Genomic DNA, 56360 nt, shown 5'->3' with positions numbered 1-56360 from the left:
TGCGGATGTTCGGGGTGCGCCGGCACGCCGCGCTGCTGCCGATCGCCGGCGTGTACGGCGCGGTCTTCGTGCTCGGCGCCGACGTGGTGGCCCGCGCGCTGCTCGCCGCATCCGGTTCCAGCGCGTACGAGATCCCGGCCGGGGTGGTGACCGCGCTGGTCGGCGGCCCGATCTTCGTCTACCTGGCCCGCCGGGTACCGACCGGGGACGCGGACACCGGCGCCGCGGTGACCGTGTCGGCGCCGCGCAGTCGCCGGCGGTACGCGCTGATCGTGGCCGGCGGCGTCGTCGCGCTGGCGCTGGCGGTACTGGCCGGGCTGGCGGTCGGCGACGTGCACCTGTCGATCGGCAAACTGGTCGCCGCGACGGTCGGCCGGTCCGACGCGCTGTCCAACGGGATCGTCGCGTTCCGGGCGCCGCGGATCGTGGCAGCCGCGCTGGCCGGCGCCTGCCTGGCCGGCGCCGGTGTCGCGATCCAGTCGGTGGTGCGCAACCCGCTCGCCGAGCCGAGCCTGCTCGGCGTCACCGGCGGCTCCGCGATCGGCGCGGTCGCCCTGATCACCCTGGTACCGACGGCGCCCCGGTGGGGCATCCCGGCCGCCGCGCTGGTCGGCGGGGTGCTCGCGCTCGGCCTGGTGATGCTGCTCGCCACCCGCCGCCGCACCGGCGTCCAAGGGCGTGGCTGGTGGATCTTCAGGCCGGCTGCGGCGGCCCCATTCGCCCGCCCGCGGCGTTGTCGGTCAGCCCGAGTGCAAGCCCGGCACACGGACTGCCCTCCGCCTTGCGAGCGAACGAATGGGACTCGCCTCGCTCGACCAAGATCCACCAGCCACGCCCTGGACCCGACCCGGGTGGTACTGGTCGGCATCGGGCTGGCCGCCGCCACCGCGGCGCTGATCCAGGTGCTGTCGCTGCGCGCGCAGTTGCAGCTGGCCGCGGCGCTGACCTGGCTGGCCGGCTCCACCTACGCGCGCTCGGTGAGCGACCTGACCTGGTTCGTGCTGCCGGTACTGGTGCTCGCGGTGCTGATCGCCGCGGCCCGGGTGCTCGACCTGCTCGGCCTCGGCGACGACCTGCCCCGCGCGCTCGGGCTGCCCACCGGCCGGGCCCGGCTGGCCGTACTGCTCGGCGGGGCCGTGCTCGCCGCCGGCACCGCGGCGGTGGTCGGTACGGTCGGGTTCGTCGGGCTGATCGCGCCGCACCTGGCCCGCCGCCTGGTCGGCACCGCGCACCGCCGGCTGCTGCCGGTCGCCGCGCTGCTCGGTGCGGTGCTGGTGGTCGCGGCGGACGCGCTCGGCCGGTACGTGCTGGCGCCGAACGAGATCCCGGTCGGCATCGTCACCGCCCTCGCCGGCGCCCCCTACCTGATCTGGCTGCTCCGCCGCCAGCGCGCCGCGTCCTGACCCGCCGGCGGTCGCCCGGCCGTTCGAGGATGCGGCCGAGGCCGGCGCCGCGGGCGGGTGGCGCGACGGACGGTGACCCGACGGTCGCGGCGTACCTCACAGGGATCCGGCCGGTGCCGGCCGACAGATGGGCTAGGCTAGCCTAAGTTTGCGACGGGGAGGAACGGTCGCAGGGCAGGCGGGGGGAACGGGTGTCCGATCGGTGGCTGACGCGGTGACGCTCGCGCTGACCGGCGCCCACCTCGCGCCGCTCGCCCCGGTACTCGACGCCCTCGACACGGTCCGGGACGGGCGGGCCGAGTTCGGCATCGCCGACGACCTGCGGGCCGGCGCCGACTGGGTGCCCGCCAGCGCGCTCGTCGACGGCACCGCGCTGCCCCGGCTGCTGTCCGTGCCGATCACCCAGTGGGACGCCAAGCCGCACGCCGCCGCCGCCCTCGCGTACAAGCAGTACACGTACTGGCTGGCCATGCCGGCGGTGCTCGGCTGGGCGACCGCGCGCCGGGTGCCGCTGCTGTCCGCCGACAACGTGGCGGTCGAGTTCCTCGACGACACCCCGTACTTCCGGCTCGGCATGCTGCGGCCCACCGTCGCGGTGCTCGCCGACGACCCGGCCGCCGGCCGCCCCGGCACCGTCGTGGTGGACAGCGCCGACGAGCTGCTCGCGGTACTCGCCGACACGCTGCGGGACCGCCACGTGGCGCCGCTGATCGAGGCGACCCGCCGGCACGTACGGATCGGCGCGCACACCCTGTGGGGCCAGCTCGCCGCCTCGGTCGGCTACGCGCTGGCGGCCGCGGAACCGGTACTCGACGGGGCCGCCGCGGACGCGCAGGCGTTGCTGTCCGCGCTGCGGCTGACCAACCTCGCCGAGCTGTGCGACACCGGCGACTCGCTCCGGGTGCGGCGCAACACCTGCTGCCTGGCGTTCGTGGTGCCGGGCCTGGGCAACCGCCTCTGCCCGGACTGCTGCATCACCCGCCCGACCACCTGACCCGAGCCGTCCACCGCCGGAGCCCACCGTCCGTGTCGATCTCCGGGCCGGCCGATGGCGCGGCGACGGTCCGGCCGGCCGGCGCAGCGAGTCGGCGAGCCGCGTCGGGTCGGCCGGGAGCAGCGAGTCGGCGAGCCGCGGTCGGTCGGCCCGGAGCAGCGAGTCTGCGAGCCGCGGTCAGGCGTGCAGCGGCAGCGAGTCGGCGGTCAGCTCGGCGATGCGGGCCGCGCTCTCGGCGTTGCGCGGAGTGTGCAGGACCAGGGCGACGTCGGGGCGGTCCGGCAGGTGCAGCATCCGGCCCTCGACCACCAGCTCGCCGACCCGCGGATGCAGCAGCGTCTTGACCGTCGGGTTCGGCGGCTGGACCTCCTGCCGGGGCCACAGCTCGGCGAACTCGGTGCTGCGTGCGGCGAGGTCGGCCAGCACCGCGGTGTACCCGTCGTCCGGGCCGTGCAGCGTCATCTCGTGCCGGTAGTGCGCCACGACCGTCGGCGCGACCCGGGCCCAGTGCGGGTAGCGCGCCCGGTACAGCTCGTCGGTGAAGAAGTCGACCAGGCAGTTGCCGGCGATCGTGCGCTCCCAGCCGAACAGCGACCGGGCGCTCGCGTTGGCCGCGACGAAGTTCCAGTACCGGTCGACGACGTGTGCCGGGTTCGGCAGCCAGCCGTCGAGCAGCCGGGTGATGTCCGCGCCGAGGGTGTGCTCGGCCGGCTCGGTCGGCAGCGGCGGGTTGAGACCGGCCAGCACGTACAGGTGGCGGCGTTCCGGGTCGGTGAGCGAGAGCACCCGGGCGACCGCGTCGAGCACCTGACCGGAGACGGTGATGTCGCGCCCCTGCTCCAGCCACTGGTACCAGGAGACGCCGACGCCGGCCAGCACCGCGACCTCCTCGCGCCGCAGCCCCGGGGTGCGGCGGCGCGGGCCGGCGGGAAGCCCGGCGTCCGCGGGCGACACCGCGGCCCGGTGCGCGCGCAGGAACTCGCTCAGCTCGGTACGCCGGACGGTGGTGGTCATGGCACCAGCATAAGCAGGCTCTGGCGACAGGTTCGAAATCCGTCGAATGATTCTGGCCATGGCAACGACACTGACCACCCAGCCAGCCGCGGCGGCGGCGCCGCGACTGTCCACCCGCGCCCGGTTGGTACTGATCCTGCTGTGCGCGGCCCAGTTCGCGATCGCGATCGACTTCTCCATCCTCAACGTCGCGCTGCCCAGCCTCGGCCGTGACCTCGGTCTCGCCGAGGCGAACCTGCAGTGGGGAGTGACCGCGTTCGCGCTGCCGTCCGGCGGGTTCCTGCTGCTCGCCGGGCGGCTCGGCGACCTGGTCGGACGGCGCCGGATGTTCCTCGTCGGGCTGTCGGTGTTCGCGGTGGCCTCGCTGGCCGCGACGCTCGCCGTCGACCCGGCGACGTTCCTCGCCGCCCGCGCGGTGCAGGGACTCGGCGCCGCCGTCACCATCCCGACCGCGATGGCGCTGCTGACCACGACGTTCCCCGAGGGACCGGCGCGCAACCGGGCGCTCGGCGTCTCCGGCATGGTGCTCTCGCTCGGGTTCACCCTCGGCATGCTGCTGGGCGGCACGCTGACCTCGGCGCTCGGCTGGCGCTCCACGATGGCGCTGAACGTGGTGATGGCGCTGCCGGTACTGGTCGCCGCGCCGTTGCTGCTCACCGAGAGCCGGCGCACCGACCGGCCCCGGCTCGACCTGCCCGGCGCGGTGACCGTCACCGGCGGGCTGCTCGCGCTGATCTACGCGGTGTCCACCGCCGCCGAGACCTCCTGGACCCGTCCCGACGTACTGGTCACGCTGGCCGCCGCGATCCTGCTGTTCGGCGCGTTCGTCCTGGTCGAGTCGCGGGCCGCCGAACCGCTCGTGTCGCTCGCGGTACTGCGCCGGCGCACGGTCGCGGTGGGCAACCTGGGCGGGCTCGTCACGTTCGCGATGGCCAGCTCGCTGACCTTCCTGCTCACCCTGTACCTGCAGCAGATCCGGCAGCTGTCGCCGTTCGAGTCCGGGCTGGTGTTCGGGGTGACCGGGCTGGGCGCGGCGTCGGTGGGGCTGGTCGCGTCCCGCCTGGTCGACCGGTACGGCAGCCGCACCGTGCTGATCGCCGGCCTCACCGTGCAGGGCGTCGCCACCGCGGTACAGCTGGCGACCGGCGCGCACGGCGGCGTCTGGCTGGTACTGGTGTTCTGCACCATCACGTTCGGCGGGCACATGGCGGCGGTCGTCTCGTACGGGATCACCGCGACGTCCGGGCTGTCCGACACCGAGCAGGGGCTCGCCACCGGGCTGCTCACCACCGCACAGCAGGTCGGCCTGACCGCGGGCATCCCGATCCTGTCCGCGCTGTACGCGGCGCACAGCGCCGGGCTGCGCGCGGCCGGCGCGGGCCGGGCCGACGCGATGCTCGGCGGGATCCACCGCGGCATCCTGGTGAACGCGCTGATCGCCGTCACCGCCGCCGCGCTGATCGCCGTCCTGCTGCAGCGCCGCACCACCCGCGGGCGCGGGGCGGTCAGCGAGGGTCGGTGAGGACGCGGTGGACGAGCGTGGCGATCAGCTCGTCGATGGGGTAGCGGGCCGGGATCCCGGGCACCGTCAGGTCGTCCACCAGCAGTCCGGACATCGCGAAGTAGAGCAGCGCCACGCCGACCCGGTCCCCCGGCAGGCCGGCGTCGAGATGGAAGTCGATCAGCTCGGTGTGCTCGGTGTCGAGGAAACCGCCCAGCTCCTCGCCGAGTTGCGGCCGGCGAGTGGCCGCCAGCCGCAGTTCGAGCATGGCGAGGTTGCTCGACCGGTCGGCCCGCATCCGCGCCACCAGCTGCCGCATCAGCTCGGTGACCAGCTCCTCGGACCGCGGCCCGCGCATCGCCTCGGCGACGACGGCGGGGTCCGGGGCGAGCCGTTCCCGGGTCCGGCGCATCACCTGGCGGAGCAGGTCGTCGCGGTTGCGGAAGTAGTTCGAGGCGGTACCGGTGGGCACTTCGGCCTCGGCGTCGATGGCCCGCAGCGTCAGGCCGCGGGCGCCGTCCCGGGCGAGTACCTCGATCGCCGCGTCGAGCAGCGCGGTACGTCGGGCCGGGTTCTGTCTCATGCGGTCTCCCGAGGTCGTTGACACCACTGCAAGTGCAGTGCTAACTTCTGACCACTGCAAGTGCAGTACTTCGCACCGTACTAGCAAGGAGTACCTATCCGCACCCTCACGTACTACATCGCCGTGACGCTCGACGGGTTCATCGCCGGCCCGGACGGCGCCGACCCGACCGGTCCCGGCGGCTTCTGGCCGGTCACCGAGTCCGACGTCGCCTACCTGGCGGCGAACTACCCGGAGACGCTGCCCGGGCCCGCCCGCCAGGCCCTGTCGGTCACCGCCGACGGCGACCACTTCGACACCGTGCTGGAGGGCCGACGCAGCTACCAGCTGGGGCTCGACGCCGGCCTGGCCGACGCGTACCCGCACCTGCGGCACGTGGTGTTCTCCCGCACCCTGACCGAGAGTGCCGACGTGGAACTCGTCGGCACCGACCCGGTGGCGTACGTGCGGGAGCTGAAACGGCAACCCGGCAAGGGCATCTGGCTGATCGGCGGCGCGCAGCTGGCTGCGGCGCTGCGGCCCGAGATCGACCGCCTGATCATCAAGCGGGCGCCGATCGCCATCGGGTCCGGCATCCCGCTGTTCGCCGGGCCGTTCGCCGTCGACACGTACCGCCCGGTGCACACCGACGTGCTCGACTCCGGCGTCGTCGTCACCACCTACGAACGCCCCACCGGTACCGGCGACGCGGGAGGTGGCTGAGATGGCCGCCGCGGTGGTGCGCACCGCGCGGCTGGAGTTGCGACCGCTGGGCCGGGAGCAGGCGGAGCGGATCCTCGCCGGCGACCGGGCCGGCCAGCACTGGTCGCCCGGGTACCCGCGCCAGGACGACCGGGACGTGGCCCGGATGGCGATGCGGCACGACCCGTCGGCCGATCCGTGGTTCGGCCCGCTGCAGATCGTCGAGCGGGAGACCGGCCTGGTCGTCGGCGCGCTCGGCTGCTTCGGCCCACCCGGCGCCGACCGTACGGTCGAGCTCGGCTACGGCGTCGCGCCCGAGGTCGAGGGCCGCGGCATCGCCACCGAGGCGCTGTGCGCGCTGCTCGACCGCGTGTTCGGCACCGGCCGGTCGGCCGGGTGATCGCCGACACGACGCACGACAACGTCGGTTCGCAGCGGGTGCTGGCGAAGTCCGGGATGCGCCGCCACACCACCGACGACCGCCTGCACCACTACGAACTGGGCCGTCCGGCCTGACTTCGCCACGTGGCGAAGTCAGGCCGGACGGTGAGCATCCTCGCGACGCCGCGCTCGCAGTGGTCCTGGCCGCCGGCGCGAGAGCATCCCGGTCCTGACCGGCCTCGCTGGCCCGCCGCCCGCCAATCGATGCCGATATGCAAAACTCTGTGTTGAAGATGTCGTCGGACCGCGGCCACCGATCTTCCGTGCTGCGGATGTTCCTTTCTCGAAGGTGGGAACGAGGGGGGTCGATTTCGCTGCCATCAGCGTGGGTGTCGAAAGTGATGCCGAGTGTGGAAGCCGGACGTGTCCGCTACACCTATCGGCTTCGCGTTTCGTCGACTGCCCGTGCGGGTCTGCTCGCGGAGTGGGACCGCTGTCGATGGGTGTGGAACCGGTGCGTCGAGCAGTCTCGCGCCGCCTACGACGCCAACCGCAACGGGGACACCGCTCGTACGTGTGGCCCGGCGCAGCTGGACAAGATGCTGACGGGCTGGCGTGCCGAACGCGACTGGTTGCGTGAGGGCGCGTCGGTGCCACAGCAGCAGATCATCCGTGACTTCGCGAAGTCCCGGGCGAAAGCGCTCAAGGACATCAAGGGTCGCCTTCCGATGCGGCAGCGTGCGGGGTTGCCGAGGTTCAAGAAGAAGTCCGAGGCGCTACCGAGTCTCAACTACACGCTGCGGGGTTTCCGGCTGCGCGAAGGGAAGCTGCTGCTGGCTGGCGGGATCGCGTTGACGGTGGCGTGGTCTCGGAATCTGCCTGCCGACCCATCATCGGTGCGAGTGTATCGGGACAGCCTCGGCCACTGGTACGCCAGTTTCGTGGTGATCACCCGGGCCGAGCCGCTGCCGTCCACGGGCCGTGTACTTGGCATCGACTGGGGCGTGAAAGAGCTGGCGACCACCACCAGCGACGACCACGACCTGCCGCACCCCGAGTACGGCAGGGCCGCTGCTCAGCGGCTCGCCCGTTACCAGCGCATGATGGCCCGCCGTAGGCCCGTGAGTGGACGGGTCGCTTCGCATGGCTACCGGAAGGCCAAGCGGCAGGCTGCCAAGGCCTACAAGAAGGTGGCCCGGAAGCGGCAGGACACCGCCCGCAAGTGGGCCAAGCGCGTGGCTCGTGACCATGATGCGGTCGCGGTGGAAGACTTCCGGCCCCGGTTCTTGGCCAAGTCGACCATGGCGAGCAAGGCCGCCGACGCGGCGATCAGCGCGACAAAGACGACCTTGGTCGAGATGTGCCATAAACATGGCCGGGATGTTCACCTGGTGCACCCGGCGAACACGACCACCGACTGCGGGCAGTGCGGGGCGAGAACCAAGCACCGGCTACCGCTGTCGCAACGCATCTACACCTGCACCGTGTGCGGGCAGTCCCGACCCAGGGACAAGAACTCCGCCCGCGTGATGCTGGTCCGGGCTGGTCTGAACCCGGATGGTGTTGATCGCAGAAGACCTTCGGCCCCGCCGGGACCAAAGGCAGCGTGAGCCATGAATCCCGCAGTCCCCGAGGAGCGTGGAGCTCCTTGTCGGGAAGGGGAGCAGTCAATGCCTAGCGCGCAGGAGACTGAGAGACGGACAGGGAGGTGGGGTGCGGCGTGTTCGACGTGATTGTGCGCGGCGGTTGGGTGCTCGACGGCACCGGCGCGGCGGCGTACCGGGCGGACGTCGCCGTCACCGGCGGCCGGATCGCCGCACTCGGCCAGCTCGACCTCGCCGAGGCCGAGCACAGCATCGACGCCGCCGGACGGTACGTGACGCCCGGGTTCATCGACGCGCACGTGCACGGGGACGCGCTGGTGCGCGACCCGGCCGTGCAGCTCGCGGCGCTGCGCCAGGGCATCACCACGTTTGTGCTCGGCCAGGACGGGCTGTCCTTCGCGCCCGCCTCGCCGGCCACCCTGCGGTACGTGGCGCGCTACTTCGACGCGGTCAACGGGCCGCCGGACGGGCTCGGGGACGGCCCGGTCGGCGTCGCCGCGCTGCTCGCCGGCTACACCGACACCACCGCGCTGAACACCGCCTACCTCGCGCCACACGGCACGATCCGGTACGAGGTGCTCGGCTCGGCGCAGCGGCCGGCCGACGCCGCCGAGCTGGCCCGGATGCGCCGGCTGGTGGAGCGGGCCCTGGACGAGGGCGCCGTCGGCCTGTCCACCGGCCTGGAATACAGCCCGGGCCGGTACGCGAACGCCGCCGAGCTGGCCGACCTGTGCCGTCCGGTCGCCGCCCGCGGCCTGCCGTACGTGACGCACATGCGCGGGTACGAGGCCGACGCGCCGACCGGCATCGCCGAGGTGCGCGAGATCGCCCGGGACAGCGGTGTCGCGGTGCACGTCTCGCACTACCACGGGCCGGCGGAGAAGCTGATCGGGCTGGTCGACGACGTGCGCAGCGAGGGCATCGACCTCACCTTCGACAGCTACCCGTACCTGCGGGGCAGCACCATCCTGGCGATGGTGACGCTGCCCGAGTGGCTGCCCACCGCCGACGTGGAACGCGCGGTCGAGCAGCTCGCCGACCCCGGCGTGCAGCGCCGGCTGGACACCGACTGGTTCGCGCACCGGGCCGAGGTGTGGCCGCGCATCACCCTGTCGTACGTGCCGTCCGACGAGTGGCGGTGGGCCGAGGGGCAGCCGCTCGTCGCGGTGGCCGAACGGGCCGGCCTCAGCCCGGCCGCGACCTGCGTGGAACTGTTGCGCGCCACCGAGTTGCGGGCCGGCTGCGTGTTCGGCCAGCCGCCGACCAACAGCGAGGAGTCGGTGCGCGCGCTGCTGAAGCATCCGGCCCAGCTGGGCTCGTCGGACGGGATCTACGTCGGCTCGCACCCGCACCCGCGCGGGTGGGGCGCGTTCGCCCGGGTACTGGCCCGGCATGTGCGCGAGCTCGCCGACCTGTCCTGGCCGGACGCGGTGGTGCACCTGGCCGCGAACCCGGCCCGCCGGTTCGGTTTCGCCGGCCGCGGCCAGCTGCGGGTCGGCTACCACGCCGATGTGGCGGTGATCGATCCGGACCGGGTGCGCGACGCGGCCACCTACGACGATCCGCGACGGCCCGCGGTCGGGGTGGACGACGTGCTGGTGAACGGCCGGCCGGTGCTCGCCGGCGGCGAGCTGACCGGCGCCCTCGCCGGCGTCCCGCTGCGATCGCCACGATGATCGAGACCGCGGCCCGCAACCAGTCGTCCTCGCTGCGCCGGGCGCTGACCATCCTGTCCTACGTGGAGCGCGAGGTCGGCGGCGCCGGCGCGACGCTGACCGAGATCGCGGATGCGCTGTCGCTCAACAAGAGCACGGTGCTGCGGTTGGCCGAGCCGCTGATCGACGCCGAGCTGCTGGCCCGGGACGCCGCGAGCGGACGGTTCCGGCTCGGCGTCGGCGCGCTGCAGCTCGGGCAGGCCTACCTGTCCACGCTGGACATCAGGACCGTGGCGGCGACCCAGCTGCGCGCGTTGCAGCGTTCGTCCGGGCAGACCTGTCACCTGGTGGTCCCGGACGGGCTGGAGGCGGTCTACATCGACAAGGTGGAGAGCGAGGCCAACGTCCGGATGGCCTCCCGCGTCGGCCGCCGCGTCCCGCTGTACCGCACCGGGGTCGGCAAGGCGATGCTGGCGTTCGCCGGCGACGCGCAGCTGGCCGCGGTGCTCGACGCGGGCCTGGACGCGGCCACCGCGTACACCATCACCGAGCCGGACGCGTTGCGCCGCGAGCTGGCCCGGATCCGGCAGTGCGGTTACGCGATCGACGACCAGGAGAACGAGCCGGACGTACGGTGCGTCGCCGCGCCGCTGTTCGACCACGAGGACCGGGTGGTCGGCGCCGTGTCGGTGTCCGGGCTGGCGTCGCGGATGACGACGGCGCAGGTGCGCCGGCTCGCGCCGGAGGTCGTCGCCGCCGCCCACCAGATCTCGGCCGCACTGGGGCACCGGTGATGGCCCCAGGTTCCCGTCGACAGGAGGCGTCGTGGCACTGAGGATTCCCGAGGAACAGGTCGACTGGCGCACCAAGGGGCTGTGGCTGCCGGGTGCCCGGCTGCCGGCGGCGGAGTTCGTCGCCGCCGGGTACGACATCTTCACCGGACCGTTCAGCTGGCCGCTGCTGGTGCTCGACCGGGATGCGGTGGCGCACAACGTCACCACCATGGCCGACTACACCGCGCGGCACGGGCTGGCGTTCGCGCCGCACGGCAAGACCACGATGGCGCCCCGGCTGTTCGAGCAGCAGCTGGACGCCGGCGCCTGGGGCATCACGCTCGCCGCGGCGAGCCAGGTGCTCACCGCGCGTGGCTTCGGCGTACCGCGGATCTTCCTGGCCAACGAGCTGCTCGATCCGTTGGCGCTGCGGTGGGTCATCGCCGAACGCGAGCGCGACCCGGACTTCGAGCTCCTGTTCTACCTCGACTCGGCCGACGGGCTCGGCGCGATCTCCGCCGCGCTGGCCGAGGTGACCGGCGACCGGCCGCTGGAGGTGGTGATCGAGCTCGGCCACGCGCACGGCCGTACCGGGGTGCGCACCGTCGCCGAGGTCGTCGAGCTGGCGCGGGCGGCCGCCGCGGTGCCGCGGCTCGCGGTGGCCGGCGTCTCCGGGTACGAGGGGGGCCTGCCCACCGTGGCGGAGGCGCGCGGCTTCCTCGGCACGCTGCGCGAGGCCGCCGAGGCGCTGGTCGCCTTCGACCTGGTGCGCCCCGGTCCGGTGGTGGTGTCGGCCGGCGGCTCGGCGTACTTCGACGCGGTGACCGACGTGCTGGCCGGTGACCGGCTCGCGAAGCGGGAGACGTTGGTGCTGCTGCGATCCGGCTCCTACATCACCCACGACGACGGCTTCTACCGGGAGATGACGCCGTTCAACAGGATCGGCGCCGAGGGCTCGCTGATCCCGGCGCTGACGGTGTGGGCGCAGGTGACCTCCACCCCGGAGCCGGGCCTGGCGCTGGTCGCGATGGGCAAGCGGGACGCCCCGTACGACGAGGGGTTGCCGGTGCCGAAGACGCTGCGGCGGGCGGACGGCGGTGTCGAGTCGGCCGCCGAGTTCACCGTGCTGCGGTTCAACGACCAGCACGCCTACCTGGACACCTCGGGCGGCCCGGCGCCGCGGCCCGGTGACCTGATCGCGTTCGGCATCTCGCACCCGTGTACCGCGTTCGACAAGTGGCGGGTGGTGCCGATGCTCGACGCCGACCACCGAGTGGTCGATCTGATCCACACCTATTTCTAACGGCGCCGGCAGAAACGCGCCGATGGTGCCATTCTGTTGGCACCTCTTGGAGGGAAACGACATGAACACCCCTGCCCGTCGCGCGCCGAGCGCCGCGCTGATCGAGACCGGCGTGGTTCCGATCCTGCGCGGCAAGCGCACCGGCGAACACCTGCCCGCGGTGATCGATACGTTGGTGGACAACGGCATCCGTTGCCTGGAGATCACCACGAACACGCCGGACGGGTTCGCCGCGGTGGCCGCCGCCCGGGCCCGGTACGGCGACGAGGTGGAGCTCGGCATCGGCACCGTGCTGACGGTCGGGCACATCGACGCCGCCGAGCAGGCCGGCGCCACCTTCATCGTCTCCCCGCACACCGATCCCGCCCTGGCGTCCGAGGCGGTGGCCCGTGGCCTCGGCTACTACCCGGGCGCGTTCACCGCCACCGAGGTACTCACCGCGTGGCGGCTCGGCGCGACCGCGGTCAAGGTGTTCCCGGCCTCCGTCGCCGGCCCGCGTTACCTCAAGGAGTTGCGCGGCCCGATCGACGACGTGCCGCTGATGCCGACCGGCGGCGTCACCCTCGACCTGGTACCGGAATACCTTGCCGCTGGCGCGATCGGGGTCGGCATGGGCGGCCCGTTGATGGGCGACGCGCTGGACGGCGGATCGCTGACCGAGCTGGGCGCCCGGGCCCGCGCGGTGCTCGACGTGATCCGCGAGGCCCGCGGATGACCGCGGCGACGGTACCCCTGGCCGAGCTGGCACGGCGGCCGGGGGCGCTCGGCCACGGGCGCTCCGGACCGCGCCGTCCGGCATCGGCTCCGGCGAGCGGGAGGCACCGGTGAGCACCCCGGAGTACCGGACGGATCTGCCCGGGCCGATCGGCGGCCCGGGCGGCGGCGCGGCCGAACTGGTGACCCTGGGCGAGACGATGGCGCTGCTGGCGGCGCCGCGGGTCGGCCTGCTGCGACACATGCACAGCCTCGACCTCTCGGTTGCCGGCGCGGAGTCGAACCTGGCGATCGGCGTGTCCCGGCTGGGCCGCCGGGCGGCCTGGCTGAGCCGGGTCGGCGACGACGAGTTCGGCCGGCTGGTCACCGCGACGATCCGGGCCGAGGGCGTCGCGGTGTACGCGGCGGTCGACGGCACCGCGCCGACCGGCCTGATGGTCAAGGAGCGCCGCACCGACACCGCGACCCGGGTGCAGTACTACCGGTCCGGCAGCGCCGCGTCCCGGCTCTCACCGTCCGATGTGGACGAATCGCTGGTGCGCGCGGCGCGGGTGCTGCACGTCACCGGGATCACGCCGGCGCTGTCCGGGACCGCGCGGGACGCGGTGCACGCCGCGGTGGAGGCGGCTCGCGGCGCGGGGGTCGCGGTGTCGCTGGACCTCAACTACCGGGCCGCGCTGTGGGATGCCGCCACGGCCGGTGCCGAGCTGCGCGAGCTGGTCGCCCGGGCCGACATCGTGTTCGCCACCGGCCCGGAGGCGCGGCTGGTGGTCTCCGGCGACGACGAGGCGGCCCTGGCCGCGGAGCTGGCGAAGCTCGGCCCCCGGCAGGTACTGGTCAAGCGCGGCTCCCGCGGCGTGGTCGGCCTGCTCGACGGCACCGGGTACGACCTGCCGGCCAAGCCGGTCCGGGCGGTCGACCCGGTCGGTGCGGGCGACGCGTTCGCCTCCGCCTACCTGACCGAGTGGATCGGCGGTACGGCACCGGAGGGATGCCTGCACGCGGCGACCGTGGCCGGCGCGTTCGCGGTGACCGTGCCGGGCGACTGGGAGGGGTTGCCGAGCCGGGCCGAGCTCGACCTGCTCGGCGCCGACTCCGACGACGACGTGCAACGCTAGAAGGCCGGCCCGCCTGGTGGATCCACCAGGCCCGCCCGGAACCGTTACCCGACAACGAATGGAGCAGATGATGGCGGACAGGCAGGGGTTGCGCACGGACCAGGCGCCGGCGCCGGCGGGCGGCTACTCGCAGGGCGTGGCGATCGACGGGTTCGTGTACACCGCGGGGATGGGGCCGATCGACCCGGCCACCGGCAAGGCGGTCGGCGACGACGTCGCCACCCAGACCCGGCAGGTGATGAAGAACCTCGGCGCGGTGCTGGCGCAGCGCGGCCTCGGCTTCGAGCACGTGGTGAAGGCGACGGTGCACCTGCAGGAGCTGCACCGTGACTTCGTCGAGTTCGACAAGGCGTACCGGGAGTTCTTCACCGCCGATCCGGCCCCGGTGCGTACCACCGTGGGTTCGGACCTGAACAACATCCTGGTCGAGATCGACTTCGTCGCGCACGAGTGACGAGAGCGGCCGCGCCGGTCGAAACCCCGGCGCGGCCACCGATCCGGCACGTCGGCACGCCACCGGTCGGTTCCCCCGCAAGGGTTGCCCTCGCGGGCCTCAGCGGCGGGTGGACTCGCGCGGGATCAGGTGCGGCGCGATCAGGTGCCGGGTGGTCGGCGCGTCCGGCTCGGCGGTGCGGCGCATCAGCACGTCGACGGCGGTGGTGCCGAGCTCGGTGGCCGGCAGCGCCACGCTGGACAGCGTCGGGGTGAGGTATCCCGCGTACGGGTGGTCGCCGTAGCCGACGACCAGCACGTCGTCCGGCACCCGTAGCCCGTGCTCGGTGAGCGCCCGGATCAGCGCGAGGGCGAAGTAGTCGTTGCCGGTGACGAACGCGTCCGGCAGGTCGCACTCGGCGAGCAGCCGCTTGGCCAACCGGTACGCCTCCTCGGCCTGCCACGGCAGGGTCAGCGAGTCGCGCCGCCGGGTCGGTACGGACAGCACCCGGGCGCTGCCCGGATCGGCGGCGTGGTCGGCGATCGCGCGCAGGTAGCCGTCCCGCCGTTGCCGGACGGTACTGATCGGCAGGTCCTCCTCCAGCGCCCAGACCACCCGGGCGCCGGACTCCAGCACGTGCGCGGTCGACTGGTACGCGCCGTGCTCGTTGTCGATGCCGACGAAGTCGACGTCCATGCCGGGTAACTCCCGGCTGACGAACACCAGGTCGATGCCGGCCCGGCGGAGCCGTTCCCAGTGGTCCGCCTCGGCCTGCACCGGCACCGCGAGGGCGGAGTCGACGCCGGCGTGCAGCAGCGACTCGGCGGCGACCCGTTCGGACTCCGGGCTCTCCTCGGTGGCCAGCAGCATCACCGAGTACCCGAGCGCCCGGCAGCGCAGTTCGACGCTGGAGATCAGCCCCGCGTACAGCGTGTTGGACGGGTTGGTGATGACCAGGCCGACGGTGCGGGTGGAGCCGAGCACCAGCGAGCGGGCCTGGTGGTTCGGCACGTACCCGAGCCGTTCGGCCTCGGCCATCACCTGCGCCCGGGTGGCCGGGCTGACGCTGTCCTTGCCGGTGAGCGCGCGCGAGACGGTGTTGACCGAGCAGCCGACCGCCTCGGCGATGTCGGACAGCCGGACCCGGCGCCGCATCGTGCCGGTCGGCCGGTGCACGGTCATCTCGGTTACTCCTTGGCGACGAGGTGGATCCGCAGTCGCGGGCCGCGGCCGGCGTCCGTGGGGCGGGCCGCACCGCGCAGCCGGAGCCAGCCGCCGAACTCGGATACCCGCCAGGTCACCATACCGACACCGGTGGTGTCCAGCTCGACCGCGGCCAGGTGCTCGGCGTCGATCCAGTTCAGTCCGTCCGGGGACAGCTGGGTGGTCAGGGTGACGGTGCCCGGTGCCGGGTCGATCACCTGCACGAAGAACCGGGCCTCCGCGGCCCACGGCAGCTCGTACGGTTCGGTGGCGAACTCGCCGGTGAACTCGGCGCCGCGTTCCAGCACGGCGGTCTGGGCATGACGCATGATCGCCTCACCAATCCACGGAAACGAGTACGGAGTCGAGATAGAGGAAGTTCCGGACACCGGAGTGGGTGCGCACGCTGAAGTAGAAGTTCAGCAGGTTCTCCAGCGAGTCGTACCGGTCGGTGTACACCGGGACCGGCACCTCGCGCAGGTCGAGCGTGGTGTCGTTGATCTGCAGCTCGACGTTGCGCCGGGCGTCGGTGTCGATCAGCCAGCGCAGGTAGTGCCAGTTGACCTTGGTCGGGACCTCGTTGTAGCACATCGCCATCGGCTCGGAGGCCGGGTGCCAGTCGTTCGGATCGGGCGCGGTGAAGTCGTCGCCGTAGCCGAGCTTCACCCTGCCCTGCAGGTGTTCCCGCGGCGTCGGCTCCGGCACCACCGGGTAGACCCAGCGCTGGTCGAGCTTGTTGTCCACGGTGGTGTTCCGGTAGCGCATCACGGTGTGGTAGCGCAGCCCGCCGTCACCGCAGATGTCGGTCGCCACGGTGAACGCGCCGAACTGTGCCTCGCTCGGGTGCAGGTTGCCGTCCCAGGTGACGCCGCCGAACGAGTTGTTCGCCGCGTCCGTGCCGAGCGTCGCCTCCGCCTTGTAGGTGAAGTGCGTCTCCAGCTGCACCAGTCCCTTGCGCGCCATGGTGAGCCGGCGGATCGCGACCGCGGTGTGCCCGACGTACGGCCGGGTGGCGAGCTTGAGCGCGTAGTCACCGGTGAGCGCGCCGTGCGTACCGGTGTCGAAGAAGGTGCAGTTGGACACCTGCGGCGGGCGGAAGTCGCGCATGTGATCGTCCACGGTGGACAGATCGCCGTTGCCGTCGTAGTTGCCGATCAGCTCGGTCCAGCCGTTGGTGCCGTGGTCGAAGTTGTCGTAGGTGAGGATCCGCGGCAGCGGATCGAACCGGGACAGGGCGGGGTCGGCGGCGAGCATGCCCCGCCGTACCTGTTCGCCGGTGCTCCCCAGGTGTGGTGACAACGTTGGTCCTTCCTCCGACGGGTGCGTGCCTCGACGGCGTGCGTGCCTCGACGCTAGGTGGCGGTACGGTTGCGCGGCAACGGTGGTTGCACCGGTCGCAACGCCGGATCCGTTGCCGCGCAACGTGTTTCAGTTGGCCAGCTTGGCCTGGACGAACGACTGGCGGCCGGCGGGGTCGATCGTCAGCCCGGTCACGTTCGTCCGGTACGCCAGGTCGACGGTGAAGTCGGCCGGGAAGATCCCGACCGCGTCGTTCCAGACGATCTGCGCCGCCTGCTTGTACAGCGCGGTCCGCTCGTCCGGGTCCGACGTCGCCTTCGCCTGTGCCAGCAGCGTGTCCAGCTGGTGGTTGCAGTAGCCCATCCGCTTGGCCTGGCAGGTGTAGAGCCGGCCCAGGGTGTAGTCGGCGTCGCCGGTGGCGACCGTGTTGCCCTGCAGGTTCATGTCCCAGTTGAGCTTGTTGAGGTCCTCCAGCCAGACCGAGCGCTCCTTCGGCAGCGGCTTGACCTTCACCCCGATCTTCGCCCAGTACGAGACGAACGCCTGGCCGAGCGAGTTCTGGTTGGTGTCGTCGGAGCTGGCCCACTGGATCGTGGTCGAGAACCCGTGCGGGTAGCCGGCCTCGGCCAGCAGCTTCTTCGCCTTCGCCGGGTCGTACGGGTAGGGCGACAGCTGCGGCGCGCCGAACACCGGCTGCGGGATCGGTGCCTGCGCCAGCTTGGCCTGCTCGCCGTACAGATCGCCGACCACCTGCTTGACGTCGACCGCGTACCACAGCGCCTGCCGGACCCGCTTGTCGGTGAACGGTTTCCGGGACGAGTTGAACCAGATGAACTCGTAGCTGTAGCCGGGCTTCGTGTCGTACTCGACGTCCGGCATCTTCTTCACCTGGTCGACCGAGTCGGCGCCGATCCCGTTCGTCACGTCCGCCTCACCGGTGGACAGCGCGGTGATCCGGGCCGACTCCTCCGGGATGTTCAGGTACGTGATGGTCGGGATCGCCGGCTTGGCGCCCCAGTACTTTCCGTTGCGGGACAGCACGAGTTGCTTGTCCGGCGACCACTGGCTGACCGTGTACGGTCCGGTGCCGACGGGCTTCTTCCAGTACGACTCGCTGCTCGCCTTGCCGGCCTCGGTGATCGGCAGCAGGCTCATCGTGGCGAGCATCGTGCCGAGCGGCTGGGCGGTGGTGATCGTGACGGTGTGCTCGTCGGTCGCGGCCACCGACTTCACCGGCTCCCACAGCGGCGCCAGCGAGCTGCCCGCCTTGATCAGCGCGTCCGCGGACGCCTTCACGTCGTCGGCGGTCAGCGGCTTGCCGTCGGAGAACGTCACCCCGGACCGCAGGGTGAACGTCCAGGTGGTGTCGTTCGGCTGGCTCCACTTGGTGGCGAGCAGCGGCCGGTAGTCGTTGCCCGAGCGCGTCACCAGCGTCTCCAGCACGTGCTGCACCGGGCCCTGCACCGCCGCCTCGGCCGGGTACTGGTAGATGTTCAGCGACACCGGGAACGTGGCCGGCGCGACCCGCAGGCCCTTGCCGCCGGCGTTCTTCGCCGACTCGGTCGCGCCGCAACCGGTCGCGGCGAGTACGCCGGTCAGGGCGATCGCCCCCAGCATGCTGGTCATCGTGCGTCGTCTCACGGTTTCTCCTCAACTCGTGAAGCGGTACGTGCACTGGACGGGTTTGTGGTCCGACGGCGCGACGCCGCCGGAGAAGTACTCGACGACCTCCGCGCCGGCCGCGCGCAACGGCCCGCGGAAGAACTGCCAGTCGATCGTCTTCGCGGCCGGGTACGTGTCCGGCCACTGCCGCGGCTTGTCCAGCGGCAGCGGGTACACCGGATGGGTCGCCGGCGCCACCGTGCCGAGCTGGCCGAACGGCTCCCGGTAGGCACCGTCGTAGAACGTCCACAGTGGACGCGCGTAGTCGTTGGTGTCCGCGCAGAACAGCACCGCCGCGTCGCCGGTGAGGCGGGCCAGTTCGGCGACGATGGCGCGGGACTGGTCGACCCGGGGGCTGCGGTCGTCGGCGATCTCGCGCGGATGGCCGGGCCAGGTCAGGTGCGCGGTGGCGAACACCAGCTCGGTACCGGCGGCGGGGCAGGCCAGGCGTACCCAGAACAGCCGGGCGTGCTCGGACCAGATGCCGACGTCGGTGGCGCCGTGGTCGAGTTCGGTGAACAGGTCGCGCTGCCACCACAGGTTGCTGCGGGTCGCCCATCCTTCGAACCCGTCCCGTACCCGGTCGTGGCCGGTCAGCGCGGCGTCCACGGCGGCGCGCGAGTCGGGGTGCAGTTCCTGGGTGGCGAGCAGGTCGGGCGAGCGTCGGGTGAGCAGTTCGGTCAGCGGGCCGCGTCGCTCGTCGAACCGCCAGCCGCCCCACAGGTTGTAGGTCATCGCGGTGAACGTCACCGGGTGGTTCATGCGTCTCCCTCCACCGGGTCCGGTTGCGCCGGCGCGGGCTGGACGGCGTTCGGACCGGCCGCCGCGGTTCGCTGCGCGGCTGCCCGGACCGCCGGCGCGGGCTGGCCGGCGTTCGGGGATGCCGGCGCGAGGTGGTCGTCGGTGCCGTACCGGACCAGCCGGCCGGCGGTGATCGTGCCGTCGCCGACGTACAGCAGGAGCTCGGTGAGCGAGCAGTTGCCCGGGTCGGCGAGCAGCCGGTGCCCGTCGGCGCCGAGGCCGAGCACCTCGGCGACCAGCGCCCGGATCGGCCCGCCGTGGGTGAACGCCAGTACCCGCCGCTCCGCACCGGCCGGCACCTGCCGGGCCAGGTCGGCGAGCAGCGCGGCGACCCGGCGGCGCAGGTCGGCGAACCGTTCGCCGCCGCCGCGCGGGAGGTCCTCGCCGGCGCGGATCCGGGCGATGTCGCCGGCCCACTCGCGTTCCACGTCGGTGAGCAGCAGGCCGGCCCACGCCCCGCTGTCGAGTTCCCGCAGCCGCGGCTCCGGTACCGGTTCCGCCGGGTACGGCCGCGCGGTCTCGACCACCCGCGGCAGGTCGCTGGCGAGTACCAGGTCGGGTTTCGGCAGCGTGACGAGCCGCGCCGCGGTGCGCGCCGCCTGGCTCCGGCCGAGCTCGGTGAGGCCCGGGCCGCGCTGTCCCTGGGCCCGGCGCTGCCGGTTCCACTGCGACTCGCCGTGCCGTACCAGGGTCAGCCGCAGCCGGCGGTCGCCGCCGCCGACCGGGTCGTCCACTGCCCAACGTGTCATCCGCGCTCCTCGACTGGTGACCGGACACGGCCGGCCGCGCGGCCGGCGCCGTGCCGTCCGCTGCGCCCGAGGCCCTGGCGGCCGGCTCGGGCACTCCCGTGTGCTGACGCGGATCAGCGGACCCCGCCGGTACCAGCGAGAACAAGGGCGTTTCGCGATGTGCAACGGGGCTCTTGACAGTCCCTGGAGGGCTGGCTAGCTTGCCACCGTGAACGTTACCGGTAACGTTCACGGACCATCCCGCACCACCCGTCACCCCCGGACGGAAGGCACCGGAGATGCAGTCGCTGTCTCGCGGGCTCGCGCTGCTGGGCGAGCTCGGTCGCCGCGGGCGACCCATGACCCTGACCGAACTGACCGCCGTCGCCGGCCTGCACAAGAGCACCGTGCACCGGATGCTCGCGGCGTTCCTCGAGCACGGCCTGGTGCAGCGGGTGGACGACAACCGCTACACCGTCGGCATCGGCCTGTACGAACTCGCCGAGTCCGCCCGGCCCGCCCCAGCCACCGCGCGCTGGCCGCACATCCAGGCCGCGCTCGGCGCGCTCGCCCGGGCGGTACGCCGGCCGGCCGGGTTCGCGCTGCCCCGGTACGGCGGGCTGGTCCGGTCGCTGTCGGTCGACGCCCGCGGTGGTGCGGTCACCCCACCCCGCGGTACCGCGGCGCTGGCCGACACCGAGCTGGGCGCGGCGTACCTGGCGTTCCGGCCGCGCGCCGAGGCGGAGCGGTGCGCCGCGCAGCGCGGTGTCGACGGGTACCGGCTGCTGCTGTCGCTGGGCCGGATCCGGGCGCGCGGGTACGCCGTCGGCGCGGCCGTCGCGGCACCGGTACTCGGCCCGGACGGGCTCGCGATCGCCGCCGTCGAGGTGGCCGTGGACGAGCACGACCACGTGGCGCGGCAACGGATCGGGGCCGCCACCGTCGGCTGTGCCCGCCGCGTGGCGGGTCACCTGGCCGCCCCGCCGGCACCCGCGCCGGCCGGCTCGCGCCCGACCCGTACCCCGCCGGCCGGGTTGGTGGCCCGGTCGGGGGCGAGCGCCTGATGCTCGGCTACCTGATCCGGCGCCTCGCCTACTCGATCTTCGTCCTGTGGGGCGCGGTCACCATCGTCTTCGTGGTGCTGCGGGTGGTACCGGGTGATCCGGCGCTGGTGATCCTCGGCCCCGACGCGAGCCCCGCCGACGTCGCCCGGCTGCGGCACGGCATGGGGCTCGACCAGCCGCTGCTCGTGCAGTACGGGCACTACCTGCTCGACGTGGCGCGGCTGCACTTCGGCGACTCGGTCCGGCTCGGCGGCGACGCGATGGGCCAGATCCTGCTGCGGCTGCCGGCCACCGCCGAGCTCGCGCTCGCCGCGGTGGTGTTCGCGGTGACCGTCGGGATCGGCCTCGGGGTCGCCGCGGCGTCCCGGCCGAACTCCGTCCTCGACCGGGTGATCTCGGTGTTCACCCTGGTCATCCAGTCGACCCCGACGTTCTGGGCCGGTCTGGTGCTGCTGCTGATCTTCGCCCGGCAGTTGCGGGTGCTGCCCAGCGAGGGCGCGCACTCCTGGCAGAACGTGATCCTGCCGGCGATCACGCTCGGCCTCGGCTTCCTCGCCATGGTCACCCGGCTGACCCGCTCCGGCCTGCTGGAGATCAGCCACGAGTCGTACCTGAACACGGTGCGTGCCAAGGGGTTGTCCGAACGGGTGGTGGTGTTCCCGCACGCCATCCGCAACGCGCTGATCCCCGTCGTCACGGTCATCGGGCTGTACCTGGGCAGCGTGCTCGGCGGCACGGTGGTGATCGAGACGGTGTTCGCCTGGCCCGGCGCCGGGCGGCTGATCGCCGACTCCATTGGGTACCGCGACTACAACGTGGTGCAGGCCGGCGTCATCCTGATCGCCGCCGTCTTCGTCGTCGTCAACCTGCTCGTGGACCTGCTGTACGGGCTGATCGACCCCCGCGTGTCGGTAGGGAGGCAGGAGCGGTGACCGCCACGTCCGCGATGGCGGACACCATCGAGACCACCGCGCCGCCGGCCCGCCGCCGCGGCCGGACCGGTACCGTCCGGATCGTCGGATCGCTTGCCGTGGTGGCGTTCTACGCGCTGTGCGCGGCGTTCGGGCCGATCCTGTTCCGGTTCGACCCGGTCGCCGTCGACACCAGGAACCGGCTGCTGGCACCGCTGTCGCACACCAGCGAGGGCCACCTGGTGCTGTTCGGTACCGACCAGATCGGCCAGGACCTGCTCGCCAAGATGATGCAGGGCGCGCGGGTGTCGATGACCATCGGCATCTCGGCGCTGCTGCTGTCCGGGCTGATCGGCCTGGTGTTCGGCATCCTCGCCGGCTGGTTCGGCGGCTGGCTCGACTCGGTCCTGATGCGGCTGGCCGACATCCAGCTCGCGTTCCCCGGCATCCTGCTCGCGATCCTGATCGCCGCGGTACTCGGGCCCAGCGTCGGCAACGTGATCGTGGTGCTGTCCATCTCCGGCTGGGTCACGTTCGCCCGGGTCACCCGCGGCCAGGCGCTCGCCACGAAGAACCGGGAGTACGTGGACGCCACCCGGGTGCTGGGCGCCCGCACCTGGCACGTCGTGCGTACCTGCGTGCTGCCGTCCTGCCGCGCGCCGTTCCTGGTGATCGCGGCGTTGCACATCGGCGACGTGATCCTCGCCGAGGCGTCGCTGTCGTTCCTCGGCCTCGGCACCCCCGCCACCACGCCCAGCTGGGGTACCACCATCGCCGGCGGGCGCGACCTGCTCAGCACCGCGTGGTGGATCTCCGCCATCCCCGGCATCGCGCTGGCCGTCCTGGTCGTCGCGTTCGGAGTGCTCGGTGACGCGCTGCGGGACCGGTACGACCCGAAGCTGGCCGGGAGGTGAGCGGCATGGAACCGTTGTTGCGAGTGCGCGAGCTGCGGGTCCGGTTCGCCACCCGGCACGGCACGGTGTCCGCGGTGGACGGCGTCTCGTTCGACGTGTACCCCGGGGAGACCGTGGCGATCGTCGGCGAGTCGGGCAGCGGCAAGAGCGTCACCATGCAGGCGGTCATGGGGCTGCTGCCGCGCGGCGCGCAGGTGTCCGGCTCGATCACCTACCGCGGCACCGAACTGGTCGGCCGACCGGTGTCGGTGACCCGCGCGCTGTGCGGCGACGAGCTGGCGATGATCTTCCAGGATCCGCTGTCGTCGCTCAATCCGGTGTTCCGGGTCGGCCGGCAGATCACCGAGGCGCTGGTGCGCCGGCGCGGGATGCGCCGCGCCGCGGCCCGAGAGCGCGCCGTCGAGCTGATGACCCGGGTCGGCATCCCGGCGCCGGAGCTGCGGGTCGACGAGTACCCGCACCAGTTCTCCGGCGGGATGCGGCAGCGCGCGATGATCGCGATGGCGCTGGCGATGTCGCCGCGGCTGCTGATCGCCGACGAACCGACCACCGCGCTGGACGTGACCGTACAGGCGCAGATCATGCGGCTGCTGGCGTCGTTGCGCGAATCCGACGGGATGGCGCTGGCGCTGATCACGCACGACCTCGGCGTGGTCGCCGACGCCGCCGACCGGGTCGTCCTGATGTACGCCGGCCGGGTGGTGGAGACCGGCCCGACCCGCGAGGTGTACGAGCACTGCCGGCACCCGTACACCGAGGGGCTGCTCGCCTCGGTACCGGACGACGCCGACGTCGACCGGCTGGTACCGATCTCCGGTCAGCCACCGAATCCCGCGTCGCTGCCCGGCGGCTGCGCGTTCCACCCGCGCTGCCGGTACGCGATCGAGCGGTGCCGCACCGAGCGCCCGCCACTGTCCGTTGTGGACGGACACCCGAGTGCCTGTCACCGCAGCCAGGAGGTCGGCGGATGAACCCGATGCCCGCCCCGTCGGACGAGTCCGGTACCGCGGTGGCCGGGCCGCCGTTGCTGTCGGTGCGGGACCTGGTGACGAGCTTCCCGATCCGGTCGACGCTGCTGCGCCGGGAGATCGGGCGGATCGAGGCGGTCGCCGGGGTCTCGTTCGACCTGCCGGCGGGGCAGACGCTCGGCATCGTCGGCGAGTCCGGCTCCGGCAAGTCGACCCTGGCCCGTACCGTGGTCGGCCTGGCCCGGGCGAGGGCCGGATCGGTGACGTTCGACGGGACCGACCTGACCGCGGCGGCACCGGCCGAGGTGCGGCGCCGGCGCCGGGACATCCAGATGATCTTCCAGGACCCGTACGCGTCGCTCAACCCCGGCCGCACCGTGCGCCAGCTGGTCACCGAGGCCTGGCAGATCCACCCCGACGTGGTACCGCGGGACCGGTGGCCGGCCGAACTCGCCGAACTGCTGGCGCGGGTCGGGCTCGACCCCGGCCACGCCGACCGGTACCCGCACCAGTTCTCCGGCGGGCAGCGGCAACGGATCGGCATCGCCCGGGCGATCGCGCTGCGGCCCCGGCTGGTGATCTGCGACGAGCCGGTGTCCGCGCTGGACGTGTCGATCCAGGCGCAGGTGCTGAACCTGCTCCGTGACCTGCAACGCGACCTCGGCCTGACGTACCTGTTCATCTCGCACGACCTGTCCGTGGTGCGGCACGTCGCGGACCGGGTCGCGGTGCTCTACCTCGGCCGGATCGTGGAGGAGGCGCCCACCGCGGAGATCTTCGCCGCGCCGACCCACCCGTACACGCAGGCGTTGCTGTCGGCGGTGCCCCGGCTGCGACCGTGGCGCGAGACCGCGCCGGAGCCGATCGTGCTCGCGGGTGACATCCCGTCGCCGGCGAACCCGCCGTCCGGTTGCCGGTTCCGTACCCGCTGCCCGCGGGCCGAGGACGTGTGCGCGATCGAGCCGCCGGCCCTGACGATCCGCGGTACCCACCCGGCGGCCTGCCACTTCGCCGGCTGACCGGCGGCTGTCGGACCGGTACGGCAGACTCGACGGGACACCTCGGCCGGGAGGGCCGGGCGGACGGCGGGAGCAGCGATGGCAGTGGGACGACTGGGTGCGGTGGCGATCGACTGCGCCGAGCCCGAGGTGCTGGCCGACTTCTGGGCGGCGATGCTCGGCGGCGAGGTGGCGTTCCGGTCGCCGCGGTTCTGCGCGGTCGGCGCCGGCGGCACCTGGCTGAGCACCGTCCGGGTGGACGACTACACCCCACCGACCTGGCCGGCCGGCCCGGCGCCGAAACAGTTCCATCTCGACCTGGCGGTGACCGACCTGGACGCCGCCGAGACCGAGGCGGTACGGCTGGGCGCGCGCAAGGCCGACGAGCAGCCGGCGCCCGACCGGTGGCGGGTCTTCCTCGACCCGGCCGGCCACCCCTTCTGCCTCAGCACCCAGATCCCGGAGTGAGCCGCGGCCGCACTCGGATCCCAGACTGAGCCGCAGTAGGCGCCCCGGCCACGTTTCGGGGCGCATCATGGGCGGATGAGTGCACGGGTGACGTTGCGACCGATGACCCAGGCGGAGTTCGACGCGTACCTCGACCGTTCGGTGCGTGACTACGGGCAGGACAAGGTGCGCGCCGGCGAGTTCACCCCGGAACGCGCCGACGAGCAGGCCCGGGCCGAGTTCATGCTGCTGCTGCCGGAAGGCGTGCGGACCAACGGGATGCTGCTGTTCACCGCGTTCGACGGGGACGAGCAGGTCGGCATGCTGTGGCTGGCGCTGCCGTCCGCGCGCCGCCACCAGGCCTGGGTGTACGAGCTGTGGGTGGCACCGAACGCCCGGTCCCGCGGGTACGGCCGGGCCATCATGCGGGCCGGCGAGCGGGAGCTGGCCGCCCGCGGGGTCGCCGAGATCGGGCTCAACGTGTTCGGCGACAACACCACCGCGATCGGACTGTACGAGAGCCTCGGGTACAAGGTGATCGCGCAGCAGATGACCAAGCCCGTGGACGGTGCCTGAGCAGGAACGGGCGGCCACCCCACTGTGATGGTTGCCGCAGTGGCGCGACCTCGGCGGGCCGCGCTCGTTCTACTCGTCGGGTCGACAGCGGCGTCGGCCCACACAGACCTTGTTCCCCCGCCGCGAGGCGCCCCCGGCCACGACAGCGGCCGGGGGCGCCTCTCTGCTCGGGCGCCGTGCCGCTCGTCCCGGCCCGGCGCCGGCCGGTCGTCGGTGGTGCTGCCGCCCGCGGTCAAGGTCGGCCCGATCGTCGGTGGTGCTGCCGCCCGCGGTCGGGCCCGGCCCGATCGTCGGTGCTGTCGGCCGCGGTCGGGGCCGGTCAGCGCACGGCGCGGTCGACGCCGTGCTCGCGGCGGCCGAGGAACTCCGGATCCGGCTGCACGACCATGCTGTAGATCGCCTTCACGTCGGCGAGCTGCTCCCGGACCCAGTTGCGCGGGTACGCGTCCCAGTGGTGCTGTCCGGTGTCGCCGACCCCGTCGGCGTCGATGCCGACCGACCGGCACAGCGCGGTGGCCCGCGGGACGTGGAAGTCCTGGGACACGACGAGCGCCTTGTGCACGCCGAAGATCCGCTTCGCCCGCGCGCACGACTGGTACGAGTCGAAGCCGGCGTAGTCGGTGACGATCCGGTCCATCGGCACCCCGTGGTCGACCAGCCAGGCGCGCATCGCGTCGGGCTCGTCGTACCGCCACTGCCGGTGGTCGCCGGTGACGAGCAGGGCGCGCACCTTGCCGGCCACGAACAGCTGGCGGGCCAGCTCCAGCCGGCCGGTCAGGAACGGTGACGGGGCGCCGTCCGGGTACACCTCGGCGCCGAACACGAGCGCCACCGGCGCGGTCGGCGCCGACGCGGCCGAGTAGTAGAGGTGGCCGTGCGCGCGGACCCGCACCCAGCCGACCGAACCGCCGACCAGCACGGCGACCAGCAACAGCCCGGCGAGGCAGAGCCCGATCAGCCGTCGCGGCCGCAGCCAGCGACGGAGCGGAGCGGGCAGTCGCGACATCATGGCCTCACTATGCCCGGACCGGGCAACGCGGACCGCCCCGCCGGTACCTGGGCCGGCCACCCGGCCGGTGGGTGCAGCGCACCGGCATGGTCGACATCACAGCCCAGAACGGCCCGCTGACCTGGGAGTACGCCGGTCGCAGCGACGTATGATCAAGGCTGCACAGGGCCCGGGTCGATCGACCCGACGGGCGCGCTGAGGGTGGGTTAGCGCGCCGATCGGATTCGTCGCATCGTCCCGAAGAGGAGTCGAAGTGCCCGCCCTGGGTGCCTATCGTGCGCTGTTCGCTGCCACCGGCCCGCGGTTGCCGGTGTTGTCCTTCCTCGCCCGCCTGCCCAACGCGATGGGCCCGCTCGGCGTGCTCACCCTGCTCGTCGCCACCACCGGGTCGTACTCGGCGGCCGGCATCGCGACCGCCGCCCTCGGCCTCGGCGCCGCGTTCGGCGGTCCCGCCGTCGGTGCCCTCGCCGACCGGTACGGGCAGCGCCCGGTCGGGCTGGTCGCCGCCCTGATGGACGCCGCCGGGTACGCCGGGCTGGTCGTCGCGGCGCTGCTGCACGGCCCGGCACCCCTGGTCACCGCGCTCGCCACGGTCGCCGGGTTGGCCACCCCGCAGGTCGGGCCGTTCATGCGGGTCCGCTGGGTGCACCTGTTGCGCACCCGCGGCGAGCTGGTGCCGACCGCCTTCTCGTACGAGGGTGCGGTCGACGAGACGTCGTTCGTGGCCGGCCCGGCGCTGGTCGGGTTGTGCGCGCTGGTGTTCCCGCCGGCCGTGCCGCTGCTGATCGCGGCGGCCCTGCTGGTGCTGGCCGGGCTGGCGTTCGCGCTGCACCCGACCGCACCGGTGCCGGTCGCGGCGTCCGCGTCCGCCACGCCGCGGGCCCGGTTGCCGCGGCTGCCGGTGGCCGGGCTGGTACTCGCGATGGCCGCGCTCGGCGCGATCTTCGGCGGCACCCAGACCGGCGTCACCGCGCTCGCCGGCTCGATCGGCCGGCCCGGGTCGGCCGGGCTGATCTACGCGGTGCTCGGCGTCGGCAGCGCCACCGCCGGCCTCGCCACCGCCTGGTTGCCGGCCCGGTTCCGTTACCCCGCACGGTATCTGGTGTTCGCCGCGGCGCTCGCCGTCGCGGTCACCGCGCTGCTGACGATCTCCGGGCCCGCCGGCGCCGTCGCCGCGATGGCGGTCCTCGGCCTGCTCGTCGCGCCGTACCTGATCACCGTGTACGCGCTGGCCGAACGGATCGCGCCGGCCGGCCGCACCGCGACGGTACTGACGCTGCTCGCCGCGGGCATCGTCGCCGGGGTCGCGCTCGGCGCCGGCCTCGCCGGTACCCTCGCCGACCGGTACGGGTTCCGCGGCGCGTTCGCCGTCCCGGTCGCCGCGGGGCTGCTCGCGCTGCTGCTGGCGGCCGTCTCGTACCGCCGGCTGGGCCGCACGCCCACGACACCCGAACCGGCCGCGGCCCGGCCCGTGCCGGTGCCCGCCGGCTGACGTTCCGGTCGCGGGCCGCGCGTCGCCGGCGCGTCAGTCGTCGAGGGGGAGTTCCAGCGGGTCGAGCGGGCGCGGTGCCGCGGGTGCCGGGCTGGAGATGGTGTCGACCTCGGTCGGCGCGGTCAGCCGGCGGGCCGCCTCGGCCATGTGCCGCTCGACGACGGCGAGCAGCGCCGGTTCGTCCCGGGCCGCGATCGCGTCGATGATCTCGGCGTGCGAGTCCGGCATGTCGGCGCGGACCCGGAACTGGCGGTCCAGCGAGTACGTGCACAGCCGGGTCTCGATCAGCAGGGTGGCGATGCTGGCGGACAGCCGCGGGCTGCCGGCGGCGTCGACGAGCGCCTGGTGGAACTCGATGTCGGTGTCGCCGACGGCGTGCGCGTCGCGTCGCTTGTTCGCCCGGACCATCCGCTGGTGCACCCTGGTCAGGGTGCGCACGGTGCGGTCGACGAGGTTGTCGCGCAACACGACCCGACACGCCGCGCATTCGACGGCGGTACGGCCGAGATAGACGTCGGCGACCGTGGCAGCGTCCATACTGATGACAGCGAGTCCGCGCCGCCGGGTGGTGGTGAGCAGCCGTTCCTGCACCAGCCGCTGCGCGGCCTCGCGCAGCGGGCCGCGGCTGACGCCGAGCTGTTCTGCCAACTCGGCCTCACCGAGCGGGGCGCCGGCCGGCAGGGTGCCCTCGAAGATGGCCTGCCGCAACCGGCCGGCAATCAGATCCACAGTGGACTCGCGGGGTACCGGGGTGATCTTCTGCGCGCGGGCCGACCGAAGCGGCGTTGCGGGGCGAATAGGGCGATGTGAAGAATTCGCCACTGCTACGCACCTCCCTGGTCTGGTCATGGCTGGCCGGCGACACGCCCGCGGATTACCGGAACCCTATTTGGGGTACCCACGCCCCGCCAGGGGCGGCCCGGCCGGTTGGCCGTAGCTCACACGGCGGACCGGACCGCTCACCCGGCGAGACGGTACAACGCAGTTCGCCAACATGTTGCAGACTATCGACGATCCTAATGTCAACAAACATACGAGCGGTGCTAGCGTTCAGGCCCGAACTCCGGGCCGCGAGCCGGCCCGCCATGCCCGGACCTCGACGCGGCACCGAGTGGCCGCCGGGTCCGAAGCCTGAGGAGGTTGAGGTCCGTGACGGACAACAGTCGGTGGTCTCGTCGTACGCTCCTTCGCTCCGCCGCGGTCGGTGGCGGGCTGCTCACCGTGCCCGGCCTGCTGGCCGCGTGCTCGCGCACCCAGACCGGTACCGGTGAGTCGAAGCAGAACACCCTCGACAAGATCAAGAAGCAGGGCTACGTCACCATCGGTTTCGCCGGTGAGCAGCCGTACGGGTTCAAGCAGGGCGACCAGCTCGTCGGCGAGGCGCCGACGCTGCACAAGAAGATCTTCAGCGAGCTCGGCGTCAAGGAGATGCGGGGCGTACTGACCGACTTCAACTCGCTGATCCCGGGCATCAAGGCCAACCGGTTCGACGTGGTCAGCGCCGGCATGGCGATCACGCCGGAGCGGTGCAAGGAGGTCATCTTCTCCGAGCCCGAGTTCGTCGGCGCCACCGCGCTGCTGGTGAAGAAGGGCAACCCGAAGCACCTGACCGACCTGAACGCGGTCGCGAAGGCCGGCGCCACCGTCGGCGTGCTGCAGGCCGCGGTGGAGAAGAGCTTCTCCACCGCCGCCGGGGTCAAGTCCGGCAACATCAAGGAGTTCGCGAAGCAGCAGGACGGGCTGGACGCGCTGGTGGCCGGCCGGATCGACGCGTTCGCGCTGACCGACATCTCGCTGCGCTGGCTGGCGAACATCAACAAGGGCAAGCCGGTCGAGGTCACCCCGTCGTTCCAGCCGAAGCTGGACGGCAAGCCGCAGAGCAGCGCCGGCGGTGCCGTGTTCCGCACCGCGGACACCGCGCTGCGGGACGCGTTCAACAAGGAGCTGAAGAAGATCACCTCCGACCCGACCCAGTACACCTCGCTGATCGGCAAGTACGGCTTCACCAAGGTCAACGTGCCGCCGGCGACCCTGACCACAGCCTCGCTGTGCAAGGGCTGATCCGCCGGCCGGGACTGACGACCTGAGATGGGAACCTTTCTCACACAGCTCGGCGATTCCGCCGGCAACATCGGTGCGGCGATCCTGGTCACGGTCGAGGCCACGGTGCTCGGTGCCATCCTCGCGTTGGTGCTGGCCTTCATCCTCGGCCTGCTGGCCAGGTCGCGCTTCCTCGTTGTCCGCGGCATCGCCCGTACCATCATCGAGTTCTTCCGCGGCACCTCGCTGTACGTGCAGCTGTTCTGGCTGTACTTCGCGCTTCCGGTGCTGGGCTTCCAGATCAGCAGCGCGCTGCTGTGCGCGGTCATCGCGTTCGGCCTCAACTTCGGCGCGTACGGCGCCGAGGTGGTGCGCGGTGCGATCAACGCGGTGCCGAAGGCGCAGTGGGAGGGCGCGGTCGCACTCAACATGACCGGGTTCCAGCGGATGCGGCTGGTGATCCTGCCGCAGGCCTGGATCGGCATGATCCCGCCGTTCAACAACCTGCTCATCCAGCTGTTGAAGTCGACCCCGTTGCTGTCGCTGATCACCGTCGCCGACCTGACCTTCGAGGGTCAGCAGCTGCGGGCAGCGACGGGGCAGACGGCGCTGTCGTACCTGTTCCTGCTCGTCGTCTACTTCATCCTGGCGTACATCTTCACCCTGCTGATGAACGCGTTGGAGTCGGTGGCGAAGGCGCGCCTGGGTCGCGGAGGCGGGCTGCGTGGCCTGTTCCGGCTGCGGGAAGCCGACCCGACCGGTCGGTCCGCCGGAGCCGGCGCCGGGGGTGGCGCGTGAACACGTCGATCTGGGACTGGACCGTCGTCGAAGACGTCATTCCGCTGCTGCTCAAGGGTTTCGCGGTCACGCTGCTCGCCACCGTGGTCGGCTCGGTGATCGCGATCCTGCTCGGGCTGCTGCTCGCGATGGCCCGCCGGGCGCCGACCCGGCTCGTGCGGGTGCCGGTCCGGGCGTTCGTCGAGTTCGTCCGCAGCACCCCGCTGCTGGTGCAGCTGTTCACGGTGTACGTGCTGCTGCCGTCGCTGTCGCCGTTCGTGATCGGCGCGTCGGTGCTCGGCATCCACTACGCCACTTACATGTCCGAGGTGTACCGGGCGGGCATCGACGGTGTCCCGAAGGGACAGTGGGAGGCGGCGACCGCGCTGTCGATGCCGCGCGGCCGGACCTGGCAGGCGGTCATCCTGCCGCAGGCGGTCCGCAACGTCCTCCCGGCACTGGGCAACTACATCATCTCGATGTTCAAGGACACCCCGTTCCTCGCGGTGATCACCGTGCACGAGATGGTCTTCCAGGCGCAGGAGTACGGCTCGGACCACTTCCGCTACCTGGAGGTGTTCACGTTGGCGGCGGCGATCTTCCTGATCGCGAGCTATCCCACGTCGCTGCTGGTACGAAGGTTGGAGAAGCGCCTTGGCCACTGAACCCCACATCCCCGATCTGTCCGCTGTGGACAGTGCACCGAAGCTGCCCGAGGGTACGCCGATGGTGCTGTTCGAGCAGGTGGTCAAGCGGTTCGGCAGCAACATCGTGCTCGACCACCTCGACTTCTCGGTCGCGCAGGGCGAGCGGGTCACGCTGATCGGCCCGTCCGGGTCCGGCAAGACCACCATCCTGCGGCTGCTGATGACGCTGGAGAAGGTCAACGGCGGCGTCGTGTACGTCGAGGGCCAGCCGCTGTCGCACATGAAGCGCGGCAGCCAGCTCGTCCCGGCGAACGAGCGCTACCTGCGCACCGTGCGCAAGAAGATCGGCATGGTCTTCCAGCAGTTCAACCTGTTCCCGAACATGAAGGTGCTGGACAACGTCACCGAGGCGCCGATTCACGTGCTCGGGCTGTCGAAGGAGGAGGCGGTCGACCGGGCCAAGCAGCTGCTCGACCTGGTCGGGCTCGGCGACCGGATCAACCAGCACCCGACCTCGCTGTCCGGCGGTCAGCAGCAGCGGGTGGCGATCGCCCGGGCGCTCGCCATGCAGCCCGACGTGCTGCTGCTCGACGAGGTCACCTCGGCGCTCGACCCGGAGCTCGTCGCCGACGTGCTCAACGTGCTGCGCGACATCGCCCAGTCGACGACCATCACGATGCTGATCGTCACGCACGAGATGCAGTTTGCCCGGGACGTGTCGAACCGGATCCTGATGTTCGACAAGGGTCGCATCGTCGAGGAAGGTCAGCCGGACAAGATCTTCTCCAACCCGGAGCACGAGCGCACCCAGACGTTCCTCCGCGCCGTACTCGAGGAGCGCTGACCGCACCCACCGCCGCCGGGCCCTTCGATCCTGGAGCCGCGACGGCGTGTCGGTCGAGACACGCCGTACCACGCTTCATGGTCGGAGGGCCCGGCGCTCGGGGCGGAGGTCACCACTCGGCGAGCGCGCCGTCGGGGTGGCGCCAGATCGGGTTGTGCCAGCCCGGGTCGCGGCCGTCGGCGGCGCGGATGGCGGCCTCGTCGAGCGTCACGCCGAGACCGGGCGTCTCGGTGCGCAGCGCGTACCCGTCGGTGAACCGGAACGGGGTCGGATCGGCGACGTAGTCGAGCAGGTCGTTGCTGGTGTTGTAGTGGATGCCCATCGACTGCTCCTGGATCAGCACGTTGGGCGTGGCGAAGTCGATCTGCAGCGACGCGGCGAGCGCGACCGGCCCGAGTGGACAGTGCGGGGCGAGCGGCACGTCGAAGGTCTCGGCGAGCGCGCCGATCCGGCGTACCTCGGAGATGCCGCCGGCGTGCGAGAGGTCCGGCTGGGCGACGGCGATCCCGGCGGTCAGCGCGGGCAGGAAGTCGGTACGGGAGTAGAGCCGTTCACCGGTCGCGATCGGCACCGTGGAACCGGTGAGCCGGGACAGCTGGTGGCCGTACTCGGGGGGTAGCGGCTCCTCGACGAACAGCGGGTGCAGGTCGGCGAGGGCGGCGATCGCCCGGGGCGCGGTGGGCCAGGCGACCCGGCCGTGGAAGTCGACGGCCACGTCCCGCTCGTCCCCGAGTACGGCGCGGGCGGCGCCGACCCGGTCGACCAGGCCGGCGAGGTCGGAAACCGTGGCGGCACGGCCGATCCGGCCGAACCCGTTCATCTTGACGGCGGTGAACCCGGCCGCGACGGCGGCGCCGACCGAGTCGGTGATCTCGGCCGGTTCGTCGCCGCCGACCCAGGTGTACATCCGCACCCGGTCCCGCACCGGGCCGCCGAGCAGCGCGTACACCGGGACGCCGTACGCCTGGCCGGCGATGTCCCAGAGCGCCTGGTCGATGCCGGCGACGGCGCTGGACAGGATCGGCCCGCCGCGGTAGAAGCCGCCCTTGGTCAGCACCTGCCAGTGGTCCTCGATGCGCAGCGGGTCGGCGCCGAGCAGGTGTTCGGCGGCGACCTCGACGGCGGTACGGACGACTTCGGCGCGGCCCTCGACGACCGGTTCACCCCAGCCGACCAGCCCGTCGTCGGTCTCGATCCGGCAGAACAGCCACCGCGGCGGTACCTGGAACGTCTCGATCCGTGCGATCCTCATCCGCGCTCCGCTTCCCGGGTCAGCGCCGCGGCGTGCTGGTTGGCCGCGGTGAGCAGTTCGTACATCGCCGTCTCGGCGCCGTCCGGGTCGCCGGCCCGGATCGCGTCGAGCACCGGTCGGTGGGTGGGGACCGGGTCGGGCGCGGATCCGCCGTGTACCAGCCGGTCCCGTTCGGCGAGGGCGCGTTCCACCACGACCTCCAGCCGGCCGAGCAGCTCGTTGTGCGTGCAGGCCAGCAGGGCCCGGTGGAACCGCAGGTCGGCGGCGACCGCGGCGTCGGGCTCGACGGCACCGTCCATCTCGGACAGTGCGGCGTCCAACTCGGCCAGGTCGGCGTCGGTGCGCCGGGTCGCGGCGAGCCGGGCGGCCGGCGGCTCCAGCAACGTACGCACCTCCGCCAGGTCGCCGAGGAACCGGGTCCAGGTGGCCGCCGGTGCGGCGAACTGCCAGCGCATCACGTCGCCGTCGAGCAGGTTCCACGCCTCGCGCGGCCGGACGAACGTGCCGCGCTTCTGCCGCGCGCCGACGAGTCCCTTGGCGGACAGCACCTTCAGCGCCTCGCGCAGCGCGGTACGGGACACGTCGAGCTCGGCCTCCAGTGCCGGGATGTCCAGCGTGGCACCCTCGGCGAGCCGGCCGGACAGGATGCGGTGCGCGATCAGCTCGACGGTCTGGCCGTGCAGCCCACGGCCCGGGTACTCGGTCATGCGGACGCCTTCGTGATGGACCAGCCGCCGTCGACCGGGACCGCGGCGCCGGTCACGTACGAGGCGTCCGGCGAGGCGAGGAACGCGATCACCGCGGCGACCTCGGTCGGGTCGCCGAACCGCTTGGCCGCGGTGGCCTCGACGCTGCGGGCCCGGTCGTCGTCGGCCACGTCGTCCCACGCTGCGGTCAGGATCGGGCCGGGCAGCACGCTGTTGACCCGTACCTCGGGGCCGTACTCGGCGGCGAGCTGCCGGCCGAGCGCGGTCAGCCCGCCCTTGGCCGCCGCGTACGCGGGGTGGCCGGGCAGGCCGATCAGCGCGTGCACCGAGGAGACGACGACGACCGCGCCGCGCCGCTCGCGCAGGTCCGGCAGGAAGGTCCGGACGGCCAGGTAGCTGCCGGTCAGGCAGACCGCGAGCTGCCGGTCCCAGCTGTCCCGGGTGGTGTCGTGCAGCGGCCGGGCCGGGTCGAAGAACGCGTTGCTGACCAGCACGTCGACCGGCCCGTACCGGTGCGCGACGGTGGCGACGCGCTCCCAGTCGGCGTCGCTCGCCACGTCCGCGGCGACGAACGTCGCCTGCCCGCCGGCCGCCTCGATCCGCGCCGCGACCTGCCCGCCGGTGTCGTCGACGTCGGTGAGCACCACCCGGGCGCCTTCGGCGGCGAGCCGGTGTGCGGTGGCGGCGCCGATGCCGCGGGCGGCGCCGGTCACCACCGCCGTGTGGCCCCGGAACCTGCCCGGCGCGGTCGTCTCTGCTGCCATGCCGCCACTCTAGGATAAGTCTTTTTTTATGAATACATCTTGACAGGCATGTCACACCCTGGTGATGCTCGGAGCCATCCCGCGTCGGTATGCGCCGAAAGGGGCCAGGATGGGATCGCCAAGGGCGATGACACGACGATCGGTGCTGGCCGGCGGCGCCGCCACGGCCCTGGCCGGTACCGGCCTGCTCGCCGGCTGCGGCACCGGCGTGGCGCCGCCACCGGGTCGGTCGGACCGCAGGCCCGGGGAGAGGGTGACGCTCAACTTCTGGTCCTGGGTGCCCGGCATCGCCGCGTCCGTCGACCTGTGGAACAAGCGCAACCCGGACGTGCAGGTGCACCTGGACACCATCATCCCGGGCGGCAGCGGCGGGTACGCGAAGCTGCACGCCGCCGTGCACACCGGTGGCGCCCCGGACCTGGCGCAGATCGAGTACCACATCCTGCCGGCGTTCATGCTCGACGGCGGGCTGCTCGACCTCACCGGCTACGGCATCGGGAAGTACGAGCACCTGTTCGTGCCGTGGCAGTGGCGGCAGGGGGTGTTCGACGAGCGGGTCCGCACCGTGCCGCAGGCGTCCGGGCCGATGGCGATGTTCTACCGCGCCGACCTGTTCGCCAAGTGGGGCATCGAGGTGCCGAAGACCTGGCCGCAGTACCGGGACGCCGCAGCCAAGGTGCGCAAGGCGGACCCGAACGCGTACATCATGGCGTTCCCGCCGGCGAACTCCGCGTACCAGACGGGGCTGGCCTGGCAGGCCGGCGCGCACTGGTTCACCGCGCGCGGGCAGAGCTGGCGGATAGACATGACCGATCCCGGCAGTACCCGGATGTGCGACTACTGGGACGAGCTGCTGCACGAGAAGCTGATCCTCGCCGAGCAGGACATGCAGTCCGGCTGGTTCGCGCAGTTGCAGCGCGGCCAGATCGTCAGCTGGGTCGGGCCGCAGTGGGGGGACGCGCTGCTGATGGGCAACGCCGCCGGTACCGCCGGGAAGTGGCGGGTGGCGCTGATGCCGCAGTGGGACTCCTCGCACCCGGCCGCGGCGAACTGGGGTGGCTCGTCGACCGCGGTGATGGCGAACTCGCAGTACCCGGAGGAGGCGATGCGGTTCGCGGTCTGGCTCAACACCAACCTGGACAGCGTCAACCTGCTCATCAAGGGCGGCTACGGCTGGCCGGCGCTGGACAACGCGTACCACCGCACGATCCTGGACCGGCCGAACAAGTTCTTCGGCGGTCAGCGCTACAACGAGATCTTCGCCGCGGCGGACAAGCAGATCGACGACAGCTGGATGTGGCTGCCCACCACGGCATCGACGCTGGACCACCTGAACGCCTCGATCGCCGGCGCGGTCAACAGCGGCGGCAGGCTCGTCGACGCGCTGCGCACCGCGCAGCGGCAGACCGTGGACGACCTGCGTGCCAAGGGGCTCAAGGCATCCGGACCGGGAAAGGAGCGGTGATGGCGACCACCAAGCGACGACGGCTTTCCCCGGGCATCTGGTTCCTCGCCCCGTTCTGCCTGTTCTTCCTGCTGTTCTTCGTCCTACCGATCGGCTACGCGCTCTATCAGAGCCTGTTCCGCACCGAACGCACCGGCCTGTACGGCGAGCTCGGCACCCACCAGGTGTTCGCCGGCTTCGGCAACTACGCCAAGGTCTTCGCCGAGGGTGCGTTCGTGCAGAGCGTGCTGCGGGTCCTCGGGTACGCGGTGGTGCAGGTACCGGTGATGATCGTGCTGGCGACCGTGCTGGCGTTGCTGCTGGACGCGGCGTCCGCGCGCGGCGTGCGGTTCTTCCGCTCCGCGTTCTTCCTGCCGTACGGGGTGCCCGGCGTCATCGCCTCGATCCTGTGGGGCTTCCTGTACACGCCGGGGATCAGCCCGCTGGTGTCGATCGGCGGTCACCTCGGGCTCACCCCCGACTTCCTCGGGCCGAACACCGTGCTGTGGTCGATCGCGAACATCGTCACCTGGCAGTTCGCCGGCTACAACATGCTGGTGATCATCGCGCAGCTCAAGGCGGTACCGGGTGACCTGATGGAGGCGTCCCGGATCGACGGGGCGAACGCCTGGCAGGCGATCTGGCACATCAAGCTGCCGCTGATCCGGCCGGCGATCGTGCTCGCCACCGTGTTCACCATCATCGGCTCGCTGCAGCTGTTCACCGAACCGCTGGTGCTGCAACCGTTGACCGCCAACGTGACGAGCACCTACACCCCGAACATCGCCGCGTACGCGGACGCGTTTTCCAACAACAACTACAACTACGCCGCGGCCGAGGCGGTGTTGCTGGCGTTGATCGCCGCGATACTGTCGTTCGGGTTCCTGCGGCTGGTCGGTGGCAGGAGGCGCGGATGACCGCGACGATGGAACGGCCGACCACGACCGTCCACCCCAGAGCCAAGCGGCGCCGGTTGTCCGACGGCCCGCTGTCCACCCGGATCATCCTGACCGCGGTGCTCGGCCTGATCGCGATCTACTTCCTGGTCCCGGTGTACTGGCTGATCGTGTCCGCGACCAAGAACAGCACCGACCTGTTCGGCAGCTTCGGGCTGTGGTTCGCCCACCCGCAACTGCTCACCAACCTGGGCGACCTGTTCTCCTTCGACAGCCACATCTACCTGCGCTGGGGCCTGAACAGCATCATCTACGCCGGTGGCGGTGCGCTGGTGGCGACGGCGCTCGCCGCGGGCGCCGGCTACGGCCTGGCCCGGTTCTCGTTCCGCGGCCGGGAGGCGGTGTTCAACACCGTACTGGCCGGCGTGATGCTGCCGCAGACCGCGCTCGCGCTGCCGCTGTACCTGCTGTTCGCGCAGGCACACCTGGCCAACTCGTACTGGGCGGTGCTGCTGCCGAGCTTCGTCAGCCCGTTCGGCGTGTACCTGTGCCGGATCTACGCCGACGCGTCGGTACCGCCGGGTCTGCTGGAGGCTGCCCGCATCGACGGCGCGAGCGAGTTCGCCATCTTCCGCCGGATCGTGCTGCGGATCATGTCGCCGGCGCTGGTGACGGTGTTCCTGTTCCAGTTCGTGGGCATCTGGAACAACTACTTCCTGCCGCTGGTGATGCTGTCCGACACGAAGCTGTACCCGATCACGCTCGGGCTCACCTCGTGGCAGGGTTTCGCGTCCCGGCAGCCGCTGCTGTACCAGCTGGAGGTGGGTGGCGCGCTGGTCTCGGTGATCCCGCTGATGATCCTGATCGTGGTGCTGCAACGGTTCTGGCGATCCGGCCTGACCGAGGGAAGCGTCAAGGCATGACCGCGGACGGCGCGCGCGGGTCCGCGGTGGAGGTGGCATGAGCATCGACCGGATGGCCGCGGTCCGGGCCAGGCTGGGCCGGATCGGCTACGGCGCCGACTACAACCCGGAACACTGGCCGCAGGCGGTACGCGACGAGGACCTGAAGCTGATGGCCGACGCCGGCGTGTCGCTGGTCACCGCGGGCATCTTCTCCTGGGCCGAGGTCGAGCACCGGGAGGGGGAGTACGACTTCGGCTACTTCGACGCGGTCATGGACGGGCTGGCCGAGACCGGGGTGTCGGTGTGCCTGGCCACGATGACCGCGTCGCCGCCGCCGTGGCTGGCCCACCGGTACCCGGAGACGTTGCCGCGCACCGCGGACGGCACGATCCTGTCGCCGGGCGGTCGGCAGCACTTCTGCCCGTCCAGCCCGGTCTACCGGGAGCACGCCGGCCGGCTGGTCGAGCGGCTCGCCACCCGGTACGCGGGGCATCCGGCGCTGGCGCTGTGGCACGTCGGCAACGAGTTCGCCTGCCACGTCCGGGCCTGTTACTGCGATGTGTCGGCCGCCGACTTCCGCCGCTGGCTGATCGAGAAGTACGGCGACATCGAGGCGCTCAACGCCGCCTGGTCCACCACGTTCTGGGCTCAGCGGTACGCCGACTTCGCCGAGGTCCTGCCGCCGCGGGTGGCGCCGACGTTCCCCAACCCGGCGCAGCAGATCGACTTCGCCCGGTTCTCCTCCGACGCGCAGCTCGACTGCTACCTGGCCGAGAAGTCGATCCTGCGCCGGCTCACCCCGGACGTGCCGGTCATGACCAACTACGTCGGGCTGGTGCAGAAGGCGCTCGACTGGTACCGCTGGGCACCGCACCAGGACGTCGCGGCGATCGACTCCTACCCCGATCCGTACGATCCGCGGGCGCACGTCGAGGCGGCGTTCGGGTACGACCTGATCCGGTCGGTGAAGGGCGGCCAGCCGTGGCTGCTGATGGAGCAGGCGCCGTCCGCGGTGAACTGGCGGGAACGCAACGCACCCAAGGCACCGGGCCTGATGCGGCTGTGGAGCTGGCAGGCGGTGGCGCAGGGCGCCGACGCGGTGGTGTTCTTCCAGTGGCGGCAGACCGCCGGCGGGGCGGAGAAGTTCCACTCCGCGATGGTGCCGCACGGCGGCACGAGCACCCGTACCTACCGGGAGGTGCGTGCGCTCGGCCACGAGCTCGCCGCGGTACCGGAACTGCTCGGCACCACCGTGCACGCCGAGGTGGCGCTGCTGCACGACTGGAACTCCTGGTGGGGCCTGGAACTCGACTCGCACCCGTCCGGAGACCTGAACCTGCTGGACGCGCACCTGGCGCACTACGCGCCGCTGTTCGACGCGCACGTCGCCTGCGACGTGGTACCGCCGACCGCCGAGCTGACCGGCTACCGGCTCGTGGTGGTGCCCAACCTGTACCTGCTGGACCGGGCCGCGGCGGCCCGGCTGGCGTCCTACGTGGAGGGTGGCGGCACCCTGGTGGTGTCCTTCTTCACCGGCATCGTGGATGCCGACGACCGGGCCTACCTCGGCGGGTACCCGGCACCGCTGCGGGAGCTGCTCGGACTGCGGATCGACGAGTTCTGGCCGCTGGCGACCGGCGGCACCATCGGCCTGACCGGCGCGCTGTCCACACCGGACGGTCACGGCACGCTCTGGTCGGAGTGGATCGAACCCGAGGGCGCCGAGGTGCTGGCCACCTTCGCCGACGGGGAACTCGCCGGCCGGCCGGCGATCACCCGGCACCGCCGCGGTGCCGGCACCGCCTGGTACCTCGGCACCCGGCCGGATCCGGCCACGATGCGGACCGTGCTCGACGCCGCACGCGCCACCGCGGGCGTCGAGCCGGTGCTGCCGAACCTGCCCGACGGGGTGCAGGCGGGGATCCGCGGCGACCACGTCGTGCTGCTCAACCACACCACCGAGCCGGCCACCGTACCGCTCGCCGCGCCGGCGCCGGACCTGCTCACCGACCCGTCGGTACCGCTGAGCGAGGTGCGGCTCGCTCCCCGCGGTGTCGCCGTCCTCCGCCGCTGAGCGCGGTTCCCGGGCCGGTGCGTCGCGGAGCGTCCGGCGGCGCCCGCGGTGTCCCGGTCCTCCGCCGGTGCGCGTCGCTCGTTCCGGGTCAGCCGGTGGTCTGCCGGCCGGCCCGGGCCGCCTCGATCGCCGCCCGGACGTCGTTCAGCGGCCGGTTCAGCGACGCCTGTTGCAACACGACCGGGCTGCCGTACTTGGCGAACTCGTCCCGGCCCTGCCGGCGCAACCACGGCCGCATCGAGCGGATCGTCGCCTCCGGGTCGACCGGCACGATCAGCAGTACCGGCCGCCCGCGGGCACCGAGGCTGGCGCCGAGCCGCGTCGCGGCGATCTCGGTCCACCGCAGTCGCACCCCCATCAGCGGCAGCCGGATGCCGTCCGGCTCGACGACCACCACCGGGACCCGGCAGACCGTGCTCAGCACCACCGGGTAGCCGAGCAGCACGACGAGCGCGGCGCCGAACACGAACGCCAGGTACCGGACCGCGCCGGTGCCGACGGCGCCGAACCCGATCAGGACCACCCCGATCGCCAGCAGGGCCAGGTAGGGGGCGTTCGGACGCAGATGGACCTTCAGCGGCATGCCGTCATCCTCGCGCAGCCGGGTTTCCCGCCGCGATCCCACTCCGGCGGTACCCGGCGGGGCGAGTCCCGCGCGCTCGGCGGCGTGCCGGCTGGTCAGTGCTGCCGGACGGTACCGGAGCGGCGGCGGGTGGCGATCGCCGCGACCACGAGCAGCGCCGCGAACACGCTCATCACCACCGCGATGCGGTGCAAGCCGCTGGCCGACGGCGGTTCCAGCACCAGCCCGATCAGCGCGGTGGACAGGATCGCCCCCACGTACCGCGCGGTCTGGAACAGGCCGGCCGCCATTCCGGTGCCGTCCGGTGGCGCCGCAGAATAGAGCGCCGCCTGCAGCCCCATGTTGTTGAGGCCGTTCGGCAGCCCGAGAACCGCGGCCACGCCGAGGATGCCGATCGCCGGGGTCGCGTCGTGCAGCGTGAACACCAGCAGCGACCCGGCCAGCAGCCCGATCGAGCCGAGCAGCAGTGGCAGCCGCGGCCCGAACCGGCCGACCAGGCGGGCGGCGACCGGAGTCACCACGACGCCGAGGGCGGCGATCGGCAGCATCAGCAGCCCGGCCTGCTCGGTCGAGTAGTGCCGGGACTCCTCCAGCCACATCGGCAGGCCGTAGAACACGCCGTAGAACACCAGCTGGATGGCGGCCTGCTGGCCGAGCACGCCGGTCAGTGCCGGGCTGCGGGCGAAGCCGCGGACGTCCAGGAACGGCGTCGGGGCCCGCAGCTCCCACCAGATCATCCCGGCCGCGCACACCGCGACCAGCGGCAGCAGTATCCACAGTGGATGGTGCGGCAGCGCGAGCAGGAAGCCGAGCAGGCCCACCAGAGTGCCGCTGAACAGCAGGATGCCGAGCGGGTCGATCAGCCGGACCAGCCCGGTGCGCGCGGCGCCGGCCGGCTCGTCCGGCGGCAACACCCGGAACGCGAGGATCAACGTCACCAGGGTGAGCGGGACGTTCACCAGGAAGATGCCCTGCCAACCGGCGAACGCCACCAGGAACCCGCCGAGTACCGGACCGAAACCGGCCGAGGCGGAGTTGGCGACGGCGATCGTACCCAGCGCGCCGGCCGGCGGTCGCCCGGTGCCGGCGGCCCGTCGGATCAGTGCCAGGCCGGCCGGGAACGCCGCGGAGGTGCCGATCGCCTGCAGCACCCGGCACGCCAGCACCAGGCCGAACCCGGGGGCGAACGGTGCCAGCGCGCTGGCCGCGCAGACCACCGCGAGGCCCACGCAGTACACCCGGCGGGGGCCGAACCGGTCGGCGAGGCGGCCCATCAGCGGCTGCCCGACGCACGCCGCCAGGTAGAACCCGGACACCAGCCAGCTCGCGGTACCGAAGCCGACGCCGAACGCGTGTTGCAGCGAGACGAGCGCGACGGCGATCATCGACGAGTTCAGCGGGTTGAGCAGGGTGCCGAGCGCGATCACCGCCACGTACCGACGGGGCACCGCGACAGCCTTCACGATCGCCCAATCTAGTGTCGGCGACGCCGGATCCGCGCCGCGGTGTGAGAAACCTCCGGGTAGCTCCCGTTCGGTGATGGCCACCGGCACCCGCGGGTAGGGCCGCCCTATCGTGGGGGCATGCGGGTGACGGGTGTGAGCGAGCCGAGGCCGGGCAAGCCGAACGAGGATCTGCTGGCGCACCGCGGCGACGTCGTGGTGGTGCTGGACGGCTGCGGCGTGCCGGACAGCCTCGGCGGCGAGGTGCGGCGCGGCTGCCGGCACGGCGTGCCCTGGTACGTCCGGTCGCTCGCGGACGAGCTGCTGGCGCGGGCCGCCGATCCGGCCGAGCCGCTGCCGGACGCGCTGGCGGGCGCGATCGAGACGGTCACCGCGGCGCACCGGGACGAGTGCGATCTGTCCAATGTGGATACTCCGGCCTGCACGGTGACGGTGCTGCGGCAGCGCGGCGACACGCTGGACCACCTGGTGCTGTCCGACTCGTCGGTGGTGTTCGACCGGCGCGCCGCCGGTCACGGGATCGAGGTGGTGTGCGACGAGCGGATCGCCATGGTGCGGCTGCCCGGGCCGACGATCGGGCTGGACAGTCCGGAACGCGCCGCACGCGACCGGGCCGGCAGCGCTGCGCGGTCGGCCAAGCTGAACCGGCCGGGCGGGTTCTGGGTGGCCGCAACGGATCCGGCCGCTGCCGGGGAAGCGTTCACCGGCACCACCCCGGTCGCCGGCGTCGACGGGGTGCTGCTGGCCACCGACGGCGCCACCCGGCTCGTCGAGTTCGGGGAGCTGAGCTGGCCCGCGCTGCTCGACCTCGCCGCCGCGGACCCGGCCGAGCTGGTGCGCCGGACCCGCGCCACCGAAGAGGCCGACCCCACCGCGGTCCGGTTCCCGCGCGGCAAGCAGTACGACGACGCCACCGCCGCCTGGTGCACCTTTGACTGATCCCTGACCGGCGGAGCCGGCGAGCGCGAGACCAGCGCCGGGTCCTACCGGAACGCGATCCGGCCGGGCGGCGCGTACCCGCGGGTCAGAACTGCTCGTGCCGGTCCGGATCGGCGCCCTGCCGGCCGCGCGCCAACCCGCTCAACGCCGCCATCTCCGCCTCGTCGAGCTCGAACCCGAACAGGTCCAGGTTCGCCGCCTGTCGCTGCGGCGACGCCGACTTCGGGATCGGTACCGCGCCCAGCTGCACGTGCCACCGCAGCACCACCTGCGCCGGCTCGACCCCGTGCCGGCGCGCGGCCGCCACCACCGCGGGTTCCCGCAGCAGCTCGGCGGAGCGGGCCAGCGGACTCCACGACTCGGTCCGGATGCCGCGCGCCGCGTGCGCCGCGCGCAGCTGCTCTTGCGGAAAGTACGGGTGCAGCTCGATCTGGTTGACCGCCGGCGTCTCGCCGGTCTCCTCGATCAGCCGGTCGAGCTGCGCCACGGTGAAGTTGCTGACCCCGATCGACCGCACCAGGCCGTCGCTGCGCAGCGTCACCATCGCGCGCCACGACTCCACGTACCGGTCGATGCGCGGCAGCGGCCAGTGGATCAGGTACAGGTCCAGATAGTCCAGGCCGAGCGCGAGCCGGGACGCCTCGAACGCGGCGAGCGTCTCCTGGTACCCGTGGTCGCGCCCGCGCAGCTTCGTGGTCACGAACACGTCGGAGCGCGCCATCTCCGCCGCCGCGATCCCGCGCCCCACCGCTTCCTCGTTGTCGTAGGACGCAGCCGTGTCGATCAGCTGGTACCCCAGCCGCAACGCGTCGCGGACCGCCGTGGTCGCCTGCTCGTCCCGCATCGGGTACGTGCCGAACCCGACTGCCGGCAGTTTCACGTCCGCACCGATCGCATACTCCGGAACCCCACCCATCTGCCCACCCTAAGCCCGTGTATCGCACCTCTTTGCGCTGAGGTGCCCCCGAAGCGCCCGTGTCCCGTCTTGTGTGCTCGTGGTGCTGGGGTAAAGGCCACCTCTGTTCGCCGCTTTGACCCCTTGTGGGGGAACGTGGGGAGCGGGCTTCGCCCCTCCCCACACCCCTCCCCATCAAGGGGGCAGTCGCCCCCTTGACATCCCCTGCCGGGGCCCAGGGACCAGGCAGGACACCGCCTGGCCGCTTCGGAACTACGGGGAGTCGGCCCGGCATTTCCCACGCCGCCTAGCCCGCCACGACAACCCCCGCCGTGTGCGGTGCACGACACGGGTCGACGCGCACAGTGCCGTGATGGGTAGGCCGGGCCGCTTCCCCGTTCTTCTTCGACGCTCACTGGGCGTCGATGGGCAGCCGTTCCGGGGGCTGGGCGGGGATGGCCAAGGGGGCGGCCCCCTTGGCGGGGAAGGAGCGCGAGGAGGGGGCGAAGCCCTCTCCTCGCATCCCCCCACGCGGGGTCAAGCGGCGGACAGAGGTGGTCTTTGCACCGCCGCTTGGGGCGCACCTCAGCGGACAGAGGTGGCCTCACCCCACCAACACCCAGCGCCCGCCGCCGCAACACGGCGCCTCGGGGCCACCTCGGCGCAAAGAGGTGGTCACACGGCTCGGTGGTACTGGACGGGCCAGGCGGCGCGGGGCGCGTCCGGTGCGCGGAGGGCCCAGTACGGGTCGCGGAGCATCGGGCGCCCCACGAAGACGGCGTCCGCGTCGCCGGCGACCAGTACCTCGGCGGCGGCGTCGGGCGTCTCCAGCATCCCGACCGCGCCGACCGGTACGCCGGCCTGGCGCCGGATCTCGGCGGCGAGCGGCACCTGGTACTTCGGCCCGACCGGTACCGTCGCGTCGGCCGCGGTGCCGCCGGAGGAGACGTCGACCAGGTCGACGCCGCGGGCGGCGAGTTCCTTGGCGAACACCACGCTCTCGGCGAGCGTCCAGCCGCCCTCGACCCAGTCGGTGGCGGACACCCGGACGAGCAGCGGCCGGTCGGCCGGCCAGGCCCGCCGGACCGCGTCGACGACGGTCAGCGGCAGCCGCATCCGGCCGGCGAGGTCGCCGCCGAAGTGGTCGGTGCGCCGGTTGGACAGCGGGCTGAGGAACTGGTGCAGCAGGTAGCCGTGCGCGGCGTGCAGTTCGAGCACGCCGAACCCGGCGTGCACGGCGAGCTGGGTGGCGCGGACGAAGTCCGCCACCAGCCGATCGATGTCCACTGTGGACATCGCGACCGGCGCGGGGGAGCCCTCGAACGCGATCGGCGACGGGCCGATCGTCGTCCAGCCGCCTTCCTGGTGCGGTACCCAGCCGCGGCCGTGCCACGGCGCCCGGGTCGAGGCCTTGCGCCCGGCGTGCGCGAGCTGCACCCCCGGTACCGCGCCGGCGGCCGCGACCGCGGCCGTGATCGGCCGGTACGCCTCGGCCTGCTCGGGTGACCACAGGCCGGCGTCCAGCGGCGAGATGCGGCCGACCGGGCTGACCGCGGTCGCCTCGAACAGCACCAGCCCGGCGCCGCCGATCGCCCGGCTCGGATAGTGCGTGCGGTGCCAGTCGGTCGGGAACCCGTCGCGGGACGAGTACTGGCACATCGGGGACAGCCAGGCGCGGTTGCGGAACGTGGTGCCGCGCAGCGAGTACGGCCGCCACAGCACCGGCTCGACCCGCTCACCCACCACGACCTCCAAGTAGTTTCATCTGCAACGAACGAACGAAACCTACTCGGATCCGGGCGTCCGCAACAGGCCGGTGCGGCCCCGTGACGGTCGTCTCAACGCCACCGTCCCATCCTGGCCGGGCGGACCGGACGGTGCCGCGCACCGGTAGCCGGCCGCGCGGACCGGTCTGACCCGCGCCGGGCACCGGACGCCGGCGGAACGGGCCGCCAGACCGGCGCCGGGCAACAACCCGTCGCCGGCGGCGCGGACCGGTCTGACCCGCGCCGGGCCCCCGTCGCCACCCGGCGCGGACCGTGGGCCCGCGCCGGGTGGCGGTCAGGGCAGCAGCCGGGTCGGGGTGGACCGCGTCGCCGGGGCCGCCGGTGCGGTACCGGTCAGCCGTGGTGCGGTCGTCGCGGTGCCGAGGTGGGTGGCGCCGGCGACCGGCAGCGACAGGGTCGAGTGCGTCAGATCGACGGTGACGTTCGCGCCGGTACCGGACGGGGTGGTGTTCTCCTCGTCGGACAGCGAGAGGACCAGGCCGAGGTGGTGGCCGGCGGCGAGCAGCTGGTCCTGCGGCTGCAGCCGGATGGTGATCGAGTACCACCGGCCGGGGGTGACCGGCGTGTACCGGGTCAGGCCGGTGTGGTGGGCGGCGTCGGTCCAGCCGCGGGACAGCACCCCGTAGTCGGTGGTCCGCACGATCTCGGTGGTGTCCAGGTAGCAGGCCGAGTCGTCCGCGGTGGACTCGCCCCAGCAGGACCGGGTGGCCAGGTTCTCGATCCCGCTCAGGTCGTTGGCCAGGTAGTCGTCCCGGGCCGCGGTGCCGTAGTCGACCAGCTTCGCGGTCAGCTCGGTGTCCGGCTTGTCGGACCGGAAGCGCAGCGTGACGGTCGGGGTGCCGGACAGGTGGGTGGTGCCGGAGAACGCGGTGGCCAGGAACGCGGCCCGGTCGGCCCGCGCCGTGTTCGGGTCGCCGACGGCCTGCGTCTCGGTCAGGTTCGGGTTGTCGGTCAGCGTGACCGTGCCGGACCCGCGACCGGTGTCGATGGTGCCGGCGCCACCGTCACCCGCACCGAGCCCCAGCCGTACCGGCCGGGCACCCGGCGCCGGGTAGTCGGCCTGCTGCTGCCACTGCCGCGGGGCCCGCTCCACCCGCACCTTCGGACCGCTCATCACGCCGTTGTGGATGCCCTGCAGCCAGTAGTCGAACCAGCGGTGCAGCATAGTCATCCAGGCGCCCCGGTCGATGTCGAACGGGTCGGTGTGCCCCTCCTGGTGCAGCCACAGCTTGCGCGGCACGTGGTGCGCGGCGAGCGCGTCCCACCAGCGGGAGAAGTTGCGGGCGAACACGTTCTGGTCGTTCAGGCCGTGCGCGATCAGCACGCTGGCCCGCACCTTGCTCGCGTCCCGGACGTAGTCGCGGGCCGCCCAGAAGTCGTTGTAGTCGCCGGTCGCGTCGTCGCCGGCGGTGTTCAGGTCGGACTGCACCGCGTCGCAGGTGCCGGCCGGTCTGCCGTTCACCGCGCTGGCCAGCCAGCCGGGATAGTCGGTGGCGCGGGGCACCCCGTCCAGCCGCATGTAGTCGTACCAGCTGGAGATGCCGGAGACCGGCACGATGGTCTTCAGGCCGGGCACGCCGGTCGCGGCGACACCGTTGGCCAGGGTGCCGTCCCAGGACTTGCCGATCATGCCGACCCGGCCGGTGGTCCAGCCGGGGCTGGCCGTTCGCCCGTCCCGGTAGCGGGCGGTGCCGCGGCCGTTCAGCCAGTCGATGACCGCCTCGACGCTGCCGATCTCGGCCGGGCCACCGACGTCACCGCAACCGGTGGACCGGTTGGTACCGACCAGGTCGACGGCGACGAACGCGTATCCGCGGGGCACGAAGTAGTTGTCGTAGGCCAGCGGCATCGACAGGATCGTGCCGTGCTGGTCGTACGTCTTGACCTGCGACTCGTTGCCCCGGCCGCAGCACGAGTAGTACGGCGAGGCCTCCATGATCACCGGGACCCGGGTGGTGGTGCGCGGCCGGACGACGTCCACCGCGACCGTGTCCGGCTTGCCGTCGTGGTCGCTGTCGAGGTGCGTGTCGACCTGCACGCTCTCCCGGACCGCGTCGGCGTAGGAGTAGGTCGGCACGGTCTGGCCGCCGTGCACGTACGGCAGCGGGGGCGGCGCCGCGGCGGCCGGTGCGGTGAGCGCACCGACCAGCGTCAGCAGCGCGGTGATCAGGGCGACCGCGGCCGCGGCGGCTCGGCGGGAACGACGGTTTTCCACGACATCTCCCCTCGACGGCGCGATCACACGCTATCGGGGTCGGTGCCCGGAGGGAAGCGCTGTGGACAACCACCGCGGTGCGTGCCCGCCGACCCGGTTCGATGGGGACAAATCTGTGGATAACCGGGGGAGTTACCTGTGGACAACCCGCCGGATCCTGTGGACAACTGTGGATAAGTCGTGCCGGCTGTGAACACAGCCGCTGGTGCGCGCGAACCGTGGCTAGAGCGCCGCGACGGCACGTACGGTTCAAGGAACCGCTGGCGTGGGGAGGTGGCGCGTTGTCGGCCGTACCGGAGTTGCAGCTACGGCAGATCGCCCGCTGGTGCGACCGGCGGGTGCCGAACCAACTGCGTGACCAGGTGCGGGTCGAGTACCGTCTGCGCGGCCGCAACATCACCATCGTCGAGTGCCGGCCGCCGTTCATGCCCGAGCTCGGCCCCGACTGGACCGAGACCCGGGTCGCGCAGCTGCGCTACACCCCGCCGCCGCCGGACGGCGGCGAGTGGACGCTGCACTGGTCCGACAGCCACAACCGGTGGCACCCGGCCCCGGACGTGCCGGCGGCCTCCGGCCCCGGCCCGCTCCTCGCCACCATCGAGTCCAACCCGCACGGCATCTTCTGGAGCTGACGCCCGCCGCCGCACGGCACGAAGAAGGGCCCGCCGAGGTGGCGGGCCCTTCCCGTACGGAGCGGTCAGAGGCGGGCGAGGGCCTCGCGGAGCGGGTCGAGACCGATCGAGCCGAGGTCCAGGGCGGCCCGGTGGAACGCCTTGAGGTCGAAGTCGGCGCCCTTGCGCGCCTTGGCCTCCGCGCGGGCGGCGAGCCACATCCGCTCACCCACCTTGTACGCCGGGGCCTGGCCCGGCCAGCCCAGGTAGCGCAGCAGCTCGAAGCGGAGGAACTCCTCCTCCATCCGGCAGTGCGCGCGCAGGAACTCCCAGCCCAGCTCCGGGGTCCACGTCTCGCCCTCGTGGAAGCCGGTACCCGCCGGGATCCTGAGCTGCAGGTGCATGCCGATGTCGATGATGACCCGGGTGGCCCGGAACGACTGCGCGTCCAGCATGCCCAGTCGGGCACCGGGGTCGGAGAGGAAGCCGAGGTCGTCCATCAGCCGCTCCGCGTACAGCGCCCAGCCCTCGCCGGAGCCGGACACCCAGCACAGCAGCCGCTGCCACCGGTTCAGCAGCTCGGAGTTGTACACGGTCTGGCCGACCTGCAGGTGGTGGCCGGGCACGCCCTCGTGGTACACGGTCGTCACCTCGCGCCAGGTGGCGAACTCCTCGACGCCGTTCGGGACCGCCCACCACATCCGGCCCGGGCGGGCCCAGTCCTCGCTCGGCGGCGTGTAGTAGATCGCGCCGTCCGAGGTCGGCGCGATGCACGCCTCGATCGTGCGCACCGGATCCGGGATGTCGAAGTGCACCCCGTCGACCGCCGCGATCGCCTCGTCGGCCTGCCGCTGCATCCACTCCCGGAACGCGTCCTTGCCGGCGATCCGCCGCTTCGGGTCGGCGTCCAGGGCCGCCGCGGCCTCGACGATCGAGCTGCTGCCCGGCACGATCTGGCCGGCCACCTTGCGCATCTCGGTCTCGATCCGGGCCAGCTCCTGCCAACCCCACTCGTACGTCTCGGCCAGGTCGATGCTGGCGCCGAGGAAGTAACGCGACGCGCGCTGGTACTTCTCCAGCCCGGCCGCGTCCGACTCGGTGGCGCGCGGCAACAGCTCCCGGCGCACGTACCCGCCGAAGTCCTCCACCGCCTGCCGGGCACCGGTCGCCGCGGCGGTGAGCCGGGCACCCAGCGCACCCTCCGCGCCGACCCGGGTGGCCAGGCCGCCGAAGAAGTCGTCCGTACCGGTCCATTCCTTGTACTGCTCGACGCACGCGGCGAGCTGCCGGCGGGCCGCGATCCGGCCGGCGGCGGCGTCCGCGGTCAGCGTGGTCCGCAGCTGGTCGAGGGCGCGGGGCAGCTTCTCCAGCCGGGCCGCGACGTTGCTCGCCGCCTCCTCCCCGGCCAGCGGCATCAGGTCGAACGTCTGCCGCAGCCCGTGCACCGGGCTCGCGATGACGTTCATCTCGCGGTCCTCGCCGGCGTCGGCGATCTCGACCTCCAGGCCGAGCCGCTCCTGCATCGCCGCCTTGGCCGCGCGTTCCCGCTCGTCCGCCGGCTCGACGCCGGCCAGTTCGGCCAGCACCCGCCGGTTCAGTTCGGCCCGCGCCGCGTACCCGTCCGGGGTCAGGTCGGGCATTTCGTCGTCGTGGCCGACCACGCCGGCCTCGGTGGCGCCGGCCGGATCAAGGGCGGCCCAGTCGTCCACGTACCGGTCGGCAATCTCGTCAATACGTCCCACGGCCCGGACAGTACGCGACCCGGCTGGCTCCGCACTCCCCGTTATGGCCTTCCGTTATGGCCGCTCGGCCGTTCCGGAACCGGGTCGATGCGCGGCCCGGTCGAGGACCCCGGCTCGTACGCCCGGAATGCCGTTCGGGCCGCACCGACGCCCGGCCGGGCCGATCGACGGCGCAGGCAGGCGTTCGGCTCGGCGGCGCCGACGGAAGGTCCCGCCCGGCGGCCGGGTCGGGTTGGGCCGGGTCGAAGGCCGCCCGTGCGGCGACGGGCCCCGCTCGCGCCGGCCACCTCCGGCAGGCGGTCGGGTCGGGCCGCGCCGACGGCCGCCGCACTCCGGCCGCGGGCCGGGTTCAGCGGCGCCGGCGGCCGGTCCAGTCCAGCAGCCGGTCGACCGGCCAGGTGTCGACCACCCGGTCCGGGTCGATGCCGCAGGCCGCGGCGCGGGCACACCCGTACGGCAGCCAGTCGAGCTGGCCGGGCGCGTGCGCGTCGCTGTCGATGGAGAACAGGCAGCCGGCCTCGATCGCCAGTCGCAGCAACCGTTTCGGCGGATCCAGCCGTTCCGGCCGGCAGTTGATCTCGATGGCCACGTCGGCCGCCGCCGCGGCGGCGAACACCCGCTCGGCGTCGAACTCGCTCTCCGGCCGGTGCCGCTTGCCGGTCACCATCCGACCGGTGCAGTGACCGAGCACGTCCATCTGCCCCGAGCCGATCGCGGCGAGCATCCGGCCGGTGACCACGTCCCGGCTGCCGCGCAGTCCACTGTGGAGGCTCGCGACGACGACGTCCAGCTCGGCCAGCAGCGCCGGTTCCTGGTCCAGGGTGCCGTCCGCGTCGATGTCCACCTCGATCCCGGTCAGCACCCGGAACGGCGCCACCGCCGGTGCCAGCGCGCGGATCTGGCCCAGCTGGGCCCGCAGCCGCTCCGCGGACAGCCCGTTCGCCACCGTCAACCGGGGCGAATGGTCGGTGATCGCCAGGTAGTCGTGGCCCAGGTCGATGGCCGCCGCGGCCATCTCCGCCAACGGTGAACCACCGTCCGACGCGTCGGTGTGGCTGTGCAGGTCGCCGCGCAGCAGGGCCCGCAACGCGTCCCCGTCCGCGTCGACCGAGCGGCCGGCGGTCGCGAGCAACCGGCGCAGGTACACCGGCTCCTCGCCGCGCAGCGACTCGACGATGCAGCGTTCGGTGACGGCGCCGATGCCGGGCAGCTCCCCGACCGTACCGGCGGCGACCCGCTCGGCCAGCTCCGCGGCGTCGATCGCCGCCACCGTACCGGCGGCGCGCCGGAACGCGCGCACCCGGTACGTCGCCTCGCCGGCGCGCTCCAGCAGGAACGCGATGCGCCGCAGGTCCGCCACCGGATCCCGCGCCCCCTCCGTACCCATCCGCCGATCCTACGGGCGTCGCGGCCCCCGTGCCCCACCGTCGAGTGGGGAACCGGCCGTCCGGCGTCGGGATCGTGCCCCGAGGGGAGGGCCGGCGGGCCCCGCGGTTGCCGGCCAGCCGGGCGATCACCGACGCGCACCCCGGGACTCGACCGCGGCGGGTGGCCGCTCGCCGCCGTGGGGGAGCGGCGGACGCCGGTACCGTGGCGGGATGCGGACGATCGACTGGGTGTCGGACGCGGACGGGCCGGCGATCGAGATCGTCGACCAGACCGCGCTGCCGGACACCACCCGGATGCTGCGGCTGCGTACCACCGCCGAGGTGGTCGACGCGATCGCCCGCCTGGCGGTACGGGGCGCGCCCGCGCTCGGGGTCGCCGGTGCTCTCGGCGTGGCCCTCGCCGCCGCCCGGGATGCCGCCCGAGCCGTGGCCCGGGATGCCGCCCGCGCCGGGGACGCCGGTACCGCTGGGGACGGGGGTGGCGCCGAGGAGCGGCTCGCCGCCGACGTCGAGGCGCTGCGCGGCGCCCGGCCGACGGCGGTGAACCTGGCCCGCGGGGTGGACCGGGCGGCGGCCCGGATCCCGGCCGGCCCGGCCGCGGTGCTGGCCGAGGCGCTCGCCCTGCGGGACGAGGAGATCGCCAGCTCGGCGGCGATGGCCGCCCGCGGCGCCGACCTGGTGACCGAACTCGTCGGCCCGGCGGCCCGGCTGCTGACGCACTGCAACACCGGCGGGCTCGCGACCGTCACCGGTGGTACCGCGCTAGCCGTCGTCACCGAGCTGCACCGGCGCGGGGCGCTGGCCGGGGTGATCGCGTCGGAGACCCGGCCGCTGTTGCAGGGCGCCCGGCTGACGGCCTGGGAGCTGCGCGAGGCGAAGGTGCCGTTCCGGGTGGCGGTCGACGGCGCCGGGCCGTTCCTGATGGCGCGCGGCGAGGTCGACGCGGTGATCCTGGGCGCCGACCGGATCTGCGCCAACGGCGACGTGGTGAACAAGGTGGGCAGCTACGCGCACGCGCTCGGCGCCGCGCGGGCCGGCATCCCGTTCCTGGTGGTGGCGCCGGAGTCCACAGTGGACGATGCGACCGCGACCGGCGCGGACGTACCGATCGAGGACCGGGCCGCCGGTGAGGTGCTGGGCTTCGCCGGGCACCGCACCACCCCGGACGGCGCCGAGGCGGCCAACCCCGCATTCGACGTCACCCCGCACGACCTGGTCACCGCGATCGTCACCGACCGCCGCGTCATCCGCCCCACCGCCCGCTGACCTGGGAGCCGGGCGGCGGGCCTGGGCCCCGACCGGCGCGGCCGGCGTCGCTGACCGGCGGGGTCAGCCCGGGAGTACGGCGGTGAGCTCGGTGCCGCTGATCCCGGTGAGCCAGCCACCGGCGCGGCCGAGGGCGAGCAGGGCGTCGCGCTCGGGCGGTACCGGGACGGTCCGGCCCGCGGTGGGTGGCCAGCCGGCGCGTACCGCATGGCCGGTGCCGAACCACGTTTCCAGCGCCGTCGCCGGCGCGTCGAGGGCGGCGCGGGCGGCGGTGAGGTCGGCGATCAGGCGGTCGAGCGCGGCGCGTACCGCGGGGGCGTTCGCGGCGCAGATGTCCGCCCACAGTGCGGGCGGGCTCGCCGCGACCCGGGTACCGTCCGCGAACGACCCGGCCGCGAGGCTGGCCGGCAGCGGCCCGTCGGCCTGCGCGGCGAGTGCGGCCGCGGCGAGGTGCGGCAGGTGGCTGACCCGGGCGACGGCGTCGTCGTGCTCGGCGGCGACGGCCGGTACCACCCGGGCGCCGAGCGAGTGCGCGAACCCGGCGACCGCCAGCCAGTCGGCGAGCGCGGTCGGCTCGTCCAGGCACAGCACCCAGGGCCGGTCGGTGAAGAGGGTGGCGTCGCTGGCGGCGAAGCCGGGCAGCTCCCGCCCGGCCATCGGGTGACCGGCGACGAACCGTACGCCGCTGGCCCGCGCCGCGGCGAGCGCGGGTTGCTTGACCGACGCCACGTCGGTGACGAGCCCGGAGTGCCCGGCGAGCCGGTCGAGCAGCGCGGGCAGCGCCGCCGGCGGTACCGCGAGCACGACCAGGTCGGCGCCGTCCACCGCGGCGGCGAACGAGTCGTCGATCCGCCAGCCGCCCGGCGCCGGAACGCGATCGTCCCGACCCGCTGCGCCGGCGTCGCGGTCCTCCCGGTCCGGGCGATGCCGCTCCCGGAGCGCTGGCCCGCCGTCCTGGGGCAGGGCGGGGGCAGTCGCGACGTCGTGCCGGTCGGGGGTGGGTGAGGTGCCGGCCGCCCGGGCGGCGGCGCGGGTGGCGGGGTCGTGGTCGAAGCCGCGGCAGTCGTGCCCGGCGCGGGCGGCGGCGCGCAGGACCGAGCCGCCGATCAGGCCGAGGCCGATCACCGTCACGGTCCGCAGCATCACGCGCAACAGCGTGGCACAGCGGCGCGTCGCGCGAACCGCTGACCCCGAAGAGGGCAGATTGTGATCATACATTCACAATCTGTTGCTTCGGAGGGGTTCATGCGAGCGGCGAGCAGTCTCCCCGGCGGGTACGCGACCGCCGCCCGGCCGACCAGCACACGCCGGGCCACCATCCGACGGGCCGCGGCCGCCGTCGCCGCCGGGCTGGCGTTGGCGCTCGCCGGTACCGCGCCGGCCGGTGCCGCGACCGCCACGGTGTCGGCGACCCCGCAGTCCGCCACGCCGGGCTTCGACGACCAGGTCCGGGCCGTCGCGTACGGCGGGGGCACGATCTACCTCGGCGGCTCGTTCACCGTCGCGGTGGCGAACGGCAGGCGGGTCGCCCGCGGGTACGTGGCGGCCGTCGACGCCGCGACCGGCGCGCTCACCGGCTGGGCACCGGCGGTGAACGGCCCGGTCACCGCGCTCGCGGTCAGCGCCGGTTCGGTGTACCTGGGCGGCTCGTTCACCACCGTCGGCGGCCGCGCGCACCGGCACCTGGCCAAGGTCGCCGCGGCCGGCAGCGGCGCGGTCGACGACACGTTCCGGCACAGCGTCTCGACCGCGCCGAACGCGCTCACCGTGGCCGGTGGCCGGCTGTACGCGGGCGGCACGTTCGGCACCGTGGACGGCACGAGCCGGGCCCACGCGGCGGCGTTCGACCTGGCCGACGGCACCCTGGACGGCTCGTTCCGGCCCGACCTGGACGGCACCGTGCGCAGCATCGCGGTGTCCGGCTCCCGCGCGTACCTGGGCGGCACGTTCGGCACGGTCGACGGCGCCGGCGGGCACGCCCGGCTCGCCGCGGTCTCCGCCACCACCGGCGCGCTCGACACCGGCTTCGCCGGCACCGCCCCGTACGCGGTGCACCACGTCACGGTCGCCGGCGGCACCGTGTACGCGGCGATGTCCGGGCCTGGCGGCCGGCTCGTCTCGTACGACCGGTCCGGCCGGCCCCGCTGGACCCTGACCGCGGACGGCGACCTGTCCGACGTGGCGGTCCTGGACGGGGTGGTCTACGCCGGCGGGCACTTCGACCACGCGTGCACCACCGCCCGGGTGGCGAACACCAACGGCGACTGCCTGGACGGCAACCGGCGCCGGCAGAAGCTGTTCGCCGCCGACTCGTCCGGGCACCTGCTCGACTGGGCGCCGCAGGCCAACTCGACGGTCGGGGTGATCGTGCTGGCCGCGTCGGCGGCCCGGCACTCGCTCGCGGTGGGCGGCGCGTTCACCACGTTCGGCGACACGCTGGCCAAGTCCCGATTCGCCCAGTTCGCCCGCTGACCGGCGCCGTCGTCGGGGCCGCCCGCCGTGCGGTCCGGCCCGGGTACGCTTCGGCCGGAGAGGTCCGCACGGCTGGCGCCGGCGTGAGTTCGACCGGCGCCGCGGTCGGTTCTGGTGCGACCTTCGAGGGAGGTGGGCATGGGCGAGCGCAGCCAGCGGCCGGACGGGTCGCCCGACACCGCCGGCTGGGCGCCACCGGACACGCCGCCCTCGTCGTACGCGGCGGGGCTCGCCGCCACCGACCACCCGGCCGACGGTGCCGGACCCCGCCCGACACCAGCATCCGGTCCGGCCGGCCCGGCACCGGCTGCCGGTCCGGCGGGATGGCCGGCGCGGCGGCCCTGGCCGGCCGGCGGCGGCCTGCCGGCACCCGCCGCCTACCCGCCCGGGCACCGTCGACCCGGCCCGCCGCCCGGGTGG

General features: G+C 73.0%; 53 protein-coding genes and 1 pseudogene (1 of these 54 running past the window's edge). 33 read left to right on the top strand and 21 right to left on the bottom strand.

The genetic code is table 11. The annotated features are described in order from the left end of the window. Window positions 1-1403: the 3' portion of an iron ABC transporter permease gene (locus NUM_RS11045; protein ID WP_207124702.1), read on the top strand. Its footprint begins 844 nt before the window's first position; only the last 1403 of its 2247 coding nucleotides appear in the window; the start codon falls outside the window, past its left edge; the stop codon is at window positions 1401-1403. A 202-nt stretch (window positions 1404-1605) separates the two neighbouring features. Next, window positions 1606-2397, top strand: a complete 792-nt coding sequence (locus tag NUM_RS11040) for an IucA/IucC family C-terminal-domain containing protein (protein WP_207124701.1) — start codon at window positions 1606-1608, stop codon at window positions 2395-2397. 177 nt (window positions 2398-2574) lie between these two features. On the opposite strand, the gene NUM_RS11035 is transcribed toward NUM_RS11040, so the two are convergent. After that, the gene (locus NUM_RS11035) at window positions 2575-3411 is read right to left on the bottom strand and encodes a helix-turn-helix transcriptional regulator (protein ID WP_207124700.1); all 837 of its coding nucleotides are present in this window, start codon (window positions 3409-3411) and stop codon (window positions 2575-2577) included. Between the two features lie 58 nt (window positions 3412-3469). On the opposite strand from NUM_RS11035, the gene NUM_RS11030 reads away from it, so the two are divergent. Further along, a complete protein-coding gene (locus NUM_RS11030) occupies window positions 3470-4933 on the top strand; it encodes an MFS transporter (protein WP_207124699.1) in 1464 nt (487 codons plus the stop codon). Here NUM_RS11030 and NUM_RS11025 read toward each other — a convergent pair. Then, window positions 4917-5495 carry a TetR/AcrR family transcriptional regulator gene (locus tag NUM_RS11025; RefSeq protein ID WP_207124698.1) on the bottom strand — a complete coding sequence of 193 codons (579 nt, stop codon included), beginning with the start codon at window positions 5493-5495 and terminating at the stop codon, window positions 4917-4919. The two genes, NUM_RS11030 and NUM_RS11025, sit on opposite strands and share 17 nt — an antisense overlap. Window positions 5496-5591: 96 nt before the next feature. Here NUM_RS11025 and NUM_RS11020 point away from each other — a divergent pair, with 96 nt between their 5' ends. The 9 genes from NUM_RS11020 (at window position 5592) to NUM_RS10980 (ending at window position 14178) form a co-directional block, all read left to right on the top strand. Further along, entirely contained in the window at window positions 5592-6197 is a 606-nt protein-coding gene (locus NUM_RS11020) for a dihydrofolate reductase family protein (protein WP_207124722.1), read from the top strand. A 1-nt stretch (window position 6198) separates the two neighbouring features. After that, window positions 6199-6576, top strand: coding sequence for a GNAT family N-acetyltransferase (locus NUM_RS11015; protein WP_207124697.1), 378 nt, complete (start codon window positions 6199-6201; stop codon window positions 6574-6576). 370 nt (window positions 6577-6946) lie between these two features. Continuing rightward, on the top strand, window positions 6947-8167 hold the full coding sequence (locus NUM_RS11010) for an RNA-guided endonuclease InsQ/TnpB family protein (protein ID WP_207124696.1): 1221 nt from the start codon (window positions 6947-6949) through the stop codon (window positions 8165-8167). A gap of 110 nt (window positions 8168-8277) precedes the next feature. Then, entirely contained in the window at window positions 8278-9837 is a 1560-nt protein-coding gene (locus tag NUM_RS11005; RefSeq protein ID WP_207124695.1) for an N-acyl-D-amino-acid deacylase family protein, read from the top strand. Next, window positions 9834-10610: an IclR family transcriptional regulator gene (locus NUM_RS11000; protein ID WP_207124694.1), complete on the top strand. Its 777-nt coding sequence runs from the start codon at window positions 9834-9836 to the stop codon at window positions 10608-10610. The genes NUM_RS11005 and NUM_RS11000 overlap by 4 nt, the downstream gene beginning before the upstream one ends. Before the next feature lie 31 nt (window positions 10611-10641). Then, window positions 10642-11892 (top strand): alanine racemase, encoded by a 1251-nt coding sequence (locus tag NUM_RS10995; RefSeq protein WP_207124693.1) that lies wholly within the window; start codon window positions 10642-10644, stop codon window positions 11890-11892. A gap of 61 nt (window positions 11893-11953) precedes the next feature. Then, entirely contained in the window at window positions 11954-12607 is a 654-nt protein-coding gene (locus NUM_RS10990) for a bifunctional 4-hydroxy-2-oxoglutarate aldolase/2-dehydro-3-deoxy-phosphogluconate aldolase (RefSeq protein WP_207124692.1), read from the top strand. Between the two features lie 109 nt (window positions 12608-12716). Then, window positions 12717-13724, top strand: coding sequence for a sugar kinase (locus NUM_RS10985; protein ID WP_225918493.1), 1008 nt, complete (start codon window positions 12717-12719; stop codon window positions 13722-13724). 70 nt (window positions 13725-13794) lie between these two features. Then, window positions 13795-14178: a RidA family protein gene (locus tag NUM_RS10980; RefSeq protein WP_207124691.1), complete on the top strand. Its 384-nt coding sequence runs from the start codon at window positions 13795-13797 to the stop codon at window positions 14176-14178. A gap of 99 nt (window positions 14179-14277) precedes the next feature. Here the strand turns inward: NUM_RS10980 and NUM_RS10975 are convergent, their stop codons facing one another. From NUM_RS10975 to NUM_RS10950, 6 genes are all read right to left on the bottom strand, one after another. Beyond that, the gene (locus tag NUM_RS10975; RefSeq protein ID WP_207124690.1) at window positions 14278-15339 is read right to left on the bottom strand and encodes a LacI family DNA-binding transcriptional regulator; all 1062 of its coding nucleotides are present in this window, start codon (window positions 15337-15339) and stop codon (window positions 14278-14280) included. Window positions 15340-15344: 5 nt separating this feature from the next. Beyond that, window positions 15345-15689: a hypothetical protein gene (locus tag NUM_RS10970; RefSeq protein ID WP_207124689.1), complete on the bottom strand. Its 345-nt coding sequence runs from the start codon at window positions 15687-15689 to the stop codon at window positions 15345-15347. A 7-nt stretch (window positions 15690-15696) separates the two neighbouring features. Next, a complete protein-coding gene (locus tag NUM_RS10965; protein WP_207124688.1) occupies window positions 15697-16659 on the bottom strand; it encodes a DUF6772 family protein in 963 nt (320 codons plus the stop codon). A gap of 129 nt (window positions 16660-16788) precedes the next feature. After that, window positions 16789-18300, bottom strand: a complete 1512-nt coding sequence (locus NUM_RS10960; protein WP_207124687.1) for an ABC transporter substrate-binding protein — start codon at window positions 18298-18300, stop codon at window positions 16789-16791. 9 nt (window positions 18301-18309) lie between these two features. Further along, window positions 18310-19083, bottom strand: coding sequence for an endonuclease/exonuclease/phosphatase family protein (locus NUM_RS10955; protein ID WP_207124686.1), 774 nt, complete (start codon window positions 19081-19083; stop codon window positions 18310-18312). Further along, a complete protein-coding gene (locus tag NUM_RS10950; RefSeq protein ID WP_207124685.1) occupies window positions 19080-19871 on the bottom strand; it encodes a histidine phosphatase family protein in 792 nt (263 codons plus the stop codon). Before NUM_RS10950 ends, NUM_RS10955 begins: the two co-directional genes overlap by 4 nt. 278 nt (window positions 19872-20149) lie before the next feature. Between NUM_RS10950 and NUM_RS10945 the strand changes: the two genes are divergently transcribed. The 7 genes from NUM_RS10945 to NUM_RS10915 all read left to right on the top strand — a co-directional run bounded on the left by NUM_RS10945 (window position 20150) and on the right by NUM_RS10915 (window position 25728). Next, the gene (locus tag NUM_RS10945; protein WP_207124684.1) at window positions 20150-20914 is read left to right on the top strand and encodes a helix-turn-helix domain-containing protein; all 765 of its coding nucleotides are present in this window, start codon (window positions 20150-20152) and stop codon (window positions 20912-20914) included. Further along, window positions 20914-21846 carry an ABC transporter permease gene (locus tag NUM_RS10940; RefSeq protein ID WP_207124683.1) on the top strand — a complete coding sequence of 311 codons (933 nt, stop codon included), beginning with the start codon at window positions 20914-20916 and terminating at the stop codon, window positions 21844-21846. Before NUM_RS10945 ends, NUM_RS10940 begins: the two co-directional genes overlap by 1 nt. Next, window positions 21843-22739 (top strand): ABC transporter permease, encoded by an 897-nt coding sequence (locus tag NUM_RS10935; RefSeq protein WP_207124682.1) that lies wholly within the window; start codon window positions 21843-21845, stop codon window positions 22737-22739. The genes NUM_RS10940 and NUM_RS10935 overlap by 4 nt, the downstream gene beginning before the upstream one ends. 5 nt (window positions 22740-22744) lie before the next feature. Beyond that, window positions 22745-23710, top strand: a complete 966-nt coding sequence (locus NUM_RS10930; protein WP_207124681.1) for an ABC transporter ATP-binding protein — start codon at window positions 22745-22747, stop codon at window positions 23708-23710. A gap of 5 nt (window positions 23711-23715) precedes the next feature. Next, window positions 23716-24726 (top strand): ABC transporter ATP-binding protein, encoded by a 1011-nt coding sequence (locus NUM_RS10925; RefSeq protein WP_207124720.1) that lies wholly within the window; start codon window positions 23716-23718, stop codon window positions 24724-24726. Between the two features lie 78 nt (window positions 24727-24804). Then, entirely contained in the window at window positions 24805-25173 is a 369-nt protein-coding gene (locus NUM_RS10920) for a VOC family protein (protein ID WP_207124680.1), read from the top strand. A gap of 75 nt (window positions 25174-25248) precedes the next feature. After that, on the top strand, window positions 25249-25728 hold the full coding sequence (locus tag NUM_RS10915; protein ID WP_207124679.1) for a GNAT family N-acetyltransferase: 480 nt from the start codon (window positions 25249-25251) through the stop codon (window positions 25726-25728). A 319-nt stretch (window positions 25729-26047) separates the two neighbouring features. On the opposite strand, the gene NUM_RS10910 is transcribed toward NUM_RS10915, so the two are convergent. Next, window positions 26048-26737: a SanA/YdcF family protein gene (locus tag NUM_RS10910; protein ID WP_225918492.1), complete on the bottom strand. Its 690-nt coding sequence runs from the start codon at window positions 26735-26737 to the stop codon at window positions 26048-26050. A 253-nt stretch (window positions 26738-26990) separates the two neighbouring features. Between NUM_RS10910 and NUM_RS10905 the strand changes: the two genes are divergently transcribed. Next, window positions 26991-28229 (top strand): MFS transporter, encoded by a 1239-nt coding sequence (locus NUM_RS10905; RefSeq protein ID WP_207124678.1) that lies wholly within the window; start codon window positions 26991-26993, stop codon window positions 28227-28229. Window positions 28230-28262: 33 nt separating this feature from the next. Here the strand turns inward: NUM_RS10905 and NUM_RS10900 are convergent, their stop codons facing one another. After that, window positions 28263-28958 carry a GntR family transcriptional regulator gene (locus tag NUM_RS10900; protein WP_207124677.1) on the bottom strand — a complete coding sequence of 232 codons (696 nt, stop codon included), beginning with the start codon at window positions 28956-28958 and terminating at the stop codon, window positions 28263-28265. A gap of 420 nt (window positions 28959-29378) precedes the next feature. Here NUM_RS10900 and ehuB point away from each other — a divergent pair, with 420 nt between their 5' ends. The 4 genes from ehuB to ehuA are packed head-to-tail and all read left to right on the top strand — an operon-like array spanning window position 29379 to window position 32537. Then, window positions 29379-30290: an ectoine/hydroxyectoine ABC transporter substrate-binding protein EhuB gene (gene ehuB / locus NUM_RS10895; protein WP_207124676.1), complete on the top strand. Its 912-nt coding sequence runs from the start codon at window positions 29379-29381 to the stop codon at window positions 30288-30290. Window positions 30291-30317: 27 nt separating this feature from the next. Continuing rightward, window positions 30318-31067 (top strand): ectoine/hydroxyectoine ABC transporter permease subunit EhuC, encoded by a 750-nt coding sequence (gene ehuC, locus NUM_RS10890; RefSeq protein WP_207124675.1) that lies wholly within the window; start codon window positions 30318-30320, stop codon window positions 31065-31067. Continuing rightward, the gene (gene ehuD, locus NUM_RS10885; RefSeq protein WP_225918491.1) at window positions 31064-31711 is read left to right on the top strand and encodes an ectoine/hydroxyectoine ABC transporter permease subunit EhuD; all 648 of its coding nucleotides are present in this window, start codon (window positions 31064-31066) and stop codon (window positions 31709-31711) included. Before ehuC ends, ehuD begins: the two co-directional genes overlap by 4 nt. Next, window positions 31701-32537 carry an ectoine/hydroxyectoine ABC transporter ATP-binding protein EhuA gene (ehuA, locus tag NUM_RS10880; RefSeq protein WP_308440563.1) on the top strand — a complete coding sequence of 279 codons (837 nt, stop codon included), beginning with the start codon at window positions 31701-31703 and terminating at the stop codon, window positions 32535-32537. Before ehuD ends, ehuA begins: the two co-directional genes overlap by 11 nt. A 109-nt stretch (window positions 32538-32646) precedes the next feature. Here ehuA and dgoD read toward each other — a convergent pair whose 3' ends face one another. Genes dgoD through NUM_RS10865 form a run of 3 tightly spaced genes read right to left on the bottom strand, consistent with a single transcriptional unit; the run spans window position 32647 to window position 35260 of the window. Next, window positions 32647-33789 carry a galactonate dehydratase gene (gene dgoD, locus NUM_RS10875; protein WP_207124674.1) on the bottom strand — a complete coding sequence of 381 codons (1143 nt, stop codon included), beginning with the start codon at window positions 33787-33789 and terminating at the stop codon, window positions 32647-32649. Next, complete coding sequence (locus tag NUM_RS10870) at window positions 33786-34496, bottom strand: FadR/GntR family transcriptional regulator (RefSeq protein ID WP_207124673.1); 711 nt, start codon at window positions 34494-34496, stop codon at window positions 33786-33788. Before NUM_RS10870 ends, dgoD begins: the two co-directional genes overlap by 4 nt. Further along, window positions 34493-35260 carry an SDR family NAD(P)-dependent oxidoreductase gene (locus tag NUM_RS10865; RefSeq protein ID WP_207124672.1) on the bottom strand — a complete coding sequence of 256 codons (768 nt, stop codon included), beginning with the start codon at window positions 35258-35260 and terminating at the stop codon, window positions 34493-34495. The genes NUM_RS10870 and NUM_RS10865 overlap by 4 nt, the downstream gene beginning before the upstream one ends. Window positions 35261-35387: 127 nt before the next feature. Here NUM_RS10865 and NUM_RS10860 point away from each other — a divergent pair, with 127 nt between their 5' ends. The 4 genes from NUM_RS10860 to NUM_RS10845 are packed head-to-tail and all read left to right on the top strand — an operon-like array spanning window position 35388 to window position 40579. Continuing rightward, window positions 35388-36725: an ABC transporter substrate-binding protein gene (locus NUM_RS10860; RefSeq protein ID WP_207124671.1), complete on the top strand. Its 1338-nt coding sequence runs from the start codon at window positions 35388-35390 to the stop codon at window positions 36723-36725. Beyond that, entirely contained in the window at window positions 36725-37621 is an 897-nt protein-coding gene (locus tag NUM_RS10855; protein WP_207124670.1) for a carbohydrate ABC transporter permease, read from the top strand. Before NUM_RS10860 ends, NUM_RS10855 begins: the two co-directional genes overlap by 1 nt. Further along, window positions 37618-38523 (top strand): carbohydrate ABC transporter permease, encoded by a 906-nt coding sequence (locus tag NUM_RS10850; protein ID WP_225918490.1) that lies wholly within the window; start codon window positions 37618-37620, stop codon window positions 38521-38523. Before NUM_RS10855 ends, NUM_RS10850 begins: the two co-directional genes overlap by 4 nt. A 37-nt stretch (window positions 38524-38560) precedes the next feature. Then, on the top strand, window positions 38561-40579 hold the full coding sequence (locus tag NUM_RS10845) for a beta-galactosidase (protein ID WP_225918489.1): 2019 nt from the start codon (window positions 38561-38563) through the stop codon (window positions 40577-40579). 88 nt (window positions 40580-40667) lie between these two features. On the opposite strand, the gene NUM_RS10840 is transcribed toward NUM_RS10845, so the two are convergent. Then, a complete protein-coding gene (locus tag NUM_RS10840) occupies window positions 40668-41162 on the bottom strand; it encodes a hypothetical protein (RefSeq protein WP_207124669.1) in 495 nt (164 codons plus the stop codon). Window positions 41163-41257: 95 nt separating this feature from the next. Then, a complete protein-coding gene (locus NUM_RS10835) occupies window positions 41258-42625 on the bottom strand; it encodes an MFS transporter (RefSeq protein ID WP_207124668.1) in 1368 nt (455 codons plus the stop codon). 120 nt (window positions 42626-42745) lie between these two features. Between NUM_RS10835 and NUM_RS10830 the strand changes: the two genes are divergently transcribed. Beyond that, window positions 42746-43564, top strand: coding sequence for a protein phosphatase 2C domain-containing protein (locus NUM_RS10830; RefSeq protein WP_207124667.1), 819 nt, complete (start codon window positions 42746-42748; stop codon window positions 43562-43564). 85 nt (window positions 43565-43649) lie between these two features. Here NUM_RS10830 and NUM_RS10825 read toward each other — a convergent pair whose 3' ends face one another. From NUM_RS10825 to NUM_RS10815, 3 genes are all read right to left on the bottom strand, one after another. Next, window positions 43650-44480 (bottom strand): aldo/keto reductase, encoded by an 831-nt coding sequence (locus NUM_RS10825; protein ID WP_207124666.1) that lies wholly within the window; start codon window positions 44478-44480, stop codon window positions 43650-43652. Window positions 44481-45134: 654 nt separating this feature from the next. Then, window positions 45135-46205 (bottom strand): NADH:flavin oxidoreductase/NADH oxidase, encoded by a 1071-nt coding sequence (locus tag NUM_RS10820; protein ID WP_308440564.1) that lies wholly within the window; start codon window positions 46203-46205, stop codon window positions 45135-45137. A 315-nt stretch (window positions 46206-46520) separates the two neighbouring features. Next, window positions 46521-48461: a Xaa-Pro dipeptidyl-peptidase gene (locus tag NUM_RS10815; protein WP_225918487.1), complete on the bottom strand. Its 1941-nt coding sequence runs from the start codon at window positions 48459-48461 to the stop codon at window positions 46521-46523. A gap of 281 nt (window positions 48462-48742) precedes the next feature. Here NUM_RS10815 and NUM_RS10810 point away from each other — a divergent pair, with 281 nt between their 5' ends. Next, window positions 48743-49093: a DUF3024 domain-containing protein gene (locus NUM_RS10810; RefSeq protein ID WP_207124665.1), complete on the top strand. Its 351-nt coding sequence runs from the start codon at window positions 48743-48745 to the stop codon at window positions 49091-49093. Window positions 49094-49158: 65 nt separating this feature from the next. Here the strand turns inward: NUM_RS10810 and NUM_RS10805 are convergent, their stop codons facing one another. Further along, on the bottom strand, window positions 49159-50814 hold the full coding sequence (locus NUM_RS10805; protein ID WP_207124664.1) for a DUF885 domain-containing protein: 1656 nt from the start codon (window positions 50812-50814) through the stop codon (window positions 49159-49161). A gap of 349 nt (window positions 50815-51163) precedes the next feature. Next, window positions 51164-52201 (bottom strand): PHP domain-containing protein, encoded by a 1038-nt coding sequence (locus NUM_RS10800; protein WP_207124663.1) that lies wholly within the window; start codon window positions 52199-52201, stop codon window positions 51164-51166. Window positions 52202-52412: 211 nt separating this feature from the next. Here NUM_RS10800 and mtnA point away from each other — a divergent pair, with 211 nt between their 5' ends. After that, on the top strand, window positions 52413-53468 hold the full coding sequence (mtnA, locus tag NUM_RS10795) for an S-methyl-5-thioribose-1-phosphate isomerase (RefSeq protein WP_207124662.1): 1056 nt from the start codon (window positions 52413-52415) through the stop codon (window positions 53466-53468). Window positions 53469-53531: 63 nt separating this feature from the next. Here the strand turns inward: mtnA and NUM_RS10790 are convergent, their stop codons facing one another. Next, the gene (locus NUM_RS10790) at window positions 53532-54611 is read right to left on the bottom strand and encodes a prephenate dehydrogenase (protein WP_225918494.1); all 1080 of its coding nucleotides are present in this window, start codon (window positions 54609-54611) and stop codon (window positions 53532-53534) included. 102 nt (window positions 54612-54713) lie between these two features. On the opposite strand from NUM_RS10790, the gene NUM_RS10785 reads away from it, so the two are divergent. Together NUM_RS10785 and NUM_RS10780 are read left to right on the top strand one after the other, a co-directional pair. After that, the gene (locus NUM_RS10785; protein ID WP_207124660.1) at window positions 54714-55940 is read left to right on the top strand and encodes a PQQ-binding-like beta-propeller repeat protein; all 1227 of its coding nucleotides are present in this window, start codon (window positions 54714-54716) and stop codon (window positions 55938-55940) included. 138 nt (window positions 55941-56078) lie between these two features. Further along, a pseudogene (locus NUM_RS10780) lies at window positions 56079-56360 on the top strand (hypothetical protein); the annotation flags it as partial.

The organism is Actinocatenispora comari, from assembly GCF_017312725.1.
GTDB lineage: Bacteria > Actinomycetota > Actinomycetes > Mycobacteriales > Micromonosporaceae > Actinocatenispora > Actinocatenispora comari.
Note: the sequence above shows the minus strand (reverse complement) of the source record. Positions and strands in the feature narration are given on the sequence as shown.

What these genes read in the sequence shown, in the direction of transcription:
- NUM_RS11035 (WP_207124700.1), bottom strand. Translation starts at nt 3,411, where the DNA reads ATGACCACCACCGTCCGGCGTACCGAGCTGAGCGAGTTCCTGCGCGCG.
- NUM_RS11030 (WP_207124699.1), top strand. Translation starts at nt 3,470, where the DNA reads ATGGCAACGACACTGACCACCCAGCCAGCCGCGGCGGCGGCGCCGCGA.
- NUM_RS11025 (WP_207124698.1), bottom strand. Translation starts at nt 5,495, where the DNA reads ATGAGACAGAACCCGGCCCGACGTACCGCGCTGCTCGACGCGGCGATC.
- NUM_RS11015 (WP_207124697.1), top strand. Translation starts at nt 6,199, where the DNA reads ATGGCCGCCGCGGTGGTGCGCACCGCGCGGCTGGAGTTGCGACCGCTG.
- NUM_RS11000 (WP_207124694.1), top strand. Translation starts at nt 9,834, where the DNA reads ATGATCGAGACCGCGGCCCGCAACCAGTCGTCCTCGCTGCGCCGGGCG.
- NUM_RS10990 (WP_207124692.1), top strand. Translation starts at nt 11,954, where the DNA reads ATGAACACCCCTGCCCGTCGCGCGCCGAGCGCCGCGCTGATCGAGACC.
- NUM_RS10980 (WP_207124691.1), top strand. Translation starts at nt 13,795, where the DNA reads ATGGCGGACAGGCAGGGGTTGCGCACGGACCAGGCGCCGGCGCCGGCG.
- NUM_RS10975 (WP_207124690.1), bottom strand. Translation starts at nt 15,339, where the DNA reads ATGACCGTGCACCGGCCGACCGGCACGATGCGGCGCCGGGTCCGGCTG.
- NUM_RS10970 (WP_207124689.1), bottom strand. Translation starts at nt 15,689, where the DNA reads ATGCGTCATGCCCAGACCGCCGTGCTGGAACGCGGCGCCGAGTTCACC.
- NUM_RS10955 (WP_207124686.1), bottom strand. Translation starts at nt 19,083, where the DNA reads ATGAACCACCCGGTGACGTTCACCGCGATGACCTACAACCTGTGGGGC.
- NUM_RS10950 (WP_207124685.1), bottom strand. Translation starts at nt 19,871, where the DNA reads ATGACACGTTGGGCAGTGGACGACCCGGTCGGCGGCGGCGACCGCCGG.
- NUM_RS10945 (WP_207124684.1), top strand. Translation starts at nt 20,150, where the DNA reads ATGCAGTCGCTGTCTCGCGGGCTCGCGCTGCTGGGCGAGCTCGGTCGC.
- NUM_RS10940 (WP_207124683.1), top strand. Translation starts at nt 20,914, where the DNA reads ATGCTCGGCTACCTGATCCGGCGCCTCGCCTACTCGATCTTCGTCCTG.
- NUM_RS10930 (WP_207124681.1), top strand. Translation starts at nt 22,745, where the DNA reads ATGGAACCGTTGTTGCGAGTGCGCGAGCTGCGGGTCCGGTTCGCCACC.
- NUM_RS10925 (WP_207124720.1), top strand. Translation starts at nt 23,716, where the DNA reads ATGCCCGCCCCGTCGGACGAGTCCGGTACCGCGGTGGCCGGGCCGCCG.
- NUM_RS10920 (WP_207124680.1), top strand. Translation starts at nt 24,805, where the DNA reads ATGGCAGTGGGACGACTGGGTGCGGTGGCGATCGACTGCGCCGAGCCC.
- NUM_RS10915 (WP_207124679.1), top strand. Translation starts at nt 25,249, where the DNA reads ATGAGTGCACGGGTGACGTTGCGACCGATGACCCAGGCGGAGTTCGAC.
- NUM_RS10910 (WP_225918492.1), bottom strand. Translation starts at nt 26,737, where the DNA reads ATGATGTCGCGACTGCCCGCTCCGCTCCGTCGCTGGCTGCGGCCGCGA.
- ehuC (WP_207124675.1), top strand. Translation starts at nt 30,318, where the DNA reads ATGGGAACCTTTCTCACACAGCTCGGCGATTCCGCCGGCAACATCGGT.
- dgoD (WP_207124674.1), bottom strand. Translation starts at nt 33,789, where the DNA reads ATGAGGATCGCACGGATCGAGACGTTCCAGGTACCGCCGCGGTGGCTG.
- NUM_RS10870 (WP_207124673.1), bottom strand. Translation starts at nt 34,496, where the DNA reads ATGACCGAGTACCCGGGCCGTGGGCTGCACGGCCAGACCGTCGAGCTG.
- NUM_RS10865 (WP_207124672.1), bottom strand. Translation starts at nt 35,260, where the DNA reads ATGGCAGCAGAGACGACCGCGCCGGGCAGGTTCCGGGGCCACACGGCG.
- NUM_RS10860 (WP_207124671.1), top strand. Translation starts at nt 35,388, where the DNA reads ATGACACGACGATCGGTGCTGGCCGGCGGCGCCGCCACGGCCCTGGCC.
- NUM_RS10855 (WP_207124670.1), top strand. Translation starts at nt 36,725, where the DNA reads ATGGCGACCACCAAGCGACGACGGCTTTCCCCGGGCATCTGGTTCCTC.
- NUM_RS10850 (WP_225918490.1), top strand. Translation starts at nt 37,618, where the DNA reads ATGACCGCGACGATGGAACGGCCGACCACGACCGTCCACCCCAGAGCC.
- NUM_RS10845 (WP_225918489.1), top strand. Translation starts at nt 38,561, where the DNA reads ATGAGCATCGACCGGATGGCCGCGGTCCGGGCCAGGCTGGGCCGGATC.
- NUM_RS10840 (WP_207124669.1), bottom strand. Translation starts at nt 41,162, where the DNA reads ATGCCGCTGAAGGTCCATCTGCGTCCGAACGCCCCCTACCTGGCCCTG.
- NUM_RS10830 (WP_207124667.1), top strand. Translation starts at nt 42,746, where the DNA reads ATGCGGGTGACGGGTGTGAGCGAGCCGAGGCCGGGCAAGCCGAACGAG.
- NUM_RS10825 (WP_207124666.1), bottom strand. Translation starts at nt 44,480, where the DNA reads ATGGGTGGGGTTCCGGAGTATGCGATCGGTGCGGACGTGAAACTGCCG.
- NUM_RS10800 (WP_207124663.1), bottom strand. Translation starts at nt 52,201, where the DNA reads ATGGGTACGGAGGGGGCGCGGGATCCGGTGGCGGACCTGCGGCGCATC.
- mtnA (WP_207124662.1), top strand. Translation starts at nt 52,413, where the DNA reads ATGCGGACGATCGACTGGGTGTCGGACGCGGACGGGCCGGCGATCGAG.
- NUM_RS10790 (WP_225918494.1), bottom strand. Translation starts at nt 54,611, where the DNA reads ATGCTGCGGACCGTGACGGTGATCGGCCTCGGCCTGATCGGCGGCTCG.
- NUM_RS10785 (WP_207124660.1), top strand. Translation starts at nt 54,714, where the DNA reads ATGCGAGCGGCGAGCAGTCTCCCCGGCGGGTACGCGACCGCCGCCCGG.